Source organism: Prevotella sp. KH2C16 (assembly GCF_900113305.1).
GTDB lineage: Bacteria > Bacteroidota > Bacteroidia > Bacteroidales > Bacteroidaceae > Prevotella.
Map to the genome: position 1 here is coordinate 1 of NZ_FOOW01000009.1, position 57671 is coordinate 57671.

Annotated in this window: 45 protein-coding genes and 1 tRNA gene (1 of these 46 running past the window's edge); 11 read left to right on the forward strand and 35 right to left on the reverse strand. The window is 52.5% G+C overall.

Features of this window, described 5'->3' with window-relative positions:
- From BM114_RS07615 to BM114_RS07670, 12 genes are all read right to left on the reverse strand, one after another.
- On the reverse strand, positions 1–1317 hold a 1317-nt coding region (locus BM114_RS07615), incomplete at its 3' end, for a transposase (protein ID WP_092112084.1).
- 14 nt (positions 1318–1331) lie between these two features.
- Positions 1332–1670 (reverse strand): transporter, encoded by a 339-nt coding sequence (locus BM114_RS07620; protein ID WP_092112086.1) that lies wholly within the window; start codon positions 1668–1670, stop codon positions 1332–1334.
- On the reverse strand, positions 1667–2683 hold the full coding sequence (locus tag BM114_RS07625; protein WP_092112088.1) for an SPFH domain-containing protein: 1017 nt from the start codon (positions 2681–2683) through the stop codon (positions 1667–1669). Before BM114_RS07625 ends, BM114_RS07620 begins: the two co-directional genes overlap by 4 nt.
- A gap of 193 nt (positions 2684–2876) precedes the next feature.
- Positions 2877–4337 (reverse strand): sodium:solute symporter, encoded by a 1461-nt coding sequence (locus tag BM114_RS07630; protein WP_092112090.1) that lies wholly within the window; start codon positions 4335–4337, stop codon positions 2877–2879.
- Between the two features lie 52 nt (positions 4338–4389).
- Entirely contained in the window at positions 4390–7836 is a 3447-nt protein-coding gene (gene mfd / locus BM114_RS07635) for a transcription-repair coupling factor (RefSeq protein ID WP_092112092.1), read from the reverse strand.
- The gene (locus BM114_RS07640) at positions 7837–8589 is read right to left on the reverse strand and encodes a polyprenol monophosphomannose synthase (protein ID WP_092112094.1); all 753 of its coding nucleotides are present in this window, start codon (positions 8587–8589) and stop codon (positions 7837–7839) included.
- Positions 8590–8668: 79 nt separating this feature from the next.
- The gene (locus BM114_RS07645) at positions 8669–9427 is read right to left on the reverse strand and encodes a lysophospholipid acyltransferase family protein (RefSeq protein ID WP_092112097.1); all 759 of its coding nucleotides are present in this window, start codon (positions 9425–9427) and stop codon (positions 8669–8671) included.
- A complete protein-coding gene (locus BM114_RS07650; protein ID WP_092112099.1) occupies positions 9424–10593 on the reverse strand; it encodes a metallophosphoesterase in 1170 nt (389 codons plus the stop codon). The genes BM114_RS07645 and BM114_RS07650 overlap by 4 nt, the downstream gene beginning before the upstream one ends.
- A 35-nt stretch (positions 10594–10628) precedes the next feature.
- Positions 10629–11960, reverse strand: coding sequence for a dihydroorotase (locus tag BM114_RS07655; protein WP_092112101.1), 1332 nt, complete (start codon positions 11958–11960; stop codon positions 10629–10631).
- 12 nt (positions 11961–11972) lie between these two features.
- The gene (locus tag BM114_RS07660; protein ID WP_092112103.1) at positions 11973–12776 is read right to left on the reverse strand and encodes a DUF4369 domain-containing protein; all 804 of its coding nucleotides are present in this window, start codon (positions 12774–12776) and stop codon (positions 11973–11975) included.
- Positions 12777–12866: 90 nt separating this feature from the next.
- Positions 12867–13295, reverse strand: a complete 429-nt coding sequence (locus BM114_RS07665) for a hypothetical protein (protein ID WP_092112105.1) — start codon at positions 13293–13295, stop codon at positions 12867–12869.
- Positions 13279–13620 carry an FtsB family cell division protein gene (locus tag BM114_RS07670; protein ID WP_092112106.1) on the reverse strand — a complete coding sequence of 114 codons (342 nt, stop codon included), beginning with the start codon at positions 13618–13620 and terminating at the stop codon, positions 13279–13281. The genes BM114_RS07665 and BM114_RS07670 overlap by 17 nt, the downstream gene beginning before the upstream one ends.
- A 90-nt stretch (positions 13621–13710) precedes the next feature.
- On the opposite strand from BM114_RS07670, the gene BM114_RS07675 reads away from it, so the two are divergent.
- Positions 13711–15474, forward strand: a complete 1764-nt coding sequence (locus BM114_RS07675) for a DNA polymerase III subunit gamma/tau (protein WP_092112107.1) — start codon at positions 13711–13713, stop codon at positions 15472–15474.
- 132 nt (positions 15475–15606) lie between these two features.
- Here the strand turns inward: BM114_RS07675 and asnA are convergent, their stop codons facing one another.
- Complete coding sequence (gene asnA / locus BM114_RS07680) at positions 15607–16644, reverse strand: aspartate--ammonia ligase (protein ID WP_092112109.1); 1038 nt, start codon at positions 16642–16644, stop codon at positions 15607–15609.
- A 242-nt stretch (positions 16645–16886) separates the two neighbouring features.
- Between asnA and BM114_RS07685 the strand changes: the two genes are divergently transcribed.
- From BM114_RS07685 to BM114_RS07700, 4 genes are all read left to right on the forward strand, one after another.
- Positions 16887–16963: transfer RNA gene (locus BM114_RS07685), tRNA-Arg, on the forward strand.
- Between the two features lie 19 nt (positions 16964–16982).
- Entirely contained in the window at positions 16983–18206 is a 1224-nt protein-coding gene (gene pepT, locus BM114_RS07690; protein ID WP_092112111.1) for a peptidase T, read from the forward strand.
- A gap of 133 nt (positions 18207–18339) precedes the next feature.
- Positions 18340–20598 (forward strand): monovalent cation:proton antiporter family protein, encoded by a 2259-nt coding sequence (locus BM114_RS07695; RefSeq protein ID WP_092112113.1) that lies wholly within the window; start codon positions 18340–18342, stop codon positions 20596–20598.
- A gap of 15 nt (positions 20599–20613) precedes the next feature.
- Positions 20614–21000 (forward strand): energy transducer TonB, encoded by a 387-nt coding sequence (locus tag BM114_RS07700; RefSeq protein WP_092112115.1) that lies wholly within the window; start codon positions 20614–20616, stop codon positions 20998–21000.
- Positions 21001–21161: 161 nt separating this feature from the next.
- Here the strand turns inward: BM114_RS07700 and BM114_RS07705 are convergent, their stop codons facing one another.
- From BM114_RS07705 to BM114_RS07715, 3 genes are all read right to left on the reverse strand, one after another.
- A complete protein-coding gene (locus tag BM114_RS07705; RefSeq protein ID WP_092112117.1) occupies positions 21162–23999 on the reverse strand; it encodes a putative LPS assembly protein LptD in 2838 nt (945 codons plus the stop codon).
- A 64-nt stretch (positions 24000–24063) separates the two neighbouring features.
- On the reverse strand, positions 24064–24600 hold the full coding sequence (locus tag BM114_RS07710; protein WP_092112119.1) for an HDIG domain-containing metalloprotein: 537 nt from the start codon (positions 24598–24600) through the stop codon (positions 24064–24066).
- Between the two features lie 7 nt (positions 24601–24607).
- The gene (locus tag BM114_RS07715) at positions 24608–26386 is read right to left on the reverse strand and encodes a biotin/lipoyl-binding protein (protein ID WP_092112121.1); all 1779 of its coding nucleotides are present in this window, start codon (positions 26384–26386) and stop codon (positions 24608–24610) included.
- Positions 26387–26519: 133 nt separating this feature from the next.
- On the opposite strand from BM114_RS07715, the gene BM114_RS07720 reads away from it, so the two are divergent.
- Complete coding sequence (locus BM114_RS07720) at positions 26520–27371, forward strand: lipocalin-like domain-containing protein (RefSeq protein ID WP_092112123.1); 852 nt, start codon at positions 26520–26522, stop codon at positions 27369–27371.
- A 255-nt stretch (positions 27372–27626) separates the two neighbouring features.
- Here the strand turns inward: BM114_RS07720 and queF are convergent, their stop codons facing one another.
- Both queF and BM114_RS07730 read right to left on the reverse strand, forming a co-directional pair.
- The gene (gene queF, locus BM114_RS07725) at positions 27627–28088 is read right to left on the reverse strand and encodes a preQ(1) synthase (protein WP_092112124.1); all 462 of its coding nucleotides are present in this window, start codon (positions 28086–28088) and stop codon (positions 27627–27629) included.
- Positions 28089–28090: 2 nt separating this feature from the next.
- Positions 28091–28780, reverse strand: coding sequence for a queuosine precursor transporter (locus BM114_RS07730; RefSeq protein ID WP_092112127.1), 690 nt, complete (start codon positions 28778–28780; stop codon positions 28091–28093).
- A gap of 146 nt (positions 28781–28926) precedes the next feature.
- Between BM114_RS07730 and BM114_RS07735 the strand changes: the two genes are divergently transcribed.
- Complete coding sequence (locus BM114_RS07735; RefSeq protein ID WP_092112129.1) at positions 28927–30009, forward strand: TlpA family protein disulfide reductase; 1083 nt, start codon at positions 28927–28929, stop codon at positions 30007–30009.
- A gap of 125 nt (positions 30010–30134) precedes the next feature.
- On the opposite strand, the gene BM114_RS07740 is transcribed toward BM114_RS07735, so the two are convergent.
- The 3 genes from BM114_RS07740 to BM114_RS07750 form a co-directional block, all read right to left on the reverse strand.
- Entirely contained in the window at positions 30135–30746 is a 612-nt protein-coding gene (locus BM114_RS07740) for a response regulator transcription factor (RefSeq protein WP_369808411.1), read from the reverse strand.
- A gap of 100 nt (positions 30747–30846) precedes the next feature.
- Positions 30847–31284, reverse strand: coding sequence for a Fur family transcriptional regulator (locus BM114_RS07745; protein ID WP_092112133.1), 438 nt, complete (start codon positions 31282–31284; stop codon positions 30847–30849).
- A 5-nt stretch (positions 31285–31289) separates the two neighbouring features.
- On the reverse strand, positions 31290–32117 hold the full coding sequence (locus BM114_RS07750; RefSeq protein ID WP_092112135.1) for an alpha/beta hydrolase: 828 nt from the start codon (positions 32115–32117) through the stop codon (positions 31290–31292).
- A gap of 175 nt (positions 32118–32292) precedes the next feature.
- Between BM114_RS07750 and rhaD the strand changes: the two genes are divergently transcribed.
- On the forward strand, positions 32293–33102 hold the full coding sequence (rhaD, locus tag BM114_RS07755; protein WP_092112256.1) for a rhamnulose-1-phosphate aldolase: 810 nt from the start codon (positions 32293–32295) through the stop codon (positions 33100–33102).
- A gap of 179 nt (positions 33103–33281) precedes the next feature.
- Here the strand turns inward: rhaD and BM114_RS07760 are convergent, their stop codons facing one another.
- The 9 genes from BM114_RS07760 to BM114_RS07800 all read right to left on the reverse strand — a co-directional run bounded on the left by BM114_RS07760 (position 33282) and on the right by BM114_RS07800 (position 45460).
- On the reverse strand, positions 33282–33944 hold the full coding sequence (locus BM114_RS07760; RefSeq protein ID WP_092112137.1) for a hypothetical protein: 663 nt from the start codon (positions 33942–33944) through the stop codon (positions 33282–33284).
- A gap of 27 nt (positions 33945–33971) precedes the next feature.
- Positions 33972–35225, reverse strand: coding sequence for an L-rhamnose isomerase (locus tag BM114_RS07765; protein WP_092112139.1), 1254 nt, complete (start codon positions 35223–35225; stop codon positions 33972–33974).
- 8 nt (positions 35226–35233) lie between these two features.
- On the reverse strand, positions 35234–36661 hold the full coding sequence (locus BM114_RS07770) for a rhamnulokinase (protein ID WP_092112140.1): 1428 nt from the start codon (positions 36659–36661) through the stop codon (positions 35234–35236).
- A gap of 342 nt (positions 36662–37003) precedes the next feature.
- The gene (locus BM114_RS07775) at positions 37004–38404 is read right to left on the reverse strand and encodes an aryl-sulfate sulfotransferase (RefSeq protein WP_092112142.1); all 1401 of its coding nucleotides are present in this window, start codon (positions 38402–38404) and stop codon (positions 37004–37006) included.
- A gap of 21 nt (positions 38405–38425) precedes the next feature.
- On the reverse strand, positions 38426–39169 hold the full coding sequence (locus BM114_RS07780; RefSeq protein ID WP_143089287.1) for a hypothetical protein: 744 nt from the start codon (positions 39167–39169) through the stop codon (positions 38426–38428).
- A 9-nt stretch (positions 39170–39178) separates the two neighbouring features.
- Positions 39179–40843 carry a RagB/SusD family nutrient uptake outer membrane protein gene (locus tag BM114_RS07785; protein ID WP_092112146.1) on the reverse strand — a complete coding sequence of 555 codons (1665 nt, stop codon included), beginning with the start codon at positions 40841–40843 and terminating at the stop codon, positions 39179–39181.
- A gap of 19 nt (positions 40844–40862) precedes the next feature.
- A complete protein-coding gene (locus BM114_RS07790; protein WP_092112148.1) occupies positions 40863–43883 on the reverse strand; it encodes a SusC/RagA family TonB-linked outer membrane protein in 3021 nt (1006 codons plus the stop codon).
- 35 nt (positions 43884–43918) lie between these two features.
- Complete coding sequence (locus BM114_RS07795) at positions 43919–44629, reverse strand: discoidin domain-containing protein (protein WP_143089288.1); 711 nt, start codon at positions 44627–44629, stop codon at positions 43919–43921.
- A 15-nt stretch (positions 44630–44644) separates the two neighbouring features.
- Positions 44645–45460 carry a hypothetical protein gene (locus BM114_RS07800; RefSeq protein WP_143089289.1) on the reverse strand — a complete coding sequence of 272 codons (816 nt, stop codon included), beginning with the start codon at positions 45458–45460 and terminating at the stop codon, positions 44645–44647.
- A 191-nt stretch (positions 45461–45651) separates the two neighbouring features.
- On the opposite strand from BM114_RS07800, the gene BM114_RS07805 reads away from it, so the two are divergent.
- Entirely contained in the window at positions 45652–48402 is a 2751-nt protein-coding gene (locus BM114_RS07805; protein WP_092112154.1) for an AraC family transcriptional regulator, read from the forward strand.
- 329 nt (positions 48403–48731) lie between these two features.
- Here the strand turns inward: BM114_RS07805 and BM114_RS07810 are convergent, their stop codons facing one another.
- The 5 genes from BM114_RS07810 to BM114_RS07830 form a co-directional block, all read right to left on the reverse strand.
- Positions 48732–49463, reverse strand: coding sequence for a DUF1349 domain-containing protein (locus BM114_RS07810; protein ID WP_092112156.1), 732 nt, complete (start codon positions 49461–49463; stop codon positions 48732–48734).
- A 62-nt stretch (positions 49464–49525) separates the two neighbouring features.
- On the reverse strand, positions 49526–50524 hold the full coding sequence (locus tag BM114_RS07815; RefSeq protein WP_092112158.1) for a glycoside hydrolase family 130 protein: 999 nt from the start codon (positions 50522–50524) through the stop codon (positions 49526–49528).
- Between the two features lie 23 nt (positions 50525–50547).
- Positions 50548–51825 (reverse strand): MFS transporter, encoded by a 1278-nt coding sequence (locus BM114_RS07820; protein ID WP_092112258.1) that lies wholly within the window; start codon positions 51823–51825, stop codon positions 50548–50550.
- Positions 51826–51860: 35 nt separating this feature from the next.
- Positions 51861–53345, reverse strand: coding sequence for a glycoside hydrolase family 125 protein (locus BM114_RS07825; RefSeq protein ID WP_369808412.1), 1485 nt, complete (start codon positions 53343–53345; stop codon positions 51861–51863).
- A 43-nt stretch (positions 53346–53388) separates the two neighbouring features.
- Positions 53389–55551 carry a GH92 family glycosyl hydrolase gene (locus BM114_RS07830; protein WP_092112162.1) on the reverse strand — a complete coding sequence of 721 codons (2163 nt, stop codon included), beginning with the start codon at positions 55549–55551 and terminating at the stop codon, positions 53389–53391.
- Positions 55552–56462: 911 nt separating this feature from the next.
- Here BM114_RS07830 and BM114_RS07835 point away from each other — a divergent pair.
- Positions 56463–57560, forward strand: a complete 1098-nt coding sequence (locus tag BM114_RS07835) for a DNA polymerase III subunit (protein ID WP_092112164.1) — start codon at positions 56463–56465, stop codon at positions 57558–57560.
- Between the two features lie 15 nt (positions 57561–57575).
- Positions 57576–57671, forward strand: the start of a protein-coding gene (locus BM114_RS07840) for a PSP1 domain-containing protein (protein WP_092112166.1). It continues 1104 nt past the right edge of the window; the window shows 96 of its 1200 coding nt (coding positions 1–96); it begins with the start codon at positions 57576–57578; its stop codon lies off the right edge, out of view.

The following is a 57671-nucleotide window of genomic DNA, read 5'->3' on the forward strand; positions in this document are numbered from 1 at the left end:
TGCGAGATCGAGACTGTAGCAATAGGTCTCATCAGGCATATCGCGGATATCCGTCTCTGCTTCGAACCATATCCTGCTGCCGTCACGAACGGCATAGTTCACCTCTGCCCTCCTGTCAAGGAGCTGCGTCCAGAGTATGGTACCCTTCGTATTGCGCAGCTGGAACACCGTGGGAGCCTCTTCCGCCAGATTGGCGCAATAGGCAAGCAGCAGATAGCGGGCATCCTGATAGATGAGATGGGCGTCGAAGCCCGTAAACCAGTCCGTGATGGGAATGGCACTGACAAGACGCTGGTCCCTGTCCCACTGGTGGGTCATGTCATAGGAGAAATAACCGGCATCCTGCGGATCGCCGAGATGAAACTTGAACCTCACTTGCCAGAGGCGCAACCGCCCACCGGCACCGGTATTCTCGCTGATGTTCACGCGCTGCAGCTTGTAATAGGTGCTATCGCGCAGCTCGCCATTAAGTTCCGTCGGGGGCAGACGACGCGCATAGTTGAAAGCCTCCTCGGTATAGAGGCGGTCGGTGGCGGGGAAATAATAATAGGCTTCAGCCAGGTTATTGTTCACGAGGAAGCCCTCGCCATAGTCTTCATTGATAAACTTTGCCAGCAAAACACCTGTGTTCATGGCCGGTTTCTTGGCAAACAGCGCATTGGAAACATCCTTCATGCTCCTCGTCTTCGGGTCTATCTCATAGATAAAACGCTTCGGAACCACCATGTACCAGCAGTGCGCCTGATGGAAATAGCGTACTTCACCTGACGAGAACGAGGATATGGAGAGTTTGTCTGCCTCCTTTTCCGAGATAAGCAGCCCTTCGGACAAGACCTTGCCCGAGAGCGCATCGCGAAATCCATAATAGTAGCCGTCGATGTATTTCGACCTGTCCCCGTTGTAGCCCACGCTGTAGTTACGCTCCACAAGATAGAAGAAACACATCTGTCCGCTGCTCTTCATGGGAAAGAAGCAAATCTTCTGGTCGTGTACCTTCACCGAGTCTTTGCCTAAAAAGCTGCCGGAAGACGGGGTCGTCCACCTACCTATAAAGATGAGGAGAATCATCGCGAGAATAGGCAGGCTGACAGCCACGGCTACCACCCTCAGTCCGTTAGTCGTCGTAAGCCTGCTCTGGTTGGAGCCATTGCCGGCATTTCCAAAGTCAAAATGATGCTTGACATTGATGTTGATGTCATCGTCGTCAATGAAGAATTCCGTGCCGCAACTGTTACAGCGAAACCGTTTGTCGTCTATCTGAGTGTGCTTCTCGCTGCCACACTGCGGACATTTCACAGCCTTTATCTTTGTCGCCATCGTCTGTCCGTGAGTTAGGATTTCCTGGAATAGTGGATGGCGAGATAAGCCAACACCGCCTCTATGGCGGTAAGCGTTACCAGACCGATGGCCCACCAATTGTCAGTCCACCGCGCCGGGGCGAAGAATCCGCTGAGGAATTCCAGCGTTCCCACGGCCAGGAAGCAGATGCCGAGGCTGAGTCTGTGGGTGCTCTCCGCGCCGAAGGCAAAGAGCAGCCATACCAGGAAGGTGTTGATTACAATGGCCAGGCTCGTGAAGAGCAGGTTCATCGGTGCGTAGGCCGTGATGAGCAGTCCTGCGAGCAGGTTTACGATGAGGACGGCAGCGGCGGGTACAATCAGTTTCTTCATAATTGCGCGAGTATTTCTTCTTTCTTCTTGTCGTATTCTTCCTGTGTGATCAGCTGCTCGTCGAGCAGGCTCTTCAGCTGTCGCAGGCGCCGGGCAGCATCTTCGTTACCGGTCTCCGCAGCCTTCGCGCCAGAGCCGCCGGCCTGCGGGGCGAAGATGTCCTTGGCCAGCTGTACGCCTGCCCCCACCTGCAGTCCGGCCCCGGCGAGCCCGCCTTCGTTGCGTGCGGCATCGCGCATGGCGGCCAATTTCTGCACACCGGTGTAGTCCAAGCCCACCTCGGCGGCTGCCCTTTGCTCAGTTGTCATGTCGGCAACCTTTCCAATGCGCTCCATTGTGTCTTCGTCGAAGGTTACAGAGTCCACACGGAAATCGGTCAGCGTAAGCCCCAGCTTCAGCAGCTCGTCGCCGGTCTTTTCCTTCAGGTCGGCCGAGAGCTCCATCAGATGGCGGTCCACCTCGCGATAGGGATAGGCCTTCGAGGCAAGGAAGGCGGTGAGCGGGGCCACGATACGCGAGGAAACGAGCTCCTGCACATCGGCGACACGATAGTCGCCCACGGTTCCGAGCAAGGTGGTGAACATACAAGCGGCATCGGCAATCCTTACCGAGAAGTTTCCGCAGGCACCCAATGTTACGGGCAATTGATAGTCAGGCTCCATATATTTCACGGGCGAGGCGGTGCCCCAGAGCACATTCACGAGTTCCGCCGTGCGGAAGAAATAGAAGCGCATCTTGTGCTCGCTTTCCATCTGCTGCGCCAGGTTGAGCAGCGTGGTGATGAAAGGATGGTTGGCGGTGGCCATCTCATAGATGCCGGGCTCGGTCAGCGTAGCCATTACCTTGCCATCGTAGACTACGAGACATCCCTGTCCCGGAGCCACGATGAGCTTGCTGGCGTTTTTGATTTCGTCCGTCGTCGTCTCCATCCGGTGGAAGAGAAGGTCTGCGTTCTGCTCCTTCCATTCAATGACCGTGCGTAGCTGCCGCTTGAAAAAGTTCTTTAATTCCATAAAATTTGGTTTGAATGTTAACGGGGGATTATATCCCCGTCTTCATTTTACAGCCCTACAAAGGTAGAAAAATAATTTCAAAAAGAACATGGAAAAAGCCGAAAAATACGCAAAAAGTTCCTCAACAAATACTGCAGGAACGGTCTCCCTACCTTACAACCTATGCCATCTCCTATTGCCAAACAACTTTCTATCATTCCTCCACATCAGCTCTTTCATGAACGGACGCTTTTAGCTTGCCGTATAAACCACTCACCCAGAGCCCCACGAAGGTAAGCAAGCCGTTAATCATGAGCATCTCGTAGCCGAACCGATAGCCCGTAGCAGCCTCCACGATTCTGTCTGCGGCATAGCAGATCAGCGGCGACGCCACGGCCACATAGGGCACCACTCGGTCGTTTACGCCCCTGTGCGTGAGCAGCCCGTAGGCAAAGAGCCCCAGCAGGGGACCGTAGGTATAGCTGCACATGATATAGATGGCATCGATGACGCTCGTGGAATTAATCGCCTTGAAAGCCAGGATGAAGAGCGTGAAGACCACAGCCATCATCACATGGGCTCGCTTGCGCAGGCCTTCATCCCCCTCGCGGCCGCGTATGTCGACGCAATAACTCGTGGTGAGCGAGGTCAATGCCGAGTCGGCACTGGAGAACGAGGCCGCCACGATGCCGACGGTGAAGAATACCACGACGATGTTTCCCAGCCTTCCCGATGCCGCGAACAGGGGCAGAAGCTCGTCGCCCGAGGCCGGAACGGCGATGCCTTGCTGTCGCGCGAGCTGCATCAATAGCACGCCGAGGCACATGAAGAGCAGATTGGCAGGCACGAAGGCAAAGCTATAGGCACACATGTCCTTCTGCGCATCGCGAAGGTTCTTGCAGGTGAGGTTCTTCTGCATCATGTCTTGATCCAGCCCCGTCATCACGATTACGATGAAAATGCCGCTCAAGAACTGCTTCCAGAAGTTCTGTTTCGACAGCCAGTCATCAAACACGAACATTCGGCTATGCCCGTCCTGGCCAATGGCTGCCACGGCCTCCGACACATTCAGGTTGAGCTCGTGCATCACATGGACGAAGATGAGAATGAGGGCCGTGAACATGCAGACGGTCTGGAAGGAGTCCGTCCACACCAAAGTCTTGATGCCGCCGCGCCTGGTGTAGAGCCAGATGAGCGCCACCATCGCTACGACCGTCAGCGGGAACGGCACACCAAGTTCATCCAGAACGAACCTTTGGAGGATGATGCAGACTACATAGAACCGCACGGCAGCCCCCGTCATCTTGGAGAGGAGGAAGAAGGAGGCTCCCGTCTTATAGGAGCGCATGCCCAGCCGCAGCTTTAAATAAGAATAGATGGTAGTAAGATTCAACCTGTAATATACCGGCAGAAGCACGAAAGCCACGAGAAAATAGCCGATGATGAAGCCCAGGCAGGTCTGCATGTAGGTCATGTCGGTATACTCCACCATGCCCGGCACGCTCACGAAGGTAACGCCCGAGATGCTCGCGCCCACCATGCCGAAGGCCACCATATACCATGGCGACCGCCGGTTGGCCCTGTAGAAAGCGTCGTTGTCGGCATGACGGGCTGTCAGCCTGCTGAAGAGCAGCAGGATGGAGAAATACGCAAGAACGGTGAGAATGATAATCATAACGACTACAAAGATACTAAAAAACGGGCACTTACACGACGCTTACCCCACATCATTCCTGTCGCCCATCCATGATCCGCAGAACCTCGACGGCCTCTTTTACCGTCCGCACCTGCAAGACATGCATCAGCCTGCGACCCCTGATCTCCTTCAGGTCGCACCGGCGGGGATTGGAAGCTATGTAATTGAGCACACGGTCGAAAGCCTGGCTCTTGTAATAGGCACTGTCGGGATTGGAGACAAACTGCAGGTTGAGCAGTCCCTGGCGCAGGATGATCTTCTCGCAGCCCAGTCGCTTGCCCAGCCGGCGCAAGGCCACCACCTGCATCAGTTCCTCTCCCTCGTGGGGCACAGGGCCGAATCGGTCGACGAGCCGCTTACGATAGTCGGCCAGTTCCCGATCGTCCTTGATATTGTCAAGCTCCCTATACAGCAGCATTCGTTCGCTGGAGCCCGGCACATATGTATCCGGGAAGTACATCTCCAGGTCGCTCTCGATGGCGCAGTCTTCCACAAACTCATCGCCGCTGAACTGCTTGCCCTGGGCAATTTCCTCGGCGTAGATATCCTGAAACTCATCGTTCTTCAGCTCCGTTACTGCCTGCGAGAGAATTTTCTGATAGGTTTCATAGCCCAGGTCTTCCATGAATCCGCTCTGCTCCGCACCCAGCAGGTTGCCCGCACCACGGATGTCAAGGTCCTGCATGGCAAGGTTGAAGCCGCTGCCCAGCTCCGAGAAGTTCTCCAAAGCTTCAAGCCTGCGGCGAGCTTCGGGACTAAGCACCGACTTGGGCGGTGCCAGGAGATAGCAGAAGGCCTTACGGTTAGAGCGACCCACGCGGCCTCGCATCTGATGCAGGTCTGACAGTCCGAACCGGTGAGCGTCGTTGATGATGATGGTATTGGCATTGGGAATGTCGATTCCATTCTCCACGATCGTGGTGGAAAGCAGTACATCATAGTCATAGTTGATGAACCCCATGATGATGGTTTCCAACTCTTCAGGATCCATCTGACCGTGGCCGATGGCAATGCGGCAGTCCGGAACATACTTACGAATGAGATTGGCGATATCCTGCAGGCTGCTGATACGGTCGCTCACGAAGAACACCTGTCCGTTACGGCTCATCTCGAAGTTGACGGCATCGGCTATCACCTCGTGTCCATAGGTGGCCAGTTCCGTATGAATGGGGTATCGGTTAGGTGGAGGAGTGCGGATGATGCTCATGTCTCGGGCTCCCATGAGCGAGAACTGCAGCGTGCGCGGAATGGGCGTGGCGCTCATGGTGAGGGTGTCTACATTCGTCTTCAGCCGGCGGAGTTTCTCCTTGACCGAGACACCGAACTTCTGTTCTTCGTCTATAATAAGCAACCCCAGGTCGTGCCACTTCACATTCTTTCCTATCAGCTTATGGGTGCCAATGAGGATGTCTATCCTTCCCGAAGCCAGATCTTCCAGCACCTGGCGGGTCTGCTTGGCCGTGCGAGCCCGGGAAAGATAGTCTACACGCACGGGAAGATTCTTCAAACGATCACGGAAAGTCTGGTAATGCTGAAAGGCGAGCACCGTGGTCGGGACGAGCACGGCAACCTGCTTGGAATCACAGGCCGCCTTGAAAGCCGCACGCACGGCAACCTCGGTCTTCCCAAAACCCACATCGCCGCACACCAAGCGGTCCATCGGGCGGGCACTTTCCATGTCGGACTTCACATCATGAGTGGCCTTCAGCTGGTCGGGGGTGTCTTCATAGAGGAAGCTGGCCTCCAGTTCCCGCTGCATGTAGGTATCTGCGCTGAAGGCAAAACCTTTCTCATGACGACGCTTGGCATAGAGGCGGATAAGGTCGCGGGCTATATCCTTTATCTTCTTCTTCGTCCGCTCCTTCAATCGATCCCAGGCTCCCGTGCCCAGAGTGCTCAACCGGGGCGGCTCTCCCGTATCCTGCCGGCGGTACTTGCTTATCTTATAGAGTGAGTGGATGGAGACATCCACCTTGTCGTTATTCTGATAGATGATGCGTATAGCCTCCTGAAAACCTCCATTGGGATTGGGCAACCGCACCAGTCCCCCAAACTTGCCGATGCCGAAATCCACATGAACGATGAAATCGCCGGGATCCATTTCCTGCAGTTCCTTCATGGTCAACGCCATCTTCCCGGCACGGGCACTGTCGCTGCGAAGGCTGTATTTATGGAAGCGGTCGAATATCTGATGATCGGTGAAGAAGCAAAGCTTCAGGTCGTTGTCGGCAAATCCCTCATGAAGGGTTTTGTCCACGGGCTGAAATTGAATCCTCGAACGCTGGCTGTCGTAAGAAGAACGCTCTCGGTCAGTACCCGTTTCATCGAAGATATCCTTCAGACGCTGCTGCTGTTTCTGGCTGTCAGCAAGTATATAGAGCTTATAGCCTTGCAAGATATAATCTTCCAGCGACTGTTTCAACAAGTCAAAATTCTTATGGAACAAAGGCTGCGGCGTGATGTGAAATCGCAAAACGGCCGACCCCACCTGACCGCCCTCCGGACTCTTGTTGGCATCCGCCCCGATTTCCACCCGCTTAAACCGGATAATCTCGTTACGGAACTGCTGCGCCGAAGAGAGGTTTCCCTCTTTCTGGAGATTACGGATTATCTCTGCACGCTCCATCTCCGTGGCAGCTTCGAGCTGCTCGGTCATGGCCTGCCGGGAGAAGCCCTCCCTGTAGATTCTATCAATAACGCCCTCTACATACGCCAAATCCTTCACTACCACGAGGCCATCATCGGGCAGGGAACTAAGAAATGACACTTTCTCCGAAGCCACTGCAGCAAGCTCTGGAACAATCTCCACCTCGTCTCTGCGATTCTTGGAAAGCTGATCCTGAACCTCGAAAGTGCGGATGGTGTCAATCTCGTCGCCAAAGAAATCTATGCGATACGGGTACTCACAAGAATAGGAATAGACATCGAGGATACTGCCGCGAAGGGCAAACTGCCCCGGTTCATAGACATAGTCAGTCTCTGAAAAGCCGAGACTGCGCAGGGTCTTCACGACATCGGTTACATCTATGTTCTGCCCCGCACGCAATTTAAGGAGCTGCGTATCCAGATTCTTCTTGCTGACAACCAATTCTGAGAGGGCCTCCGGACAGGTTACTATATACAGCTGCTTCCCAGAACCTAACTTGGCAAGCACCTCCGTCCGCAGAATCTCATTGGCGGCATCCCGCTGAGCGTATTTTATGGAACGACGATAACTGGAGGGATAGAACAAGACTTCTTCCTGGCCGAGCACCTGCACAAGGTCGTGATAGAAGTATCCGGCCTCATCGGCATCTTGCAGAATGAACAGAATGGTTCGATGGACTCTACTTGCTACAGACGCAAACAATACTGGCGTGGCAGAAGCCAGCAATCCCTGAAGGAAAACACGGTTCACCGAATTGTCTTCCAGAACCTTGAGGAGCGCCCCTGCCTGAGGTGACGCTCCATACAAGTGGCTGATATCTTGAATTCTCATTTACTCTTTTGGCAGCAATGGATACTTGCGCAGCCATCCATCCAGCCTTAATCTCATAACACCGAAGAACGCCTCCCCGAAGATTCCTCCGCTCATCTTGCTCGTTCCCTCGCGGCGATTGACGAAAACCACAGGAACCTCCTTGATCTTGAAACCTATCTTATAGGCCGTGAACTTCATCTCTATCTGGAAACCATATCCCTTGAACCGGACCTCGTCGAGCGGTATCGTCTCCAGAACGCGGCGCTTATAGCAAACGAAACCTGCCGTCGTGTCATGGACCTTGAACCCCGTAACCAAGCGCACATACTTAGAGGCGAAATAACTCATGAGGACGCGCCCAATCGGCCAATTGACCACATTTACCCCACTTACATAGCGAGAGCCGATGGAGACATCGTTCCCCTCATCATGGCAAGCTGCATAAAGGCGGGGCAAATCATTGGGATCATGACTGAAATCGGCGTCCATCTCAAAGACATAGCCGTAGTTGTGCACCAACGCCCACTTGAATCCAGTAATATAAGCCGTGCCTAAGCCCAGTTTCCCACTACGCTCAATAATGAAGAGCCTGTCTCCAAAGTCTGTCTCCATCAAGTGATGGACTATCTGAGCCGTGCCATCCGGACTCCCGTCGTCGATAACAAGGACATGAAAACACTTCTCAAGGCCGAACACGGCGCGGATAATCTTCTCTATGTTTTCCTTCTCGTTATAGGTGGGAATAATTACAATGCTGTCGCTTTCGTTCATAATCCGCAAATATTAAGATACTGCAAAGATAAGAAATTTTTAATATATACACCTCTTACCACTATCATTATTTTTACGATTACTGGTCCAGGTTCTCCACATAGCCTTGATATTCCGGCATAAGACCCTGCATTACGGCCTGATATGCCTTGTCCATGGTCCGCTTCTCAAATTCCGGCCCCTTACCCTCCGGCACTATCGGTCTGTGGATAGTAAGGTGCAGGGGATGCCATACGGCAAACTTCCAGTCCCGCATCCGCGGCATGACATCGAAAGATCCGTTAATGGTCAGGGGCACAACAGGCAACTGCAACTCGTCTGCCAGCATGAAGGCTCCCCGGCGGAACTTGCCCATATGCCCCGTGAAGGTGCGGGCTCCCTCTGGAAAGACCACCAGCGACATCCCCTCCTTCAGAATTTCACGCGCCTCGTCGTAAGTCCTACGAATCTTGCTCGGCCCGCTCTTGTCCACAAAAATGTGATGCGCATACTCACAGGCTACGCCGACCAGGGGTATCTTCCTCAATCCTTTCTTCATCATCCACTTGAAATTGCGATTCAGATAGCCATAAATCAAGAAAATGTCAAAAGCTCCCTGATGATTGGACACAAAAACATAAGACTGCCCGGGGACAAGATTCTCACGACCTTCTACCCTCACGGGAAGGAACAGAAGCCGTATGGCGAGCCTCGACCAGTACTTTCCTGGGTAGTATCCCCAGAAATGACCGTTTCCAATCATGCACCCTATAACGGTAACCAACGAGGTTATGAAGGACGCAAGGACAAAGAGAGGCACAAAGATGAAGGTCTGGTAGATTCGGTAGAGATATTTCATTTTTTCTTATGTAAGGTTATTACTGTGATTTCACTCGGCATACCGAAGCGGAAAGGCACTACGCCGCCCAGTCCGGCATTCACATAGAGATAGCGACCGGACTGCTCGTAGAGCCCCTTGTCTTCGCCCATCATGAGCATCGTGGGACGGAATCCGAAGATACTCAGCTGTCCTCCGTGGGTATGTCCGCTCAAGGTGAGCTGTGCCGTAGACTCCGGCAGTATGGATTGCCGCCATGCCGAGGGATCATGCTGGAGCATGACGACAAAGGCTCCATCGGACACCGTCGACAGAGTTTTCCGCAAATCCGCCTTGTCGGGATGAGGAGCCACTCCCCCGTTTTCCTCTCCGGCGATGACGAGGGAGTCTTTCCCGCGATGGATACTACGATGCTCGTTCAACAGTAAGTCCCATCCGAACTGGCGTTCGAGGGATATGATTTCCTGCTCATTGGATACTTTTACGGTCGAATCAGCCTTGATATAGGTGCTGTAGTCATGATTTCCCAGGATGGAATAGACGCCGTCCTTGGCCTTCAGGGAGGACAAGATGCCCTGCAAGGGATACAATTCCGACGGCTGGATATTCTGAATGTCGCCGGTGAAGACTATTGCGTCCGCATGCTGAGCATTGATACTGTCCACCGCCCTGAGAAGAATTTTCTTTCTCTTGCCCGTAAAGGTCCCCACATGGGCATCCGAAAAGTGAACGATGCGATAGCCGTCGAAGGCGTCAGGAAGGTCGGCAAACTCCAAATTCACATGGTTGACATCAAGTTTGTGGAAACCTGCCGTATATCCGTAGACGAAGACATAGACTCCGAACAGACTGGCAAAGACTCCTATCAGATTTCCCCAGTTATGACGGCTGTGGGTTATCTTACACCAGAGATGCCCCAGAAAGGAGAACAAGGCGAATACGGCTTTGGGACCAACAAAAAGTCCCACCAACGCCAAATACATATTCAGCAGTTTCAGATCGTCAGGCACGAAGTTCTTGATGGTTGCCAAAGCGATGGAGTAAACGAGCATCAAGATTCCCGGAAGCAGCCAGAGCAGGCGTCTCCAGAAGCCGTATTTATAGCGTCGGCGCAAGTAGTAAATGTCGAAATAGATTTCCGGCAATACGATTGCTAATATGATTGGAAATATGATTCGTGCTATCATTGCTTCAAAACAATAGACTTAAATCCGCCCTTCACTCATCGGAACTTTATTTCCTGGCCGCTGGAATTCTCGTCAAAGACCCCCTCATTATATATAAGGTGCCCGTTGCAGAAGGTCTGGCGAACCCTCCATTGGTACTCATGACCTATCATCGGGCTCCACTTGCACTTGCTCTGTATGACATCCTTCGTTACCTTCCAAGGTCTATCGTTGCAGACAATCACCAGGTCGGCGGCATACCCCTGGCGGATAAAACCACGCTCCCGCACGCCGAACAGGGTGGCCGGATGATGGCACATAAGTGCCGCGATGTCAGCAATGGTCAATATGCCCTCGTCTGCCAGCTCCAACATCGTGGAAAGGGAAAACTGAATCATGGGCATACCGGAAGCTGCTCTTGCACATCCGCCCTGCTTTTCACTCAGAAGATGAGGGGCATGATCTGTGCCCACCGTGAATATCTTTCCGTTTACGAGTCCTCTCCGAAGGGCTTCCCGGTCATGGGAAGTCTTGACGGCGGGATTACATTTGATGAGTGCCCCCAGCGTTTCGTAGTCCTTGTCGCAGAAATAGAGGTGAGCTATCACGGCCTCGGCTGTGATTGCCGGTTCCTGTCCGAAGAATTCCAGCTCACGGGCCGTAGTCAGATGAGCCACATGTAGGCGGGTACCGTATTTTCTTGCGAGAGCCACCGCGTGCGCCGTAGAGTCATAGCAGGCTTCCTCGCTCCGAATCATAGGATGCAGCCGTATCTCCGGGTCATCGCCATACTCGGTTCTGGCCTTCTGCATATTTGCATTGATTTGCCGTGTATCCTCGCAATGAGTCATCACGGGAAGCCCCAGCTCTGCGGCCGTGCTGAATATCCGCTGCAAGGATTCCTGCCTGTCTACGAGCATATTGCCCGTCGAAGCACCCATGAAAAGCTTGATGCCTGGTATCCGATGACGGTCTAAATCCCTAAACAAAACACTGTTGTCATTGGTCGCCCCGAAGAAGAAACTATAGTTGACATGGCTCTTCTGCCTTGCGAGTTCAAACTTTTCCACCAAGGTTTCGAGCGAACATGTGCCGGGCTTTGTGTTCGGCATATCGAAAAAAGAGGTAATTCCTCCATACGCCGCGGCGCGACTTTCGCTCTCAATATCAGCCTTCTCAGCCAATCCTGGCTCACGGAAATGCACATGCTCGTCTATCACGCCAGGCAAAATGAAACACCCCGTAGCATCTACCTCTTTGTCGTAGTTTCCACGGGGAGCATCCTCGCCTTCCTTGATTCGGGCTATCTGCTCGCCCTCTATCACGATTGAACCTCGATAGGTCCGGCCTTCATTGACTATTGTTCCACCATAAATCAGTATTGACATACGGGCTTGTTGTTATTCTGCTGGCTTTGCAAGCTCGCTCGGAGTCGGAGCCGGCTGTGCAGGAACAGGCTGCGCCACCTGCGGAGATGCCGGAGCATGAGGAGCCACGGCAGGCACATCCTTCATTCCATTCATAATCTGCTGATTCTCCTGTGCCTTTTCATAATAGTCCTTCACATAAGGATCATTCTTGAAATTATCCGTTGCCTTGCTCATAATATCTTCTATCCAAGGGTCAAGCATAGGATACTCATTAGGAATCGTTACCAGGAAAAACACTCCCGGTCCCAGCACATTGTCAAAATTCTCCGTAACAAAAGAGGTTACCAGTTGGTCTTCTTCCTGCGAAAGGCGGTTAGCCTCGGCATTCAGGCGCACATTCACCTCCTGCATGTCGCTGCCGTTCATGATGGCCTGGTCATGCTGATGAATAAGGTCGGCCTGCCGGTTTTTCAACTGACTGTATTTATTGAAGAACTTGAAGAGCTTGTCATTATAAGGCGTTCCGCTCACGGTCTGCTGGGTATTGTCGAGCTTGATGACGATGTCTCCTCCCTCAATGACAAGAGGGATGATGCTCTGATGATCCAGAAAGATGCTTGCCATGCGCACGGTGTCCACGGAGCCGGCAAACGCAAACTGGCCATGCACCACATCGCAGGAGTCTAAATTCTTGAAGTCGTTGTTCTTCAGAACCTTCAGATACAGCTTCTGACCATCCAAAGTCGAGATATTGGACGAGCCTTGAATATTGAATGAACTCGCACACGAAGTGAGAGACAGCAGAGAGACAAATGCGTATATAACCTTATTCATATAATCCGAAATGTTCTGAATAGCAAAGATAACACCTATTATTGAACTATAAAAAATATTTTATGGAATTTAAAGGATATTTCCTCTCTTTTAAGTATTTTTTGTTTTATTCAATTCGTAATTGATGCGATGCGTGGTATAGAGCTCCAGCAAGGCGGCAATGAGCAGCAGAATTACCCATTTATTGTATACATAGCTCAGATAGGCATAGTATCCCGAGCCGTCCTGACTCTTGAACAAGGGCAGCAGATACTGGTAGGCCGTGTCGACCATGAGGAATCCCGACAGGATGAAGAGAATGTCGGCGATGGCCTGAATGCGCTTGAGACGCTTCACGACAAGATCGCTCCCCTCGTAAGTCTGCATCAGCTGCATCAGCGTAAAGAGGATTACTCCCAGGAGGAACACCCAGCACACCACCTTTTGCTGCCACATGAACACGAAGCAGCCGGCGCCTGCGACCATCAGCACACCCCCTATCAGGAACAATATGCCTTGCGTCTTATTCAGTTGTTTCATTTTTACTCGTTTCTACCGGGTCTTCATCCGTACTCAGCACATAGACATCCTCGTCGTCAGCCTTCATGAAATAATGCTCACGGGCTATTTTCTCTATCGACTTGCGGTCGTTCTTCAGACCCTTGAGCAGCTTCGTGGTGGCCTCGTTCTGGGCGTTATACTTGTCGATTTCGTCCTGAAGGGCATCTATCTGAAGCTCGTACTGCACGCGCTTCATGAAGCTGTTCTCATCGAGAAACCCCACGATGGCAACGCCCAGCACGATCACTATCAAATATTTGTAGTGGCTCAGGAAACTCCATATGACTCCAAACCGGCTGCTCATAATATTCTCTATTCGGATGCAAAAATAAAAAAAAGAATTGATATTCTCGACTTTTTTACTTACTTTTGCAACATAAATCCCAAAAACCCTATGGAAGAATACATTGTTTCGGCAAGGAAATACCGCCCCATGACCTTCGACTCGGTCGTCGGGCAGACAGCCCTTACCACCACGCTGAAGAACGCGGTGAAGAGCGGCAAGCTTGCCCATGCCTATCTTTTCTGCGGCCCAAGGGGCGTGGGAAAGACCACCTGCGCCCGCATCTTTGCCAAGGCCATCAACTGCCAGCATCCCAGTGCCGAGGGAGAGGCCTGCAACGAGTGCGAGTCATGTAAGGCCTTTAACGAGCAGAGGTCGTATAACATCTTCGAGTTGGACGCTGCCAGCAACAACTCCGTGGAGAACATCAAGACCCTGATGGATCAGACGCGCATCCCGCCGCAGGTGGGGCGCTACAAGGTGTTCATCATCGACGAGGTGCACATGCTCTCCACGGCGGCCTTCAACGCATTCCTGAAGACGCTCGAGGAGCCGCCTGCCCATGTCGTCTTCATCCTCGCCACCACCGAGAAGCACAAGATTCTGCCGACGATCATCAGCCGCTGCCAGATTTACGACTTCCAGCGCATGACCGTCCCGGAAATCGCAGACCACCTGAAAATGGTGGCTGGACGGGAAAACATCAGCTATGAGGAGGAAGCCCTGAACATCATTGCCGAGAAGGCAGACGGCGGCATGCGCGACGCGCTCTCCATCTTCGACCAGGCGGCGAGCTTCTCGCAGGGCAACATCACCTATCAGAAGGTGATAGAAGACCTGAATGTGCTCGACAGCGACAACTATTTCCGCATCATCGACCTGGCTCTCGGGAACAAAGTGCCCGACATCATGCTCCTGCTCAACGCGCTCATCACCAAGGGATTCGATGCCGGCCTGCTCGTCAACGGGCTCGCCTCGCATGTGCGAGATGTGATGATGGCGAAGGATGCGCAGACGCTACCACTACTCGAGGTGAGCGAGCAGCAGAGGCAGAAGTTCCTGCAGCAGGCTCAGAAGTGCCCTACACCTTTTTTATATAAGGCTCTGGAAATCCTGAACCGCTGTGATGTGAACTACCGGCAGAGCTCCAACAAGCGGCTGCTGGTGGAGCTCACGCTCATCGAGGTGGCCCAGATCACCCAGCCCGACGACGACAAGCCTGGCGCGGGGCGCAGCCCCAGACGACTGAAATCCCTGTTCAAGAATCTCATGGCTCCTCAACCTAAGGCGGCTCCGCAGGTGGCTGCCGAGGAGAAGCCCGTGGTGCGCCAGACGAAGGCGACGCACCACCGGGAAGAGAAACCCCTGCCTTCAACACAGCCCACGGCCACTCCAAGTCCGAAACCCCGGCTGAAGTTCGGGAACATAGGCCTCACCTTCAGCAATCTTCTCAATGACGGGGACACGGGAGCAAAGGAAGAATCCGACGAACCGATAACTGCCAAGAAAAAGGAGTTTGACGACGACGAGCTGGCTCACCAGTGGATGTCGATGTGCCTGCGGATGGAAAAGACCAATCTCGTAGGCCTGGCTCAGCGCATGAAAAACCTCACGCCCGTCATTCTGCATTATCCCGAAATCGAAGTGGTCGTAGACAACTCCGTACTCCTCGACCAGCTCAACGGCATCAGGCTGCGCATAGAGAAGACGATAAAAATCAGTCTCGACAACAGCGACCTGAAACTGCACCTCCGACTGGCAACGCCGGAAGAGTTCAAGCCTATCCTCAACAACCGGGAAATCTTTGAGAAGCTTAGGAAAGAGAATCCCGCGCTGGAAAAGCTGAGCACCGCACTCAACCTCGAACTTAGCTGACGGCAGGACACAGCGCGGCACCCCTTTTTCCAAAAGGCCGCTTTCAAGGGTATTACACACAGCGTGTAAACCCATTACAGGCCGCTTGTAACATGTTTACAAGCGGCCTGTAACAATTTCAACAGCCGTTTATCAGATGAGCCGGATGCCTATTTCGCGACATTCGCGGCGCATGCTGTCGGGCCAGATGCTGGCCTGTATCTCGCCGATGTGCGCCTTGTGGAGCAATACCATGCAGAGGCGGCTCTGCCCGATACCGCCCCCGATGCTCAAGGGCAGCCGGCCACTGAGCAGCTGCTGGTGGAAATAGAGCTGCTCGCGCCCTTCCTCGCCTTCCATCTCGAGCTGCCGGAGGAGCGACTCCCTATCTACACGGATGCCCATGCTGGACAGCTCTACCGAGCGTCCCAGTAGCGGATACCAGATGAGAATGTCGCCGTTCAGACCCGCCAGACCATTCTCCGCCACGGTCGACCAGTCGTCGTAGTCAGGCGCTCGGCCGTCGTGTTTCTCACCGTTGGAAAGTCTTCCGCCAATGCCTATCACGAAGACGGCCCCGTATTCTCGGCAGACGGCATCCTCGCGCTCCTTCGGAGTCAGCCCGGGATAGCGCTGCAGGAGCTCCTCACTGTGGATGAAGTGAATCTTCTCGGGCAGAAAAGGCTTTATGCAGGGATAGGTCTCGCAGGTGAGGAACTCCGTGCGCAGGATGGCGGCGTAGATTCTCCCCACCACATTCTGGAGGTGAGTCAAGGTGCGCTGGCCGCTGGAAATCACAGCTTCCCAGTCCCACTGGTCCACATAGAGCGAGTGGAGGTTGTCCAGTTCCTCGTCGGCACGGATGGCGTTCATGTCGGTATAGATGCCGTATCCCTCGTCAATATGATACTCGGCAAGGGTCAGCCGCTTCCATTTCGCCAGCGAATGTACCACCTCGGCCTGGCTGTCGGCAAGGTCTTTGATGGGGAATGTAACCGGCCGCTCCACCCCGTTGAGGTCGTCGTTGATGCCGAGCCCCTTCAGGACAAACAGCGGCGCCGTAACCCGGCTCAGCCTCAGCTCCGTCGAGAGGTTCTGCTGGAAGAAATTCTTGATCAGCTTGATGCCCTGCTCCGTCTGCCGACCGTCGAGCAAAACCTCGTAGTCGATGGGCTTTATAAGTCTACTCATTTCTCGTATGCTTTGTTGCTTTGAAGTGCAAAGGTAATCAATTATCACTAATCCGCAAGCCATTTCCCGGAAAAATCGACATTCTGACCGGTTTTCCGGAGCGGCTCCTTCCTTTCTGGCAGCTTGCCGCCCTACGAAGCCGGACAGCCTGAAATCCTACGGAGGAAAATATTATAAATCGCTAAAAAAATCTCCGGTTTATTGCATATGTCAGAAGAAATAATTACCTTTGCAACTGTTTCGGCCCCGTAGCTTAGTTGAATAGAGCGTCAGATTCCGGTTCTGAAGGTCTTGGGTTTGAGTCCCAACGGGGTCACCACACCTAATAAAGGATTACTATGGATATTACCGAACGATTCATCAACTATACCAAGTTTGATACGCAGTCGGCCGAAGGCTCGGAAACCGTCCCCAGCACCCCGAAACAACTCATCTTCGCAAAATATCTGAAGGAAGAGTTGGAAGACGAGGGCTTTACCGATGTGGAAATGGACGACAAGGGTTACATCTACGCAACGCTGAAAGCCAACACCAAGAAGGACATTCCCACCATCGGCTTTATCTCCCATTACGACACCGCACTGGATGCAAGCGGAGCCGGCATCAAGGCTCGCGTCGTGGAGAACTACGACGGCGGAGACATCCTGCTGTCGCCCGGCATCGTATCATCACCCGCCAAATTCCCCGAACTTTTGGAGCATAAGGGCGAAGACCTCATCGTTACCGACGGTACGACACTGCTCGGCGCGGACGACAAGGCGGGCATTGCGGAAATCGTGGAGGCCATGTGCTATCTGCGCGACCACGACGAAATCAAGCACGGCGACATACGCATGGGCTTCAACCCCGACGAGGAAATCGGCATGGGAGCCCATCACTTCGATGTGGAGAAGTTCGGCTGCGAATGGGCCTATACCATGGACGGCGGCGACATCGGCAACCTGGAATACGAGAACTTCAATGCCGCGTCGGCCAAGATTACCATCAAGGGCGTAAGCGTCCACACCGGCTATGCCAAGGGAAAGATGATCAATGCCAGCCGGCTGGCCTGTGAATTCAACGGCTACATACCGGAGACCGACATACCGGAGACCACTGAGGGCTATCAGGGCTTCTATCATCTGCTCGGCATCGAGAGCCACTGCGAAGAGGCAAAGCTCAGCTATATCATCCGCGACCACGACAAGGAGAAGTTTGAAGAGCGCAAGAACTTCGTAGAGGACATCGCCAGGAGGATGAACGAAAAGTATGGCGAAGGCACCGTGAAGGTGGCCCTGAAGGACCAATACTATAACATGAAGGAGAAGATAGACCCCAACATGCATGTGATAGACATCGTTCTCAAGGCCATGCAGGACACCGGCGTAACGCCCAAGGTGGAGCCTATACGCGGCGGAACCGACGGTGCCCAGCTCAGCTTCCGCGGCCTCCCCTGCCCCAATATCTTTGCGGGAGGCGTGAATTTCCATGGTCCTTACGAGTTTGTTTCCATCCAGGTGATGGAGAAAGCCGTGCAGGTCATCGTGAAGATTTGCGAACTTACCGCCCAGTTCAACGACTAACGGCACCCCGAGTGCTCTGCTTGACAAAGAAAGGCAAAAGGGTGAAGGCATGCCGGTCGCTCTTTTGCCTTTTTGCTTTCCAAGTTTCCGCCGATTCCAACTATCATCCTTTCACCCATATAGAACAACAAAGATGTCTGAACTTCCCAACCTCGTAAAAGACCTGGCACTGATCCTGATGGTCGCAGGAGCCGTAACGCTCCTGTTCAAGAAGCTCAAGCAACCCCTGGTACTGGGGTATATCGTGGCCGGATTCCTTGTCTCGCCACACATGCCTTACACCATGTCGGTGGTCGACAAGGCGGACATCCAGACCTGGGCAGACATCGGCGTCATCTTCCTCCTTTTCTCCCTGGGGCTCGACTTTTCGTTCAAGAAAATCCTGAAGATGGGCATGGCACCCGTCATCGCCGCCCTCACCATCATCTTCTCTATGATGATACTGGGCATGTTCGTAGGGCGTGCCTTCGGCTGGAGCCGCATGGACTGCATCTTCCTTGGAGGAATGCTGGCCATGTCGTCCACCACCATCATCTACAAGGCATTCGACGACATGGGCCTGCGACAGCAGCACTTTGCCGGACTGGTGATGAGCGTGCTCATCCTTGAGGATGTACTGGCCATCGTGATGATGGTAATGCTGTCGGCGCTGGCCGGGGACACGGCCTCCGACGGTGGGCAGATGCTCATGCTGGAGTCGGTCTTCAAGATCGGGTTCTTCCTCATTCTCTGGTTTGTGGTGGGCATCTTCGTCATTCCCCTGTTCCTGCGCTCTACGCGAAAGCTGATGAACGACGAGACCATGGTCATCGTTGCGCTCGGCCTCTGCTGTGCCATGGCATGGATTTCAACTACCGTCGGGTTCAGCAGCGCCTTCGGTGCGTTCGTCATGGGAAGCATTCTTGCCGAGACGATAGAGGCCGACAAGATTATCCGTCTCGTCGAGCCGGTGAAGAATCTGTTCGGAGCCGTCTTCTTCGTGTCGGTGGGCATGCTCGTAGATCCCGAGATACTGGTAGACTATGCACTACCGATCGTGGTCATTGTGATGACCATCCTCTTCGGGCAGAGCATCTTCGGCTCCCTGGGCTATCTGTTCAGCGGCCAGACGCTAAAGACCTCAATGCGCTGCGGATTCTCCATGGCACAGATCGGCGAGTTTGCCTTTATCATTGCGTCGCTCGGCCTCTCGCTGGGCGTCATAGGAGATTTTCTATATCCCGTGGTAGTAGCCGTATCCGTGATTACCACCTTCCTGACCCCTTACATGATGCAGGCGGCCGACCCGGCATATGCCTATCTCGAAAGAAAACTGCCCAGGAAGTGGGTGCGCAGGCTCAGCCATCTCGGCTCGACGACGGAGGGAACGCAGCAGGAGCAGAGCCTCTGGCGCGTCTATCTGCGCAAGATTACGGTGAACACAGTCATCTACTCCATTCTCACGGCAGCCGTTACCACGCTGATGCTCACCGTCTTCCTGCCCTTCATACGCAAGATACTGCCCCACTGGTGGGCCAACGGCGTGTGCGGCGTGCTCCTCCTGGCTCTCATCGCGCCGTTCTTGCGCTCCATCATCGTGAAGAACAATCACAGTGAGGAGTTCAAAGCATTGTGGACAGAGCGGCGCATCAACCGCCTGCCATTAATCTTCACCGTGCTCGTGCGCGTGGTCATCGCCGCCGCCTTCCTATTCTACATCTGCAACTATCTGGCTCGCTTCCAGAACGCCGTCGTCATCACGCTCGCCCTGGTGATGCTCACTCTGATGGTGCTATCCAGGAGCCTGAAGCACCGAAGCATCCGGCTGGAGCGTCTCTTCGTGCAGAACCTGCGCTCGCGCGACATCGCCGCACAGGTGAACGGCAGCCGACGGCCGCTCTTCGAGGGGCACCTGCTCGACCGCGACCTGCATATCTCTGACTTTGAGGTGCCCGATGACTCGGCCTTCTGTGGCCAGACGCTGCGCGACCTGCAGCTGCGCAACCGCTACGGAGTGCATGTGAGCAGCATTCTCCGTGGCCGGCAACGCATCAATATCCCCGGCGGGAGCACCGTCATCTTTCCCGGAGACCGGATACAGGCCATCGGCGACGACGAGCAACTGCACGCTTTCGGCGACGGACTGCGCCACGAACTGGTGCCCGAAGACCCGGAAATAGAGAAGCGGGAGATGAAACTGCGCCAGATTATCCTGCGCGAAAGCAGCCCGTTTATCGGCAAGAGCCTTCGCGAGAGCGGCATCCGCGACCAATATAACTGCATGGTGGTGGGCGTGGAAGAAGGCCAGAAGAACCTCACCCTCATCAATCCCAAGCGTAAATTCGAGCAGGGAGACATCCTCTGGATCGTGGGCGAGCAACAGGCCGTAGACAAACTGACCAACCTGACATAATCCGAAATAGGAACCATGAGAATCCCCAAGAGCCTGATCTGCCTTGCCCTGTCGCTCGGCATGCTCTCCTGCGCCACGCACCGGGAGCGTTTCTTCGTCGTGGCCGACCAGAATCCGTCGTTTCCCGGTGGAGACAAAGCCATGCAGGCATTTATCGGAAACAACCTGAACCTGCCCTATCTGGAGGGCTCCTGCAATGTGCAGGGACGCATCGTCGTGCAGTTTTTCGTGGAGGAAAACGGCCGCCTGACCCATCTGCGAGTAGTGAAACCCATGTATCCCGCCTACGACGAGGCATGCCTCAAGATGCTGAAGAAGATGCCGCGATGGATTCCCGCCCGGCAGAACGGCAAGCCCGTGAGATTCCAATACATCCTACCCATATTCATCCATCCGCAGTAAGCCCTGTGGGAAGCCACCTATAGGCTGAAAAAATCGGCGATTTTGAAGGATAAAATCGGCGAGAAGGTGAGGCAAAATCGGCGATTTTGTCAAATCGCTAACGGTCTTTTGGAAAACTGCGCAGGGTCGGGAGGGAAGCGACAAAGGGCTTTCCCTGCCGGCTAATACCACTGCACGGCATTGCTGTAGCCGCTGCGCTTGTCGTATTTCAGCGCATCGGTGAGCGTAGCGGCATTGGCGCGGAAGGTGAAGTTGTAGCTGGTATAAGGAGCTATCACCACCTGACAGCTCATGTTGAAGCAGTGGAGGTCGCGCTGCAACGAGGCCGTGGTCATGCTCATGGCATGGTTCTCGAAGTCGTAACCGCTGGAGAAGCTGATGTTCCAGCCATCGCTGATGCGCAGGTTGCCGCTCACATTCAGCGTCTGGGAGAACTTGTAGGGGTAGCGCATCTTCTCGTAGTTGAACTTCTTGATGTCGGTATTCTCGCGCATGGTGATTCCATATCCGAAGGTAAGCGACCACGGCATGTTGAAGACCATGTAGCCGTCGTCGTCGGTCTCGGCCTTTCCGCCTCCGCTTTTCTTGCGCGCGCCGCGCTGTCCCTCAATCATGTCGTCGTCGATGTTGCTCTCAATATCGGTATCTATGCCTTCGTCGTCCTTGTCGCACAAGTCCTCATCATCGTCCTTGCCACCTCCGAACCACTTACGGAGCTTTTCGGGATTGAGGGTGAACGAGATGTTCTGCGAGAAACCTTGGAAGCGGCCGAACTTGCCCATGCCCCAGAGGGTATGGTTGCCGATGTAAGGTGTGCCGTTCTCATCCAGTTCGTAGGCATAGGTGCCGAACACGGCGTTCATGTTGAAAGTATAGTTTTTCCACCATTTCAGTCGTAGGCGCACGGAGAGGTCGCTCCACTTGTGGGTGGTGGCTGCCGCATTATACGACATTGTGAAGCCCAGTTCGTCAATCAGGCTTATCTTCTTGTAGCCGAGCGAATCCTTGTCGTGGTCGCTCTTGAGCTTCATCTCAAGATTATTGGAGATGTCCCAGCTGATGTTTCCCGTCCTTCCTTTGCCCGGGACGCCGTAGAGAGCGCCCTCGTAAGGCGAGTATTCCACGAGCGAGACATTGCCGTTGGCATCCGTCTTCTGGTAAGTGTCATAGTAGCCGTAGCGTGCCGACCCGAAGTCTGGCGCATAGGAGAAGCTGACGCTGGGCGTGATGACATGGCGGATGGCCATGATCTTGTCGCCGAAAATCTTCTTGCTGGGCACGAAGAAGCCGTAGAGCTTGGTGCTTGCGCTGAGCGCGAGGTTCCAGTTATACACATTGTGGAAGCCGTAGGTGGTGTCGTTCTTCACCTCCTGGGCGGCATCGTCCCAGGAGCGGTCTACCTTCTGGGAATACATACGGTCGGTGAAATTGAACGAGGGAGACACATTGATATAGTTGAACAGCGTGAAGTTGCCGCTGATGGGGATGTTGTGCTGTATACCGTTGCGCCATTCCTTCAGGAGGTTTGCTTTCAGCAGTCGGTCCTCCTTGGTGTTGATGGAGTTGGAGAGGCGACCCGTGTAGCTCATGGAAATCTTCTCATACCATCGCTGGTTGCCTGCCACATGCTTCCTGCGGAACGGGTAGAAGCGGCTGATGGAGATGTTGAGGTCAGGCAGGGTCATGGAAATGGAGGAGTCGCGCATGTTCTGGCTCAGGTTGGCCGTTGAACTCAGCGACATGCCGATGCTTGAGAAAGTGGTGCTCCAGCTGACGGACGAGGTGCGCGTACTCTGCGTGAGCGACTGCGGATTGTAAAGTGAAGTGAGGTTATTGCGCTCGTAACTGCTCGTAGCAAAGTTCACGCTGGCCGACAGCGAGCTGAAAGGATTGGCCTTGGCGTCCTGCCTGTGGCTCCATTGAATCTTGAAACTGGTCTGCCGGGCGTAGTCAGGCAGCCCCTTGTCGCCCGTCCGGGTATCCTGGAAACTCGCCAGAAAGCTGCCGTTGTACTTATAGCGCTTGCGGTAATTGGATGCCACGCTCACTCCCCACGAGCCCTTCGTGTAGATCTCTCCCAGCAGTTTCAGGTCCCAATTGTCGTTCATCGCGAAGTAATATCCACCGTCTCGGAGATAGAATCCACGGTCTTGCTCGTCGCCATAGCTCGGCATGATGAATCCCGAGGAATAGCTCTTGGTGAAGGGGAAGAAGCCGTAGGGAATGGCAAGAGGCAGGGGCACATCGGCTACCACGAGGTAGGCCGGGCCGAAAACCACATCTTTGCCTGGGCGAACCTTGGCCCGCGAGAGGGCGATATAGAAGTCGGGGTGCTCCTCGTCGCAGGTGGTATAGCGGCCGTGCTTCAGGTAAATCACGCCCGAAGAGTCTCTCTTGGAAATCTCGCTGGTAAGGAAACCGTCCTCCTGCTGGGTATATACATTGTTGATAAATCCCTTCTTGGTCTTGAAATTGAAGGCGATGGTATCACTCTCATACTCACTTCCACCCATCTTGAACAGCGGCCGTCCCCTGACGCCTTTCTTCTCCGTGGAGTCGGCAGTACCTATAGCCCTGACCAGACTGCTGTCGAGGCTCATCTGAATCTTGTCGCTCGCGAGGTCCATGTTCTCGTATTCCACCTTCGAGGAGCCATAGATATAAGCCACCTTGCTCTTGGCATGATAGACAAGAGAGTCTTCCCCAGAGTAAGTAACCGGCGCATCGATGCCGTTTTTCTTCTTCCGATTGAGCGAGTCGAGGTGTATCGAGTCGTCGACAGCCTTGTTGTGGCGGTAGACGGCACGCTGAATGGAGTCCATCTTCGTGGTGTCGATCACGGCCGCAAGTTTGCCAGTATCGCGCCGAGTAGTGTCTTTCTGGGAAATGGAATCACTCTGCACAGCTCTCTTTTTCTTCTTGAAGAGAGGCATATTGTCATTCGCCATCATAAAAATGAAGGCGAATAACATGAGTGCGATGAGCGTTTTCCTTCTCATAAATTATCTTGCAAAGATAAAGAATTTATACTGAACAGCCCGCCGTTTACGCAATTTTAACTTATTACTCAAACAATTTCTCCCACTTGCGAAACCTCTCGAGACCTGCTTCTCCGAACTTTGCGAGGCTGCGCTCTGCCTGTGCGACGCTCTTCTCCTCGTCGAGACGAGTCTTGGAATAGAACTTGTCGGCATAGCAGATTACCTTCTCGGCCATCGTCTGCGGGAGGAAGTCCTCGTGCGGAAGCGGAAGGTCCTGACGAACGATGTCTTCCCGGGAGAGTCCTGCTCCCGTATGACGCTCGCAGACCCTGGCATGTGCCGGATAACCCTCGGCTCGCAATAACTCGGCACCCAGCCTGCCATGACGAATATAAGGCTCCGTACCGAAGCATTCTATGGCCGGGGCGTCGCAGAGGAATATCCCGATGTCATGCAGCATGGCGGCTTCTTCCACAAAACGGGCGTCCAATTGCAGTTCCGGATGAGACAAAACAATCTGCGACGCCTTATGCGCCACAGATTGACTATGTGTGATGAGGATATGCCTTAGCGCATTATTCTCAGGATAATACTTGTCTATTATCGCCTGAAAATCCATTTACCGGTTAATCCTTATGCTCTCTTTCGATATAGGCAATCACCTCGCCCTTGTTCACTTTGCTACCCTGCTTGGCGTTAATCTCCACGAGTTTGCCGCCAAGGGCTGCCGGAACCTCGACGAATTCACCCCAGGGAGCCTGGATAAAGCAGAACGCATCGCCCTCCTTGTAGGCTTTCCCTATGAAAGGCTCCACGGCAGGAGCAGCTTCTGCGTCGCCCTGGAATTCCCAGAACAGCTGCCCTTTCACCGGAGCCACGATAGCATCGGCCTTGGCATGCTTGAATGCCGCTGCCTCCTCCAGGCTCACCTGAGCTCCCAGCTTGGCGTCCTTAGCCTTCTGCAGGTCGGCCAGGAAGTTCTTCTTTGCCTGTCCGCTCTTATAGTTGCGATACTGTTCTGGGTGCATGGCAAGCTCGAAGAGCTCCTCGTCGTCCTGCCCGTAGTCCCATCCGTTGTCATCCATCTCCTTGCGGAAATCATCGAGGGCATTAGGTATCAGCGTGTGAGGATCGGCATCGGTGAACTCGCGACCCTGGGCTTTGGCAAGCTCCACGATCTCAGGAGCCAGCTCGCCGGGCACCTTACCCGACTTGCCGAGAATCATGCCCCATACGGAATCGTCCATCATGACATAGCGCCCCTTGCCCTGCTCAAGCGTCAGGAGGTTGAAGAGTGCTATGTTCTTGACATACTGACTGAAAGGAGTTACGAGTGGAGGATAGCCTACCCGGGGCCACACATACGCCACTTCGTCGAACAGTTTGACAAGCATATCGTCGGTGGTAAGCTCCGGCTCACCCTTCTTTTTCTTCAGATTGTTGATTACGCTTTGGATTCCGCCGAGGTCGGCCATCATCGATCCCATCATTCCGCCGGGCAGACCGCAGCCCAGGAGCAAGGAACTCATGAACTTGTTCTGCGGGTTGATGAAGTATCCAAGCCAGTCGTCAATGAACTCCTGGGTAAGGGCACGAGCCTCCATGTAGGCATCCATGTTTATTTCAGGCACCTCGAATCCGGCGTGCTTGAGCATGCTCTGCACAGAGATGACATCCGGATGCACCTTGCCCCACGACAAGGGCTCGATGGCGGTGTCGATGATGTCGGCTCCGTTCTCGCATACTTCGAGCATGGAAGCCATCGAGAGGCCGGGGCCGGAATGACCGTGATACTCGATGAGGATGTCGGGATGATTGGTCTTGATCATCTTCGTGAGCTGGCCGAGGAACGCCGGCTGACCGATGCCGGCCATGTCCTTCAGGCAGATTTCCTCCGCGCCGGCGGCAATCTCCTCGTCGGCGAGACGGCTGTAGTATTCCAGCGTATGTACCGGCGATGTCGTAATGCAGAGTGCTCCCTGCGGAGTCATGCCGGCCTCCTTCGCCCATTGGATGGACGGAGCTATGTTGCGGATGTCGTTCAGGCCGTCGAAGATGCGGGTGATGTCAGTTCCCTGGGCATGCTTCACCTTGTACATGAGCTGACGAACATCGTCGGGCACGGGATACATACGCAGCGCATTCAGGCCGCGGTCGAGCATGTGGGTCTTGATGCCCACCTCGTTGAACGGCTTGCAGAACGCCCGCACGGCATCGTTGGGATTCTCGCCGGCCAGCAGGTTCACCTGCTCGAAGGCTCCGCCATTGGTCTCTACACGGGCGAAACAGCCCATTTCGATAATGACGGGGGCAATGCGCTCCAGCTGATCCTTTCGTGGCTGGAACTTACCAGAGCTCTGCCACATGTCTCTATAGAGGAGACTAAACTGAATTTTCTTTTTCATATCTTTTGCTTTTATTTATTCTGAATATCATCTCTTTCAAGCTGCAAAAATAACTAAAAAAACTCAAATATCACCGCTCAGAATGCTTTTTTTATAAATTATAACTATCTTTGCAGGGAAATAAACCATCAGTATGAACTTCAAACTATCCGCCATCACGGCACTACTGGCCGTTTTCGCCCTCGCTGCCTGCAGCAGCAAGAAGGCCGAGCCGACCCCGACGACGGCAAACAACCTGCCGGAACGAATGAAGGGCGACCGCACCGTCTACGGCCTGGCCTGTGAGGGATGCAGCGACTCGGTCATCGTGCTGCTCCCAGAAGACGGCAGCGATCCCATACGCTATAACTGCGTGCAGGCCAGGCGCAACCATAAGGTGCAGGGAAAAATGAAGATAGGCGACTGGATTGGCATCGTGCCCAATGCTGATAACAGCCGGATTGCCGATTTCGCCGTCGACCTCGACGACCTGAAAGGCATCTGGTGCTATGTGGTTATGCCCAAGTTGAAGGACGCGGACACCATGAGCCGGTCGGCCCAGGCACACGCCATAGCCGCCATGCCGGACTCCGTCAAGAAGACTTATATGATTCCCCGCGAATACGGCTTCTACCTGAAGCGCCAGTGGGTGTGTCAGAGCCTGGGCTATGTAGGCACCCAGAACTCCTTTGAAGACGAGAGCCCCGTCGTCTATCCTCCCCTGAGCTACTTCACGGGATGGCGCATCTGGAACGGGAAGCTCATCACCATCAGCGGAGTTCCCGTCATGGGAAAGGACGAGAACGGGCAATCGGCCATAACCATCAAGAATGAACGGCAGGACACCTGCGACATCGACTATCTCATGGGCGACTCACTGGTATTGAGCAGCGAAGGCATTTCCCGCAGCTACTACCGCAAGAACAGCCTCGACGAAGTAAACAAGAAGGCAAGGACTATCGCCGCCAGACTCTCGGAAAAGGCCAAGAAAGAGGCCGTGAAATAATAGAGACGAATTGCCGCCGCCCTTCACACCGGCCCGGCAGGCATGAATAAAGGGGCTGGAAACGCCCCTTTATTGTTCTTTCCCCATCTTGCAGGATGAGCACCTGCGGCAAGCTGCAGGATTACAAGCGGCGTGTAATCGTGTTACAAACGGCGTGTAATCGTATTACAAGCGGTGTGTAATCGGGTTACACGCCGCTTGTAACATCACCGGCAACGGCCTCCTGTCATGACGGCAACTCCCCGGAACCCGGCATTATGCCGGCTGATGGGTTGCGAATCGCTGTTCGGCCAGCCGTTCATACTTCGTGCCTTTCCGCCCGTAGTTGGCATAGGGATAGATGCTGATGCCCCCGCGAGGCGTGAACAGGCCCGTTACCTCGATATATTTTGGATCCATGAGCCGGATCAAATCATGCATGATGATGTTCACACAGTCCTCATGGAAGTCGCCGTGGTTGCGGAAACTGAAGAGGTAGAGCTTCAGGCTCTTGCTCTCCACCATGCGCTCGCCGGGGATATACATAATGCGAATCTCGGCAAAGTCGGGCTGCCCCGTGATCGGACAGAGGGAAGTGAACTCGGGGCAATTAAACTGCACCCAGTAGTCTTGCTCCGGATGCTTGTTCTGGAAGCTCTCGAGCACCTCGGGAGCATAGTCCATACTGTACTTCGTCCTCGACCCTAACTGCCTCAGGCCTTCATCTTTTCGTTCCATGCCTATAAATTGAAAATCCGCAATACATTATAGCTGATGCCCTCGTCATAGGCATCCTCACCCTCATGATGCTTCAAGGCTTTTACTATGCGGATGGTAAAAGGCAACACCACAATCTCATAGGCCGTCTTGAGAATCACCTGCCAGAACATCAGCACGGGCAGTTCCTCGGCCGGAACCACGCCCGACAAGGCCAGAGGGAAGAAAATAATGGAGTCCAGTCCCTCGCCGGCCACCGTGGAAAGGATGGCACGCAGCGAGAAGTTCCTGCCTTTCGAGGCTATCTTCATCTTACTCATCACGAAGGCATTAGCAAACGAACCTGCGAGGAACGCTATGAAAGAGGCCGCCGCAATGCGGGGAGCCAGTCCGAAAATGGCATGAAATCCGGCATCGTTGGTCCAATACGAGGCTCCAGGAATCCAATCGCACAACGCGCCCAGGGACACGAAGAAGAAGTTCATGGCAAACCCCGTCCATATCAGCAACCGTGCCTTGCGGTATCCCCATACCTCGCACACACAGTCGTTGATGATGTAACTCACCGGAAAGACTATCAAGCCGCCCGTAAGACTGATACTACCTACTGCAATCTGCTTTGTCTCCAATACATTTGCCGCTATCAGGCAAACGCAGAAGAGTATGCTGAAAAGCATAAACAGCACACTCACGCTCTGTTTTTTATTTTCCATATCCTTGTTTTGTTAGAGGGGGTTACCAAGCACCCCTATTATCCAAAATTTTTGCAAAGATAAGCAAAATAATCGATATTCATGCTTCCTTTCAAATAAAAACATTAATTTTGTCGGGAAAACCATCATTAAGAAGAATTGAAAAAATGAAAAGACTACTTTCAACCGTACTGCTTGCCATCGTATTGCTGACGGCACAGGCACAGGAGGTAAACTATACCATCTCAGGTATAGTGCCAGACACAGTAACCAAAGTAACGGTTTATCAAAACGGAAACTTCCGCAGTGGAAACGATCAGGAGGCCAAGGATGGGAAGTTCCAGCTAATGGGAACCGCGCCGATTAACACCTTCTTCACCATTGTGGCAGGAAAAGAAGACATGACCGTGATGACCGACCACATGCCAGTCAGCATCAACTTAAAAGAGCATGTGCTGACAGGATCTGACGAAAACATACAATTCAACGACTTGCAGAAAGCCCTCCGCAAGACAGAAGAGAAAATACAGGCTCTCGTAAAAGAATGGGAAGAAGTGTCAAAAGACCCGTCTGAGACAGGCCAGGCCCGCCAGAAAGCCATCATAGAAGAAGCTGAGACCCTCTCAAGGAGCCAGGTAGAGCAGGTGCTGACCTATGGCAAGGCTCACAAGGCCGACGCAACTCCGGCCTTCTACTTTGGCCTCTACGGAAACAACTTCAACTTCGAGCAACTGGATGAAATGCTTGATAGCAAGGCTGCCTATTATTCCCATCCCATCGTGAAGAACCTCATCGCCATGCGCGATGCCATGGCCAAGCGCCGCAGCGGTCTTCAGTTCACCGACCTCACCATGCAGAACATGGACGGGAAAACCGTCAAGCTAAGCCAGTGGGTCGGCAAGGGGCACTATGCCCTCGTGGATTTCTGGGCCTCGTGGTGCGGTCCCTGCCGACAGGAAATGCCCAATGTGGTGGCTGCCTACAACAAATACCACAAGAGCAAGGGCTTTGAAGTAATAGGGGTTTCCTTCGATAGCAAGGCCGACAGTTGGAAAAAAGCTGTCGAGGAGCTTGGCATGGAGTGGCCGCAGATGAGCGACCTCAAGGGCTGGGGATGCGCTGCCCACGAAGTTTACGGAGTGAATGCTATCCCCGCGAATATCCTCGTAGACCCCAACGGCAAGATTATCGCCAGCGACTTGCGTGGCGAAGGCCTTCTGTCCAAGCTGAAAGAGCTTTACGGAGAATAGAAGACTTCTCGCAAGAAGAAATCACATATCAAGGCGCATCCGGCATTGCCGGGTGCGCCTTTTTGTCTGCGGCAGATAAGGCGGCCGCCTATAGGAAGAAAATTGGCAGAAGCAGGGAGGAGGAATCACTTCACCATATCGTTCAAGTCGACATAGCCATGGGTAACGGCAAATATCGTGAGAGCACTCACGCTCTTCACACCCAGCTTCTCCTGGATGTTCTTACGGTGGGAAATTACCGTGGTGAGACCGATGCAAAGCTCCTCGGCAATCTCCTTGTTGGTCTTGCCTTTCACCAGACAGGCCAGCACTTCTATCTCCCGGTCGCTCAAACGCTTCTTCCGCATACCGTGTGGATGCGGGAAATGGGCACCGTGCGCATGGGCACTCTGCTCCAGCTGGAGCAGCTGCTGGACGAAAACCTTCTCGTTGACGGCCGTACAGAGGCAATGGAAATCAGACAGCTGGGCATTGGGTTCCGTGGAAGTGGTGAGCACAATCGTCTTCCGCCGGTTGTCGAGGAAGAAAGCCCGGTTATTCAAAACGATGCTCATGCTCACGAAGTAATGCATGAAAGTCTCCGGATGATTGCTCTCCAACTCGATAAAGGAGCCGAAAGTAACAACCTCCATCATCGGCAGCACATTCTGCAACAGCGACTTCATGCCGATAGCGGCAAGCACATCCGGATGCACTACAGCCAGACGCGGACACATCTGCATGTCAGGTTTTCTCATTTCCATTGGTGCAAAGATAGAAAATAATCACGAGAAAAAGAAAGGTTTCCGGGAAAATCAACTCCAGGCTCTCTTCGCCCGAAGGAGTCTGCACAATGCCTTATTGTCTCCGTAATGCCTTTTTACGGGCGCAGTCATCGCAAAGCCCCTTCAGCACATAGTTCACGCTCTTGCGCACGAACCCCGCCGGAACGGACACCTCGGGGATGGGCGTATCCCAGAGGCAGAAGGTCTTATGGCAACTTTCACAATAGAAATGCACATGCATGTCCTCATCGTCATCCTCGGCATGACTCATGCAAAGCTCGTATTTCACACAGCCCCCGCCGTCCTCGATGTCATGCACGAGACGGTGCTTGCGGAAAAGTGCCAGGGTGCGGGATATATTCGACTTGTCGATAGACAATATCGAATACTCCAATTCCTTCAGCGAGAGCGGCGTCTTACCTGCCGCAAGGGCACTTGCGATGACGATACGGTTGGCCGTAGGCTTGATGCCGTGCTCCTCGAGAAGGTCTATGATGTGTTTGTCTTCCATGGCAACTACTTAATTCCGTTCCTTTCGAAATACTTTTTGAAGAACAGCAGTTGGTAATCCAGAGAGTTTTCCCAATAGGCAGAGTTGTGCTCACCTGGACGAGTGGTAAAGTCGTGGCTTATCTTACGCCCCAGCAGACGCTCGTGGAGCGACTTATTCACCTCCAGGAAGAAGTCGCCCTCACCGCAGTCGATGATGATAGAGAGGTCTCCATCCTCTATTCTGTCGATCTGATTGACGACGGTGTTCGCGTCCCAGTTCTTCTTGTGCGAAGCATACTCTCCCAAATCATAAGGCAGTTCCCAGTTCCGGGGAAACGGACGGATGTCTACCCCGCCGCTCATGCTGCCGCATGCACCGTAGACCTCCTTATGTCGGAAGGCCAGATAGAGGGCTCCGTGTCCTCCCATGCTCAGCCCTGTAATGGCACGGCCCTTCTTCTCCGGAATGGTGTTATAGGCAGAATCGATGTAGCTTACCAGTTCAGAGCTCATGAAAGTCTCGTATTTATAGTTCTTGCGGACGGGGCTGTCGAAATACCAGGAGTTCAAGGCATCGGGCGTAACGAAGATAAAGCCCAGCCTGTCGGCAATCTCCGGGAGCGTCGGCTTCACCTTCTCAAGGTAATACTTGCAGTTAGCCGAAGCCCCATGAAGCAGGTAGACAACCGGATAATGCACATTCCGTGCCTTGCGCGACGGCGTAGGTGTAACCACAATGGCCTTTATATCCTTGTTCATAACATCGCTATGCACCAGTACGGTATCCACTTTGCCGGCAAAAGAAGAGACAGACAATGCGATGGACAGTACCAAAAGAAGTGATTTTTTCATGTGTATCTATGTAAAATAAGTTTCTATTATACAAAAGTACGATTATTTTCCCAGATACAAAAACTTTGCCCCTTTTTTCCTCTTATTCTAAAAAAATCATTACCTTTGTAGCAGCGTATCCGCCATATAATAATATGTGGCGGCGCACAAGATCAAATATCTAAATATTCGATACATGAAAAGTATTCTTGAAGGACGCCCAGCTTTAGAAAAGGAAGTGGGCCAGATTGCCGAAGTAGCCGGCTACCTGTGGCAGAACGGGTGGGCTGAACGCAACGGAGGAAACATTACCGTGAACATCACAGAGCTTATCGACGACGAAACCCGGTCTCTACCGGCCATCTCAGAGGTAAAGGCCATCGGCGAGATACTGCCTCACCTGAAGGGCAAATACTTCTATTGCAAGGGCACGGGGAAGCGCATGCGCGACCTCGCCCGCCGCCCGATGGAGAACGGTTCGGTGATACGAATCCTCGACGACTGTGCCAGCTATGTCATCATTGCCGACAATCCCGTGCAGCCCACATCGGAATTACCCTCCCATCTCGCCGTGCACAACCGCCTCATAGAGAAGGGAAGCAACTATAAGGCCACCGTTCACACCCATCCGATAGAACTGATTGCCATGAGCCACAACAAGGCCTTCATGGGCAAGGATGTGCTGACCAAGATTCTATGGAGCATGATTCCCGAGACCATAGCCTTCTGTCCCTTAGGGCTCGGCATAGCACCTTACGCCCTTCCGGGTTCCGTGGAACTTGCCAAAGCCACGCTGAAGGAACTTGAAGAGTATGATGTGGTACTCTGGGAGAAGCACGGAGTCTTTGCAAAAGGCCTTGATGTGATGGATGCCTTCGATCAGATCGATGTGCTCTCAAAGAGTGCAAAGATCTATCTCGACGCCAAGTGCATGGGCTTTGAACCGGACGGAATGACCGAGGAACAGATGAAAGAACTCTCGGAAGTATTCCATCTTCCCAAATAAGCATACAGAAAAGGAAAAGCAACGGAAACTACAGAGACGGTTCGGAAGAAGACCGAGAAACAGCTTGAGCATCAAGAAAGGGCAAGAGGCCAAGCTCCTTTCCTCTTTATATAGAATAAGTATCAAGAAAGAAGACCTCCACTGAAGATAATTTTCAATGGAGGCCTTTCTCTTTCCTTTTATGATTTGGAATTATAATAGTTCACTTTCCCCGCCCTCACAGACAGCAGGACATAGAGAAACATCAGCATCGAGATCACCGACAGCATATCCCCGTCCATAACAGAGAGCGTGAGAAAGAGCAATGCCAGCAGTATCAAGGCATGCAGGACTACCTTCCAAGCCACAAGGGCCGCGGTGTTCCTAATCGTCTTCTGAAACATCAGCCCCGGCAGCCGGGTATTCATCTTCAAGGTTGAGGCAATCAGGAAGATGTTCATTGGAATCAGGAAAAGGAGTATTCCGGACGATTGTCCGAGAATGGGAATCCCTATCGAGTCGGCAGCCGGCGGATAATCGCCCCGCATCCCCCTGTAGGAATAATACAGGAAGGTGCCAACAAGGAACACTATATCTGCCAGATTGGCCATGATAAACACGGTCAGCACGCTGCCCGCCTCTATCTCCCCCAACCGCTTCCACTTCTTATATTTGAATACGATAAGGCTCAAGAGTAGTCCGATAGCCAAGGCACACACGCCCATGCCGACATCTTCCACCCGACTGTGAAGCCCATAAGTGGAGCCGTCCGCATTCTGACTGAAGGGAATAGAGTGTGCCCAGATAAGCACAGCCACGCCCACAGCCAGCAATAGGACGGTCAAAACCTTAAGGAACTTCATGCTTGCAATCCGAATTCCCAGTCTTTTTTATCCGCGCTTTGACAGCACCTCCTTCTCATACTGGTCAACCTCGGCAATATAGGCCTCACCTACGGGGGCTCCGTTCTTCAGGTTGTAGTAGTCGAAGACGGCACCGAACGGCAGGGTCTTCAGCTCCTCGAGGAGAGCCAGGCGCTCAAACCAGCAGCCCCCATCCTCATATTTGCACAGGGTGTTGAGCGGTTCCAGCAATGCCTGCAACAAGCTCTTCTGGGCAGCACGAACCCCGATGATATAAGCCCCGATACGGTTGATGGACGCATCGAAATAGTCGAGACCGATGTGGGCACGGTCGAGAGCACCTGCACGCACGAGCTCCGAGAAGAGGTCGCGGGTCTTGTCGTCGAACAGGGTAACATGGTCAGAGTCCCAATGCATCGGGCGGCTCACATGCAGCATCAGCTCCGGCACATAGAGGAGCAGGCTTGAAACCATGTCGGCCACATTCTCCGTCGGCTCATAGTGCCCCGTATCAAGGGTATAGATGACATTGTTCTTCGAGCAATAGCCTGCGTAGAAGTCATGCGAACCCACGGTGTAAGCCTCCATGCCGATGCCGAAGAGCTTGGCTTCCAAACAGGTCTTCATGTCTGGAAGCTGCTCGGCCAGAATCTCGTCGAGGCTCTCCTTCAGAATCTGGCGATAGCGATAGCGCTCCACGGTGTAGTCCTTCAGACCGTCGTGCACCCATATATTCATGATACAAGGGTCTCCCTGATACTTGCCCATGGCGTCGGCGATGCGACGGCAACGCTTCGTATGCTCAATCCAGAAGTCCCTGACGGCCTTGTCGGGGTTGGCAAGCGAGAGATAGCCGCTCTTCGGATGAGAGAAAGAAGTTGAGTTGAAGTCGAGCTTGAAGCCATGCTCCTTGGCCCATTGCATCCATCCCTCGAAATGCTTGGGCTCCACTTCGTCGCGGTCTACGAACTTTCCGCCGAAGTCGCCATAGGTCTCGTGCAGGTTGACACGGAATGTCCCGGCAAGCAGCCCCTGCACTTTCTCGAGATCCTGGCGCACCTCTTCCAAGTTGCGAGCCCGCCCGGGATAGTTGCCCGTCGTCTGAATGCCGCCGCTGAGGGCTTCGTTGCGCTCAAAGCCCACTACATCGTCGGCCTGCCAGCAATGCAGGGATATCGGGGTCTTGCCCAGAGTCTCTATAGCCTTGTCGGTATCTATTCCCAGTTCTGCGTAGCGCTCCTTGGCTACGGCATAGTTTTTCTCAATCTGTTCTGTTGTCATGATTTTAATTATTTAAAGTTGTTCTTAGGTTCAAATCTCTTCATTTCCACGGAATCAGCTATGATTCTGCGCATCGCCCACACATCCCTGACATCGCCTGCGGCCTTTGCCTGGAGCATGATGTTTCCCAGTGCTGTGCCTTCCTGAGGGCCGGCCATGACGGTAACGCCGCATGCGTTGGCCGTGAGTTGGTTGAGATAGTCGTTCTTGGAACCACCCCCTATGATGTGCAGGGTATTGATTTCAAAGGAGGCAAACTCCTTCAGATAGCCGAATATCTCGCCATAACGCCGTGCCAAGGAATCGAAGATGCAGCGGCAGATGGCGGCAGGCCCCTCCGGAACGGGGCTCCCATGCTCTCGGCAATAGGTTTGGATAGCATCGACCATGGAGTCGGGATTGGCAAAGCACGGGTCGTCGGGATTGATGAAGCTGTGGTTTTCGCTTAGCGCCATGGCTTCCTGCTGAAGTTCCTTGTGTCCCTTGTCGCGCACTTCCGGCCATTCCCGCCGGCAACGCTCATAGATCCACATGCCGCAGATATTCTTCAGGAATCGCGTAGTACCCTCGATTCCCCCCTCGTTGGTGAAGTTCAGCTCGTAACTGCGGTCGTTGATGATGGCCTTCGGGCTCTCTATTCCCATCAGGCTCCATGTGCCGGAGCTCAGATAGGCAAAGTGCCTGTCCTTGGCGGGCACGGCTGCCACGGCACTCGCGGTGTCATGTCCCGCCACGGCAATGACGGGTACGGCTCCCAGTCCCGTCAGTTTCTGCACCTCGGGACTAAGGGTGCCCGCCACGGTGGCGGGATTTGTCATTTCGCCGAACCGCTCTCGGCTCAGCCCGATGCTCTTCAGGATATCTTCGTCGAGGTCTTTGGTTACTGGATTCAGCATCTCCGAGGTTGACGCAATGGTATATTCGCAGATTCTCTTTCCCGTCAACAGATAGACCAGGGCATCGGGCATGAAGAGGAAGCCGGCCGCATGCTCAAAGGCAGAATTATGCAATTGGCGCATGGAATAGAGCTGAAAAAGGGAATTGAAGTTCATGAACTGGATGCCCGTGCGGCGGTATACCTCCTCCCTTGGCATCACCTTCGCGAAGTACTTTTCCATCATATCGACCGTGTGGAGGTCGCGATAAGAGAGGGGATTGCGCAGCACCTGTCCGTCCTGGCCGATGCAGACAAAGTCGACGCCCCAGGTGTCAATGCCGATGCTCTGTATCTCTATCTTCTGCTCCTTCACCTTTTTTAGCCCTTTTATAATCTCATGATAGAGGGCAAAGAGATCCCAATAGCAGAAGCCGCCGACCTCGATGATTGGGTTGTCAAAGCGTGTCAGCTCTTCCAGTTCCACCTTGTCCTCGGTCAGTCGGCCGATAATCGTCCGCCCGCTTGTGGCTCCCAGGTCCACCGCAAAAAAGTATTTCATGTGCACTATGTTTATCTAAAATGGTATATATCTTGCAAATATAAAGATAAAAATCAAGAAACCGAAATTTAGGAGAGAATATTTATCCTTCATCCGGATAAAATTTGCGCAACCTTTTCACCGCTTTCTTCCTGACAAAATCGGCGAGATTGTTCGACAAAATCGGCGAGAATGTGGGACAAAATCGCCGATTTTGTCAAACGAAAACATAGAAACCATACTGCCTGATGCCGCTGAATGCCAGCACGCGGAAAAAGAGAAAACGCAATTACGGCCGTTACATGCACCTGGAAGGGATGTAGCGGCCGCAAATATCTATAGGGGCAGGACAACTCTCTGCCGTCAGATACCGGCTCCGAATATCGTTCGGGGGTAATAATACGACCGATAGGAGATGCCTACACGCTTGAGAGTCCACAAGATATTGCCGCTCAGATCGCACACGATGCTGGCCCTTCCCTGGGTAGACCCGAAGAAAAGGAGCTGCTTGTCTTCTAAGAACTGGACATTGCTGCGGTCGCTGGAACTTAATTCTTGCGGCAGCCGGACACTTAAGGTGGCCTTGGCCGTCATGGCGGTGGGGTCTACCTGATAGATAATCGCTCGCGAATGGCCGCTGGTCTTTCCGTTATCGAAACAGAGAATGCGGTCGGGAGAGAGCGGCTCGGCACAGTGGAGGCCGCTCGCCATGTCGGCCTCCGCAAGGCTTACATTTCCATGCGGCCCCACGCGATAGATGACCTTGCCCGTAGACTTGTCTATCTTCCACAGTTCGCTGAGGCGGTTGAAGGTCATATAGAGATCGCCATTGCTATCCCAGTTGACGGAATTGGCATGGATAAAATCATCGGCCATCTTCACCGTATTGATATATTCATTGGCCGCAATAGGATCGAGCGTGTCAAAGCAATCCCATTTCCTCTGAACGACTCCGTCGGTTGAAATAATGGTAAAGCCGTCGCCCCATACCTTATGGGCAGCCGTTCCGCCGATTGACCGCAGGTCAAACTCGCGCACGGAGTTATTGACAAAAATCAGATTTCCATCGGGCATAACCTTGAAGTCGTGATGAGGATAACGGACCGTGCGGTCTGACGGTGTCCAGTTGAGTAGGATGTTGCCGTCAAGATCTATCCTGACGATGCGGGAACAGAGCCTATAGTAGTTCCCCTCATCCATGAATCCCGTCATAAGCAGAATCGAGCGGCTGGCAGGGTCGTATACGGCTGTGCGGATTGCATCGGGAAATTTCTCGTACCACACCACATTGCCCTGCATGTCGCAGAAAGTGATGTATCCGGGAACACTGGCTTCCCACTGAAGTACATAGCCGTCGAGCCGGCCGCCGAGATTGTCGGTAGAAAGAGAGTAAGTTGGGACATCTATTGGCACCTCCTGCGTGGTGAAGGAGTATTCCTTCGAGGAAGGACCCTCGATGACATGGACCTGGAAATAATAATCCGTCGCACCTTTCAGAAAATTCAGCGTAACCTCGCCCTGCGCACCGCTTGTATGGATGTCGGGCGTGGTAACGGCCTTCTCCTTGTGCCCTTGTTCCCAATAGGTAATGCTGAAGGAACAGTCTTCGCTGAACGAAACCGATATCGGGATGCGCAACACATTGCCGGTCTCCGTGCGAGCCGTGATGTGCCTGATGACGATACCACCATCGTCTTTACTGCACGACAACAGGAGGAACAAGATTCCAAACAGGAAAATTAAACTGTATCTACACTTCTTCATTTCCTTGCTTTTAGCGTTTAGTTATTTTTTAATAAATCCATCAAAGGTAACATAATCCCACATTCCATAGTTGCTGTTCTCAGCCATTTTGTCGCCTATGAAGTTAAGATTCTCCACGCTGCAGCAGATGCGGAAAGCTATTTCCCGGCCAAACTGCAGTTGTACGGTCTGCTTCACCTCGCCGTCGATGCTCCACTTGGCAAGATACTTTCCGCCGTTATCAATCAGTTCTATCGAGAAATCATGCCACCCAGGCGTAATACCCGTGTACTCTGAGATGAAAGGAAAGTCCTGCGAGGTCATGCAGGCTGCCATTTCCCCTTTCTTGATGCCATATTTCTGTCGTACCTCGGCTGTTCCCGGGCCTACTTCAAAGTCGAGCTCGTGATGGTCATCACAGTAAATCCACGAACCGATGCTGGAGCGTTCGCCTTCGGCAATCTCGCTGATGAATGTGCGCCAGAAGTATTTGCCGGCAGTATAATGAGTGTCGTAGGTGTGCATCTTCTGCCGATCGGTAGTGAAGGCGCGCGTAAATATAATAAGGTTGCCTCCTGCCAGACTACACTGCGACACGGATGCCGTGTCCTGATGCTCGTATACCCAGCCCTTGATGGTGTCGAAATTCCAGCGCTGATGAATGGTTCCGTCTTTGTCTACCCTAACTTTTGGGTCATCCCCCTTGTCTGCCCACACAGGGAAGGCAGAACAAAGGAGGATGGATATACAAAGCACCTTAAATAAATCAATGCCAATTCTTTTCATACGGACGCATTATTTGAACGGACGAGCCTCAAGGAGGTTTGCATTATTATCGGTCTCACGCTTCGGAATAGGCATATAGCGACGGATATCGTTGGCTTTCAGGTCTGTGGGATAAGGGGCATATTGCTCCTTGTAGAAACCCGGGGTCTTGCCCTCGTTTCTCTCTTTCCACTCGATCTTGGTTTTGATGCCGGCGATATACTTGTCCATCCGGTCTTTCCAAAGACCCATGCGAATGAGGTCGGGACGGCGGACACACTCGTTGTTCAGCTCATAAAGGCGCTCATCGCAGATAGCACTACGCAACGCGTCCTTTGTCGGATAGTCTGCAAGATTCAAATTATGCGAAGTGTTGCCGAAAGCACGCTTGCGGATTCTATTAATCAGCGTGATTGATTCCTGCGACGGGCCGTTGATTTCATTGAGTATCTCTGCCTTGCAAAGGATGATGTCAGCCAGTCGCAGAACCGGCATGTTGTTCGGAGTATCATAGATATACTTCCATGTATTGAGGAACTTGTATTTCTGGGTGAAAGCATAGTTGTTCTCATTCACCGTAATGTAGGTGTGCCCGCCAATCACCTGATTACGACTCATCGTTCCGGTTTTGTCTATTGACGGTGGCATGGTAAAGTATGTTTCCTGTGGCTTATAGACATCCTGATACTCCGTAACCATCAGCTGTGTGAAGCGCTGGTCGGCCCTGTCAAACTGCCAGACCATCTCAAGCGGCAGCTGGAAGAGGTTCCAGCCCATATCATACTCCCAGTCGGTGAACATCAACCCCAAATCCCAAGACCCGGAAGTGATTGTACCGCTGGCCCGCACAGCAAAGATGAGCTCGTCATTATAGATGGTAGCATCACTTGAAGGGTCGAACACATTCCATACCTTTGACTGCAAATTGTATACGGAGCCCTCGAGAGCCAGCACCTTGTCGGCCTGCTCAAGGGCAAGAGCCCACTTCTGTTGAGCCACCTCCTCATTGCCGTTCTGCCGACAACGCCCGGCCTCGCGCATATAAAGACGACAGAGCATGCCGCAGGCTGCACCGTAGGTGGGGCGTCCCGCCTCCGAATTGCTTGCATAGTATCTGGGCAAATCATTGACTGCCGCCTTCAGGTCGGCCTCTATGCGTTCCTCGATGACATCGATATCATCATAAGGAAGACGATCGGAGACATTCACCTTACTTGAAGTTACAAGTGGCACCTGATAGAAAATATCCGTCAGGTTATAGTAAGCAAAGGCGCGCATGAAGTGAGCCTCTGCTATCATCTGGGTCTTGGAATATTCCTCACCGAACACGCCGTCATACATCTCGGAAACATTGTCAAGCACGATGTTGGCACGAGAGGCTATCCGATAGAAACCATCCCATGCCGTTACCAGTTCGTCGCGTGTAGAGATTCCCTCATCATTCATCACCTCGAATACCCATCCGTTGTTATAACAGTCGTCGGTAGACATGTCATTGATATAGAACATCGGAGTGCGATAAATAAGATGCAGCGGAGAGTACATGCTGTTTACCGCGGCCTGAGCATTCTCCCCTGTGGTGAAGGCTGTCTCGTCGGTAAGGTTTGAGTAAACGGTCTCCTCGAGTTTGTCGTTGCAGGCAGTCAGTCCTACCATCATCAGCAACAACGAGAAAAGAATATGTTTGGTTTTCATTATCTTAATGATTTAGAAATTAGAATGTTACTTTCACGCCAGCACTGAACGAGCGATAAGATGGATACGAGTTAAAGTCAAGACCCTGCTGGTAAGCCCTTGCGCCATTTGTGCTGACTTCGGGATCAAAGCCTGAATAATGCGTAAGGGTAAACAGGCGCTGTGCACCGATGTGAATACGGCATCCCTGAATGAAGTTGATGCCCAGCTTCTTCACGGGAACAGAATATCCCAGCTCGATGTTTGAGAGACGAAGGAAGCTTGCATCCTCCACATAGTGGCTGTTTACATAAGAACCGTACTGCAAGCCTCCGTCCTTTTTCCATGTGCCATGGATGACATTGGTAGAAGGATTCTCCTTTGTCCATCTATCCTTGCAGATTGTCAGGCGATCGTTGTCCTCAAGGAGAACCGTAGTGAGATTTAGCAAGTCATAGCCAAGTGAGGCATCGAAGAAGAAGGAAAAGTCAAAGTCCTTATAACGGAAGTTATTCCCCCATCCGATGGTAATATCCGGAGTACCTTTACCTATCTGCTTGCGGTCGGCCGATGTGATGAGCCCGTCATTGTCAAGGTCTTTGAACTTGGGATCGCCCGGCTGGGACTTCGGTTGAGCACTGTAGGTCTCGCCTTCCTGAATAATACCATCCCATTCATAACCATAGATAGAACTCAAGGGAAGCCCTTCCTTGATTTGCATATACTCTTCATAGTTATAGGTTCCATGAGGACGAATGGTGTAATAAGTCGGGCTCTCGATAGAAAGGACTTTGTTCTTGTTCTGCGCCAAGTTCAGTGTTGTCTGCCAACTGAAGTCCTTAGTTGCAAAGGCATTATACTTCACATACAGTTCCCATCCGCGATTCTGCAGCGAACCGTTGTTGCCAGTGGTGGTAGTGAGACCACCAGTTGACGATGAGATATTTATTTCATTCAAAAGGTCAGTAGTCTTTTTGTTATACCAGTCAAATGTAAGTTCAAGCTTATTGTTCAGAATGCTCATATCGAGACCCAAGTCGAGCTGTGCCGTTGTTTCCCAACGAAGCAGGAGGTTGCCTGCATTTGACGGATACATTCCTTTCACGATGTCCGTACCGCCAAGATATACATTCTCGAATGAATACATACGCTGCGATTTATAGCTGCCGATACCGTCATTGCCCGATGTACCATAGCTTGCACGCAGTTTCAGGCGCGAAACCGTTGGCTTAATAAACTCCATGAACTTCTCATCTCCGAGCTGCCAGCCCAGAGAAACAGACGGGAAGTAACCCCACTTGTTGTCAGCGCCGAAGTTTGACGCACCGTCGGCACGCAGGCTTGCATTGATGATGTATTTATTCAGCAACACATATTCCGCACGGCTGAAGAAAGACACATTCGTCTTGATGGAACGAGCTGTGGCAATCGCCTCAATGGTGCTTGCCGTTCCCATATTATAATATCTAAAGGCATCCGTCGTAAAGCCATGGGCCCACATACCCATATACTCGTAGTCGTTCTTCTGATAGCTTGCACCTGCGATAATCTTCAGGTCATGCTTGTCGGCAAAGTTCTTATGGAAAGTGAGCAGACCCTCAAGCTGCTGATAGTTGACATGCTCATCCTCTATTTCTGCCTTGCCTTTATAACCTGCACCAAGAAGAGTCTCGCGATTGTAATATTTTGAGTACTTGTCTGTCTCGTTAGAGAATGAATACTGGGCACGCGCCGTCAGATAGGGAAGGACATCAGCTTCCGCAAAGAGAGTGATATAAGAGTTTGAAACGGCCGTATTGAAATCCTTATTCTGGATTTCAAAATAAACAGTCTCCTTGCGGTCAGGCTCTCCGAACACATTGAGTCCCTCGTCAGACATCGTACGCGTCGGATCAGCCATGAACATCCAATAGAGAACATTGTCGGTAGAAGCGCTGTTACCCATGTTCAGGTAGGTCTTCTTGGTCTTTGCCATATACGCATTAACACCGGCTCGGAACCAGTCGGTAATAGTATAGTCGACATTCAGTCGACCACTAAGGCGCTTGAATGAAGTGTTGGGCAGAATACCCTCGTCATCCACATAGACCAGCGTCGTGGCAGCCTTCAGGCGCTTTGAACCTCCCGTGATAGCTACGGCATGAGCCTGCGTGGAAGCATTACGGGTCATCTCCTTCACCCAGTCGGTGCCAGCTCCTTTATATTGAAGCTGCGTGTCGGTATAAGGAGCTGCGCCAGATGCACCATTCTGTCTCCACACATCCATCTTGTGCTGAATCTCATCCTGAGCATTCATCAGATTCCAAGGGTTAATAAGAGTTTTCGTAGAGATGTCGTATGAATAGTCAACAGTAAACTTGTTTTCGCTTCCTTTGCGAGTCGTAATGATAACAACACCGTTGGCTCCCCGGGCACCATAGATGGCCGTGGCAGCAGCATCCTTCAGAATCTCCATTGAAGCTATATCCTCTGGGCTTATTTGGTTGCCTGCTGAGCACTGGATACCATCAATTACATAGAGAGGCTCATTGTTTGAACTGATGGAAGAGGCACCACGGATGCGTACTGCGATATTTCCTCCTGGCTCAAGGGAACCTTGACGAACCTGCACACCAGCAGCGCGTCCCTTTATCATTTGAGCCGTGTTGGTAATGATACCGGCCTTCACATCATCAGCTTTAATCTGTGAGATTGCACCAGCAAGGTCGCGCTTTTTGGTAACACCATAGCCCACAACCACGAGGTCTTCGAGTTCCTGCGTCTTATCTTCCAGTACGAAAGTCAGCGGACCTGCCCCTGGAACTACCTTCTGTTCTACTGTGGTCATACCGAGATACGATACTACTATGGTTTGTCCCGGCGTTGCCTGCACGGAAAACTTTCCATCGGAGTCAGTAACAGTTCCCACTTTCGTGCCCTTCACTTGGACGACGGCGCCCACGATAGGGCTGTCGTCATTGGCATAAGACACAGAACCTTTTACTACATTCTGTGCCATAGCTGGTGTTACAAACATTGCAACCACCAGCAACAACATTACTTTCTTTAGAAATTGTTTCATAAAAGCTATATGGATTTTTATTTTAAAATTGTTTCTTATTTGAAAACCTTTCTGCCGTTGACGATATAAACACCCTTCCTCATATCTTTTACCTTACGGCCCGAGAGATCATAAGCCTGATTGATTTTGGACAAGGATGAGATACCAGGTATCTTGGTTGCCTCAAGCGGTTTGCCCCATACCTGAAGTTCATAAATGCCTACACCATATCCCGTGTCGGCAATCCAGTCCTTGGTAGTGAATACAACTACATAACGGGCTTTTTTGATTTCTGTCAGAGGATACTTATGGGTCTCACCTTTAGCTGCGGTGATGCCAAGGTCGTGATAGTTGCTTGATGCTATAACTTCACCGATGTTTCCGGGAACGGCTTCCTCCTTACCAGCCTCAGCCTTCACCTTACTCACCACATCCTCATCGTTGGTGAGACATACATAGTAGATATTTGCCGTCTCTGCCCAGTAGATATCAACTTCCTTGATATCACGCTCTTGGCCGAGGTCTACGATCACCCAATGTTTAGTCCACTGATTCTCATATTCCTTGGGATCACAGGAGAGCCATTTCGTCTCAAAATCATTGTCGTTTATCCTGCCCGTATGGAACCAGTCATTGGTAGTAAGGTCGCCCCTGACCACCACCTCCCCATAGTCAGGAAGAGCATAGTTCACGAGATTCTGCGCCATTGAGGACATTGGCGCACTCATGGCAACTACTGTCAAAAGAGTAAAGATTGTCGTTTTCATAATGATAGCCGTTTTTTAATATATCATCTTTTTATTATTAATAATGTAAAGCTCACCTTTTTGAGGATTGTCCACTTTGCAACCCTGAAGATTGTAGATGACGGTTTGTTCCGGAAAACTTATATTCTGGATGCTGGTAGCATCCTCATGATTCGTGAATGACACCCAGTCAAACATGCCATAGTTCCTATGAACGGGAATAAAGTCTCCTATAAAACTTAGGTTCTCAACGCTGCAATAGATATAAAATGCTTTTTCATCACCATATCTCAGCGACTGTTTCTGTTTTTCCTCGCCGTCTATCAGCCAATGTACCTCATAGCTGCCTCTTACATCCTTCAGCTCAATAGTAAACACATGCCAGCCAGGAGTAATAGCCGTATAGCCAGAGACATAAGGAAAACCTTGTGAAGTCATACACGCCACCAACTCACCTTCCTGAATGCCATACTGCTCCCGGATAGCGGAAGTTCCCGGGCCAACCTCAAAGTCTATCTCATGCTGCTCATCACAATATATCCATGAGCCGATACTGGTCTGTTCGCCCGCGGCTATATTGCTGATATAGGTGCGCCAGCTGTAACGGCCGAAAGTATATATCTTGTCCTTAGTATGCATCTTCTGCCTGTCTCGCGTATTGGCGCGGGTATAGATGTAGAGGTTGCCCGCATTGGCACTGCACTGCGAGACGGGTGCATCATCCTGATGTTCATAAACCCATCCGTCAAGGGTGTTGAACTCCCACTGTATGCTTGATATTCCATCCGCCTTAACACTATTGCGTGCCGTCAATGCCATTAGAGCCAAGATAAACAATAAAGCTTTTTTCATAAATGTTGGCTTAAAGTAGTTTAAGATTGATGCAAAATTACATAACCATTGTTAATAATTTGAGAAAATTTGTACTAAATATGTTCGAAAACATCCAAAAATAGAAAAAAGTACCATTAACTCGAGAATTATTTCATCGTTTTGGATGTAGAATTGGATTTTTTCGTAACTTTGAAATAAAATATCTTCCGATGAACAAACACCTGTTACTGCTCGTAATTCTGTTTCCGTTACTTTCAGCAAGTATCATGAAAGCGGAGAATTACTATTACATAAAAACCGTCAGTACATCAGAAGGCCTGTCGCAACCCAATATAACATGTATTCATACGGACAGGAAAGGAGCCGTTTGGATAGGCACCCGCTACGGGCTAAATGCCTATAGGACCAACAGCGTTCACTCCTATATAGACCGGGGACAGGAGCTACGGCCCATCCATGGGAATTTCATCAACTGCATCTTCGAGGATTCCAAGAATATCCTCTGGGTGGGCTCAACGGCATCGCTCTCGCAACTCGACCGAAAGAGCGACTCCTTCACGGAGAACCTATCCAAGCCGATCTACTCTATCACAGAAGTTGGCAGTTCCGTATATTTCGGCAGCAAGGGAAAGATCTATCGCTACGACGAGACAACCCGGAGATTCTCTGAAATAGAAATTAATGTGGGAGCCGCCCGCAATGACATCGTGGTGTATATGTGCCCGCTTGGAAAAACCTCCATCCTTGTGGTAATGAAACACGGGAGAATATTCAAACTCGACACCTCCAAAGCAAAACTCCAAGGGACAGCCTTCAGCTATCGTGCTGACTGTATCTTCCTCTCCGGATGTAAAACCAAGAGCGGCCGGATATTCCTTTCCATATACCGCGAGGGACTTATCGAAATATCTCCCCAGGGGAAAATACTGCATACCTACACACAGGCAAACTCCAAGCTAACCCACAACATCATTCTCTCCCTCAACGAGGTCAATGGGGCTCTATGGATGGCAACCGACGGGGGAGGAATATGCGTGCTCGACTTCGCCGGCAACAACATTTCCCTATTGAATGAGATAGAAGAATACAAGCACATAGAACTGCCCAGCAAGTCATTTACCGCCGTATCACAGGATAACAACAAGACGATATGGTTAGGCACGGTACGACATGGGGCGGTCGCACTGAAGAATACTTCCGTCAAACAATATCGTGCCGTCCCGTTTGGAAGCCCTAACGGACTGAGCAATGCCACGGTTCTCTGTTTCATCAGAAACGCGGACAACAGCCTTTGGATAGGTACAGACGGGGGCGGGGTGGACTATTACGATGCTAAAAGAGATCTCTTCATCCACTTTCGCCAAACCAATGGACTTAAAATCTCCTCCATCTGCAATTTTGACGCAGGGCATCTTCTACTGTCCGTGTATTGCCGGGGGCTCATGCTCTTTGACAAGAAGCGGGGAACCGTTGAGCCTTTCCTGCTTCTCGACAAGGAAACCAACGACTACGAAAACCATTCCGGCTATAGTCCCATGCTCTACCATTCGCCCGATAACCGAGTGTTCATCTTCGGGGAGAAAGCCTATGTCTATAATCCCGGCAGCCGCAAGTATGAATTCCTCCACGGTTGTGAGAACATGGACCTTAGTGAAATGAAAATCTTTGCCATAGACCGTAATTCCTATCTCGTATACAGCAAGCACTCCGTTTTTGCCATAGACGCCAAGACCAACATCCTCCGTTGCATCTATGAATATGCAGAAGACGAAATAAACACCGCCGCCCTGTTATCCGGCAAAGTGTGGATAGGCACCAATTCGGGCATCATCGTCATTGACCTGAAAACCGGGAAGGACACCCGATACCAGAGCCAGCTCTATCGGCGCATAACCCAGATGGTACCCGTGAATGGCAGGAGCCTCTGGATCGGGGCAGACAATGGGCTCTTCTGCTATCCCGACGGCAACGGGAAATGTGAGATTATCGACGAGAGCGACGGATTCTCTGCAGACGAAATCATCTCCGTAGACGGATCACTCACGGGCACCGACGGCATTCTCTATCTCGGAGGCACCCAGGGATTAAGCCGGATAGACTTGGGGAAAACGCTTAATAGCACCGACACATCTAAGATAGAACTCTTCAATGTGCTGCTCGACGGAGCAAACGCCACGCTGAAGGACGGAATTTCCCTCGAAGCCCCGTGGGACTATTCCTCCGTGGTCATCAGGGTGATGCTCAACGGCGACAATGCCTTCCGCAAGATATTGTATAAGTATATCATAAAAGGCCAGACCACCTCGGAGATAGAATCCTACAGCAACGAACTCTCACTGCCGAAGCTTCAGGCAGACACCTATGAGATTTATGTGGCCTATCTCATGAAGGACGGACGCTGGAGCCAGCCCGTGAAGATCCTGAACCTCAAGGTCCGACAGGCATGGTACCGTTCGCCGCTGGTCTATCTTCTCATCCTCCTGCTAATTGCCTTCGTGGTATTCCGCCACTATCGAAACCTACGCCGCAAAGCAAACAATCTCGAGGAGAGGGAAAAAGAAAGGCTTCGTGTCATTAGCCTCGGCGATCCGGCCAACATTTCGGAGAGCGAACTCAGCATCAGCGACGAGCAATTCATGATGAAATTCCAGAAAATAGTCAATGAGAACATGGGGAAACCTGATTTTGGAGTACATGACATTTACTCCGAGATGGCTATGAGCCGCTCTTCCTTCTATACCAAATTCAACTCTATCACCGGCATCGGGGCAAAGGAATATGTCAACAAGATGAAAATCCAGCGTGCCTGCGAGTACCTGAAGACCACCGATCTGCAGATAGGCCTGATAGCAGAGAAAACGGGATTCTCCACCCAGCGCTACTTCAGCAACAGCTTCAAGCACCTCATGAACATGACCCCGCGTGAATATCGTGCTCAGTCAAAGGTACACGAGTCATGACATTGATATGGTATTCGTAACCTTCTTGCCGCTCTCCGCCTGACAAAATCGGCGAGATTATACGACAAAATCGCCGAAATCATGGGACAAAATCGGCGATTTTGTCAACAAGAAGACGGCCTTTAGGAAAACAGGGAGGTGCCGCCTGCAGCCATTCCGATCGTCAAGAGGTTCTCCTCCAGCTTGCTTCCTGATGCCAAGACTGCGGGAACGACAAGGCTCCGGCTGTTTCCAGCCGGAGCCTTGTGATACTGAGCGGACATGTTTCTGTAGCCCTACCGCTCTCCCGCAAGGGCAATTCTTATCCCAACACGCGGGAGATGCCGCGGTTATTCGTCAGGCTGCTGCCCGTCGTGAGCCTTCCACATGCATTCCGTAACCTGCATGTCGGAGAACTTGGCCTTGAAGGAAGACTCCTCGGGAGAGCAGGCGTAGATGCCGAAACGAATCTTATCCGTGGCGGCGGCCATATGGCAGACGCGCATCTGACTGAACTTCTTGCCGTCGGTGGAGCACTCGATGCAGAAGTCGTCGGCGCGACGGCTCAGGCGATACCACATCACCTTCACATCGGCAGGTATGGCCGTGGTGGCCCAGTCGGAGTATCCCTGATTGGTGCAGACGCTTCCGAGGTGCTGGAATTCCGGGTTCTCATATTCCACGGAGCCCTTCAGCCAGTTCTCGCTGTCGAGGTAAAGCACCACGCCACATTGGTCGAAGCGGTGATGGCTGCCCGTGAAGTCGGTGCGGACAACGAAGCTGAAGTATTGCTCAGCCGTCGAAATCTGGAACACGGGCGCGTTGTCGTTGCGGAAATGATAGTAGGTGCGCTGCCAGAGGTCGGTCTTCGGGCGCGTAACCACCTCGAGGGTGTCGCCGTTGAGGGTGTAGCTCTGCGGCTGGCGAGTCCACTCGAAGCTGCGCAGGTCGAGCTTGGCACCCTTCTTTAGGATGTCTTTTACGATGTCGGCGTCATCTTTCGAGTCTGCCTTCGTAGCCTGATTCGTGCAGGCAACCGTGCCCAACAGAGCGAGGCACACAAATAAAATACCCTTCTTCATTATACAAAGTGTTTGTAATTATCCGTTTCCGCCCTCCCCCGCAGGGAGGGCTGGAAAGCGGCTTAGATAATGCTGGTCTTCCTGGTCCACTCCAGAATCTCGGGAATATACCCGAAGGCAAGCCCCGTAACGGTGTCGGCGCAACCATAATAGACGGCCACGCGCCCGGTTTCGGGGTCGTGAACCTCGGCACAGGGGAAGCATACATTGGGCACATCGCCCGTGAGCTCATAGGGCTTCTGCGGCGAGATGAGGTAGGGGCCGGAGCGGTAGATGGGCTTCCAGGGCTGCTCCAGGTCGAGCAGGGCCGAGCCGAAGCTGTAGACATAGCCGTTGCAGGAGCGCAGAACGCCATGGTAAAAGAGCAGCCAGCCTTCCGAAGTCTCGATGGGGATGGGGCCTGCGCCGATCTTCATGCACTGCCATGCGCTCACTTCAAATGCCGCCGGAGACATCACATGGCGGTGGCGACCCCAGAATTCGAGGTCGGGGCTCTCGCTGTAGAATATGTCGCCGAAGGGCGTATGACCCGTGTCAGAAGGACGGGAAAGCATGGCGAAGTTTCCGTTTATCTTCTTCGGGAACATCACGCCGTTGCGGTTATAGGGCAGGAAAGCGTTCTCCAGCTGATGGAAAGTCTGGAAATCGTCCGTCCAGGCCACGCCGATTGTGGGGCCGTGATAGCCGTTGCACCAGGTTACATACCAGCGGTCGTCTATCTTGCAGACGCGGGGGTCATAGCCGTAGACCCACTGCCCGATCTCTTCGTTGTCGCACTGGAAGCGCAGAGGTTCCTCGTTGATGTTCCAGTTGACGCCGTCCTTCGAGAAGCCTACATGCAGCACCATGCGGCGATTGGTGTCGTCGCAGCGGAAAACACCTGCATAGCCGTCCTTGAAAGGCACCACGGCACTGTTGAAGATGCTGTTGCTCGTGGGCAGGAGGTCGCGCGGGATGATGGGGTTTTGGCTGCAGCGCCACATCACATTCTTGCAGTCAGCCGGGCGTTCTTCCCACGGCATATTGGGCAGAGGCTGCCCCTGGATAATCAGTTTACTCATGTCAAGTCTTGTTTATATTGTTGTTATTCTTCTTTCTTGTCGGGATAGGTAAAAGGAACGAACCATGTAATCAGCAGCGCCGGTATCGTGCAGAAGAGCACGAAGACGAAGAAGTGGTGGTAACCGAGCGCGTCGCTCACCACGCCGCTTATCATTCCGGGGAGCATTACGCCGAGGTTCATGATGCCGGAGGCAAAGGCGTAATGGCTCATCTGGTGCTCACCTGGGGCTATCTGCTGCATCATGAAGAGTGTCAGGCCCACGAATCCGAAACCATAGCCGAAGTATTCGAGGGTGATACCGCCGCCGATGAGCCACAGGCTATCGGGCTGGTAGAGTGCCAACAGCGTGTAGGCCACGAACGGGAGGTTGAAGACCAGGGCGAGCTTGAACAGCGTGTGCTGTAGTCCCCGGTGCGAGATGTAGTATCCGGCGAGGATGCTGCCCACCACGAAGGCCGCCGCCCCGAAGGTGCCGTAGCACAGTCCTATCTCCTGCTCGCTCATCCCGAGACCCTGATCGGCTCTCGATGCCTTCAGGAAGAGCGGCACGATCTTCATCACGAAACCCTCGGCAAAGCGATAGAGGATGATAAAGGCGATGTAATACCATATGTGTTTCTTCTCGAAGAAGTCGACGAAGACCGCCCAGAGTTCCGTCAGGCTCTGCTTCAGCGTCATGCCTTCGCGGGCCTGCTTGCCGTCGGTGGGGAGGATGAAGAAATGGTAAGTGCCCAGCAGGCACATGATAATGCCGATGATGAGCATGATAATCATCCAGGCCTTGGTAACCCCGAAGGCGTCGATGAAGGTTCCGGCCAGGTATACGAGGCCGCCCGTAGCGGCAATCTTGGCAATGTTATAGAAGGCTCCCTGCCACCCAATCCACTTGGCCTGGTCCTCCTTTGAAAGCACGCCCATGTAGGTTCCGTCAGCTGCAATATCGTGCGTGGCCCCGCTCATGGCAATCACGGCGAGCATCGCAATGGTTACCGCAAAGAAGCTCGGCAGGTTCAAGGCAAACGCCACGAGGGCAAACATAATGCCAGAGAGCACCTGCGTGAACACCACGAAGAACTTCTTGGTCTTGTAAAGCTCCAGGAACGGGCTCCAAAGAGGCTTCAGCGTCCAGGGCAACATGATGAGCGAGGTCCAGAAAGCTATCTGCGCATCGCTCACGCCCATGCCTTTATACATCAGCGTACATACCATGTTCAATACCACGAACGGCATTCCCATGGCAAAATAGAGTGTCGGAACCCATGCTACAGGGCTCACCTTCTTATCTTTTAGTTTTTCCATATTCTTTGATTCGGGCATTCCCATGCCGATCGGTTTTATTTCTTACAAGATTTGAGGAGGTCGGCCTTCCCCTCGTTCACGAGCTTCAGGATGAGCTCACCGAACAAAGTGTTCTGCCAGGCGAACCAAGGACGCGAGTAATTGGCGGCATTATGCACATTGAAACTCTCGTGCATCACGCCCGTATCAGCGTCGGTATCCATCAGCATCTGTATGCTCTGCCTTATCTCCTTATCGTCCGTTGAGGTGAAGGCACGCATCATGATGCTCATCGGCCATGCCATGTCATAGCCCACATGAGGGCCGCCGATGCCCTCGCCAGCCTCGCCCCGGAAGAAATAGGGATTGTCCTCGCTCCACACGAAACGGCGCGTGTTCTGGTAAATGGGGTCGTCGATGTCCACATCTCCTAAATAAGACATGGCCAGGAGGCTGGGCACATTGGCGTCGTCCATGAGGAGCTGGTTTCCGAAACCATCCACCTCGAAGGCATAGATCTTGCCATACTTCGGATGATTGTATACCGCATACTGCATCAACGCCTCGTGCACCTCGGCCGCGAGGTCGCTGCACTCCCGGGCGAGAGCTTCCTGCCTGTTGACCTTCGTCAGTATTTCCGAGGCCTTGTTCAGGCAGGTTACGGCCATGAAGTTAGACGGAACGAGGAAAAGGAAGGTCGTCGCGTCGTCGGAAGGACGGAAAACCGACGCTATCAAGCCTACCGGCTTCACCGGTGCTCCCCATCCGCCGTTGTTCACGGTGTCGAGTGCCCGGTCGGTAACACGCAGGAACTTATAGCTGCCGTGGCCGTCTTTGCGCTGCTGATCCTTGAATGTATTGAGGATGATTCGTATCGTTTTGAGCCATTGTTCATCAAAGATGCTCGCGTCGCCGGTAACCTTCCAGTACTCATAGGCCAGTCGGAGCGGGTAGCAGAGCGAGTCAATCTCGTACTTGCGCTCGTGAAGTTCCGGCTTCATGTCGGTCTCGTCCTTCATCCAATACCCGTCCGGTTCGGGAAAACGGTTGAAAGCGTTGGCATAGGGATCAAGGCAAATGCTCTTGAACTGCCGCAGAATCACTCCCTTTATCATCTCCTTCAGGCTCTTGTCCTTATTCGCGAATTGCACATAAGGCCACACTTGTGCCCCCGAATCGCGGAGCCACATGGCATGGATGTCGCCTGTATATACGAAAGTATCCGGCTTCCCGTCCTCGTCAGTAGTATAGTGGACGGTGGTGTCGAGGGTGTTCGGGAAACAGTTCTCGAACATCCAGGCGAGGTAGGGAGTGTCCTTCAGAAGCTTCTTCACCCGCTTGATTTCCCTTTCAATGGCTTCCGAGCGAAACAGGCGGTCAGCTTCCTTCGGACGCTTCGGCACATATCTCGTGCTTACCGCAATGGCATCGATGTATTCCTGACCGTAGTCCTTCTGTCGGGCATTGGCCTGTGCATGGGCCATTGCTGGCATGGCAAGAGCCGCCAAGGCTGCAATAACAATCTTATTTCGTAAATTCATCTTCCTCGTTTTTACTTTTTCAGGAGGGTGGGAACCGCCCTGGTTACGGGCGGTCTTTCTTCGCCGTTCCAAACTTAGACGGCTTTGCACCCATCACGAACTCCAGCCGGCCGCCCTTGACGATGTCGGCGTAGTCGATATACGACTTCGTGTACTTCCTGCCATTGAGCCTGCAGCTCTGGATATACTTGTTGGCAGTACTGTTGTTGTGAGCTACAATCTCGAAAGTCTTCCCGTTTCCGAGATCCAGTTTGGCACTGTCCCAGATCGGGGAACCGAAGATAAAGCGACCTCCTTCAGGCTCCACCTGATAGAGCCCCATGCTGGAAATGATATACCAGGCACTCATCTGCCCCACATCTTCATTGCCGCTCAGTCCGTCGAAGTCATCCTTGTACATCGTGGAGAGGGTCTCACGAATACGGTCGGCTGCCTTCCAGGGCTGCCCCACATAGTTATACATATAAATAATGTGGTGGCTCGGTTCGTTACCATGGGCGTACTGTCCTATAAGACCCGATATATCCGGAGAGGCATCGGCACCCATATCACCGCTGACAATAAACAGAGAGTCGAGCTTAACCGTAAAGGCTTTCTCGCTGGGGAAAAGGCTTACCAGCCCGTGGACATCCTGCGGCACGAGCCAGTTATACTGCCAGGCGTTGCCCTCGGTATAGTCGTCCTGACGATGAATGGCATGGAACGGATTGAACGGCGTGCGGAAGTTGCCCTTGGAGTCTACTCCCTTCAGGAAACAGTCTGCCGGGTCGAAGAGTCGCTTATAGGACTCAGCCCGCTTCTGGAAGTATTCATAGTCTTCCTGATGGCCTAAAAGCTTCGCCACCTTTGCCACCCCGGCATCGGCAAGAGCGTATTCCAGATGCTTGGCAACGGCCTCATAGGTTGGTTCAAGGTCGAATGGGATGTAGCCGTATTGATTATAAAGGGCCAGGCCTCTGTCTTCCTTCAAGGACGACTGCTTCAAGGCCTGGTACGCAGCCTCCTTGTCTTTCACAAATCCCTTCAATACCAGGTCGGCCAGAACTACCACACCAGGATTGCCGACCATGCAGTCGGTCTCGTTACCAACAAGGTGCCACACCGGCAATTTTCCCTGTTCCCGGTAGATATTCATAAAGGTCTTAGCCACATCTGCTGCCAGATCAGGATGGATGAGTGTCATGAGGGGCATCTTGGCACGGTAGGTGTCCCAGAGGCTGAAGGTGGTGTAATTGGTAAAATCAGCCTTGTGCACCTTGTAGTCGGCACCCCGGTACTCGCCGTTTACATCGCTGAATACCGACGGAGCCACCATAGAGTGGTACATCGCCGTATAGAAAATGCGCCTTGCGGTGGCATCGGCGGTCTGGATCTGTATCTTGCCCAAGGCCTTGTTCCAGGCCTTCGTAGCATTCCTGACGGCACCGTCGAAGTCCCATGCGGGTATCTCTGCCTTCAGATTAAGCTCCGCATTCTTCTCGCTGACGGCAGAAAGGCCCACTTTTACCAGCACTGGCTTCGACACATCGGCTATCTCCAAGGTGAAGATATTGTCCTCACAGCCCACGAAGCGCACCTTCGTATTGAATTTCGCGGCAAAATACACCTGCTGGTTCTTGGCCCATCCCATAGACTTGCGGAAGCCCACAACCATGTCGTCGCCTACGGGCACGAGCTTGCAGGACGACAATGCGTCCCAGCCGATGCCATGTTTGAGATTGAATTTGATGAATCCCTGCTTGCCCGCAAAGGTGTAGCGATGGAACCCCGCACGCTTGGTGGCCGTAAGTTCTACCTTCACATCGGCACCTTTCAGGTCGATGGCATAGTATCCCGGGCGCACGGTTTCCTCCTGATGGGTGAAATATACAGAGTCTTGCTCCATGCTCTTAACGGGCAGGAGAGTGATGTCGCCCAAGTCACCGATGCCCGTTCCGCTCAGGTGCATGTGCGAGAAGCCCACCAGCACATTGTCGCTATAATGATAGCCGGAGCACCAGTCCCAGCCTCGGGTAGGCTCCGTGGGGCCCAGCTGGACAAGTCCGTTCGGCACATTAGCCCCTAAGAACACATGTCCGTGTCCACCCGTACCAACCCAGGGATTCACATATTGGGTGTAATCAACGGCTCCCTTGGGAGCTGCCTGCATAGGCAATGCCGCCAAAACGGCAACTGCAAAAATCAATATTTTACCAAGTAACTTCATAGAAAGGTTTTTAATTTGCCTACAAAGATAACAATTTAAGAGCACTTTCTCCCTACCTTCTTATTATTTTTTAGTCTTAAAAACACTTAATTCGGGCTTTTTCAGTTCGTATGGAATAACCTCTTGAGAAAATCGCCGCAAAGGGAAAAGAATCTTTTAGGACATTATTTTAATGAGAATGATATATAATCAAGAATAGAATAGATATATTCGCAACACATTATGAGTGTAAATTGAATCATCAGAGATGACAATGGGAGAAGAAGGGGAGATAATTGCACAAGAAAAACTATTTTTAGCCGATATGTTAAAAAACGCCTCGCAGGATTGCGATGTTTCCAAACAAAGAGATAATCGGTCGTAAATACGGGAGTTTTGAGTTATTTTCATAACTTATTGATACACAGATGCTTGCAGGCAAAGACCACTCTCCAGACTGTCGGCAGCGGCAAAAAAAATTGCTTTTAACGGCCTTTTGCATTCCTTTTAACGGCCTTTTACCTTGCTTCTAACGGCTTTTTGCTCGGTAGAAAGCCGCTAAAATCCATCCTTCCAGCGGCCTTTTGGTGAAAAAACGACCGCCAACCGAGGATAAAAAGGATGTTGCAAGGCTTTTTCCCACATAAAACCAAGCAGAGGAAAAGCTATTTCGAGGATTTCCGGAGATATTTTCCCGGAAAAATTTTAAGTTAAAAATTCCAGCGGGGAAAACGCAACTGTCTCCATCTCTTTCGTATAGAGAAGTAGCGTACCACGGACAGCATTTTTTCTTTTTCCCATAGGAAAATATCCAAAAAGACAAAGAATGACACTTTTTTTTATTAACTTTGTAGCCAAATAAGCAATCTGAAGGCAGGGCGCAAACCGCGGCGATACCGCAGTCCGGCACCCGGCGCAGGAGATTCCTGACAATGAAATTCGAAGAAGTAATAGGACAAGAGGACACCAAACGGCGCCTGATGCAGATGGTGGAGGAGCAACGACTGCCCCACGCCATTATGCTGTGCGGACCCATGGGCAGCGGCAAAATGGCCCTGACCCTGGCCTTTGCGTCCTATCTGCTGGGCGACGGCCCGATGCTGAAGAACTTCGGGCATCCCGACCTGCACTTCTCGTTTCCCGTCATCAAGCCCACGGGCACCTCGTCAGACCACAAGATGATCAGCGACGACTTCATCCGTGAGTGGCACGAGATGCTCGCCGAGGGGCCTTACTTCACCATGGACCAGTGGCTCTCACACATGCGGGCTGCCAACCAGCAGGCGCAGATCGGCGCGGGCGAGAGCGACTCGCTCATACGGAAACTGAGCCTCAAGTCGAGTCAGGGCGGCTACAAGGTGTGCATCATGTGGCTTCCGGAGCGCATGAACGGCGAGTGTGCCAACAAGATTCTCAAACTCCTGGAGGAGCCCCCGCAGCAGACGGTATTCCTGCTGGTCTGCGAAGAGCCCGAGCACCTCATCGACACCATCTACAGCCGCGTGCAGCGAATAGACCTCAAGCGCATCGACGACGAGGCAATAGAAAGGGCACTCGTGGAGAGACGCGGCCTCGAGCCCGACACGGCGCAGCGAGTGGCACGCATCGCAGGCGGCAGCTGGCTGAAGGCCATAGAGGAACTGAAGGCCGACAGCGAGAGCCGACAGTTTCTCGACATGTTCGTCATGCTCATGCGGCTTGCCTACCAGCGCAACATCAAGGAGCTGAAAAACTGGGCGGAAACCGTTGCAGGCTTCGGAAGGGAAAAGCAGAAGCGGCTCCTCGGCTATTTCCTGCGCATGGTCAGGGAAAACTTCATGTATAACTTCCACCGCCCGGAACTCAACTACATGACGCGGGAAGAGGAGAACTTCTCTAAAAACTTTGCCCGTTTCATCAACGAAGCCAATGTCATAGACCTATCGGAAACGCTGCAAAAGGCACAGCGCGACATCGGACAGAACGCCAACGCGAAGATCGTCTTCTTTGATCTGGCCCTCAATATGATCGTATTACTCTTAAGAAAATAAATACAAAGACAGGACATGGAACATGATAACTTGAAATACAAGATATGCACCGGATACGACAGAGGCCTGTGCATCAGGGGCTGCGGGCGGCAGGATCACCAGCTGAACACT

Bases quoted from the DNA above. Each gene is read 5' to 3' on its own strand.
- BM114_RS07620 (WP_092112086.1), bottom strand. From the start codon at position 1,670: ATGAAGAAACTGATTGTACCCGCCGCTGCCGTCCTCATCGTAAACCTG.
- BM114_RS07625 (WP_092112088.1), bottom strand. From the start codon at position 2,683: ATGGAATTAAAGAACTTTTTCAAGCGGCAGCTACGCACGGTCATTGAA.
- BM114_RS07630 (WP_092112090.1), bottom strand. From the start codon at position 4,337: ATGATTATCATTCTCACCGTTCTTGCGTATTTCTCCATCCTGCTGCTC.
- mfd (WP_092112092.1), bottom strand. From the start codon at position 7,836: ATGAGAATTCAAGATATCAGCCACTTGTATGGAGCGTCACCTCAGGCA.
- BM114_RS07640 (WP_092112094.1), bottom strand. From the start codon at position 8,589: ATGAACGAAAGCGACAGCATTGTAATTATTCCCACCTATAACGAGAAG.
- BM114_RS07645 (WP_092112097.1), bottom strand. From the start codon at position 9,427: ATGAAATATCTCTACCGAATCTACCAGACCTTCATCTTTGTGCCTCTC.
- BM114_RS07650 (WP_092112099.1), bottom strand. From the start codon at position 10,593: ATGATAGCACGAATCATATTTCCAATCATATTAGCAATCGTATTGCCG.
- BM114_RS07655 (WP_092112101.1), bottom strand. From the start codon at position 11,960: ATGTCAATACTGATTTATGGTGGAACAATAGTCAATGAAGGCCGGACC.
- BM114_RS07660 (WP_092112103.1), bottom strand. From the start codon at position 12,776: ATGAATAAGGTTATATACGCATTTGTCTCTCTGCTGTCTCTCACTTCG.
- BM114_RS07665 (WP_092112105.1), bottom strand. From the start codon at position 13,295: ATGAAACAACTGAATAAGACGCAAGGCATATTGTTCCTGATAGGGGGT.
- BM114_RS07670 (WP_092112106.1), bottom strand. From the start codon at position 13,620: ATGAGCAGCCGGTTTGGAGTCATATGGAGTTTCCTGAGCCACTACAAA.
- BM114_RS07675 (WP_092112107.1), top strand. From the start codon at position 13,711: ATGGAAGAATACATTGTTTCGGCAAGGAAATACCGCCCCATGACCTTC.
- asnA (WP_092112109.1), bottom strand. From the start codon at position 16,644: ATGAGTAGACTTATAAAGCCCATCGACTACGAGGTTTTGCTCGACGGT.
- pepT (WP_092112111.1), top strand. From the start codon at position 16,983: ATGGATATTACCGAACGATTCATCAACTATACCAAGTTTGATACGCAG.
- BM114_RS07695 (WP_092112113.1), top strand. From the start codon at position 18,340: ATGTCTGAACTTCCCAACCTCGTAAAAGACCTGGCACTGATCCTGATG.
- BM114_RS07700 (WP_092112115.1), top strand. From the start codon at position 20,614: ATGAGAATCCCCAAGAGCCTGATCTGCCTTGCCCTGTCGCTCGGCATG.
- BM114_RS07705 (WP_092112117.1), bottom strand. From the start codon at position 23,999: ATGAGAAGGAAAACGCTCATCGCACTCATGTTATTCGCCTTCATTTTT.
- BM114_RS07710 (WP_092112119.1), bottom strand. From the start codon at position 24,600: ATGGATTTTCAGGCGATAATAGACAAGTATTATCCTGAGAATAATGCG.
- BM114_RS07715 (WP_092112121.1), bottom strand. From the start codon at position 26,386: ATGAAAAAGAAAATTCAGTTTAGTCTCCTCTATAGAGACATGTGGCAG.
- BM114_RS07720 (WP_092112123.1), top strand. From the start codon at position 26,520: ATGAACTTCAAACTATCCGCCATCACGGCACTACTGGCCGTTTTCGCC.
- queF (WP_092112124.1), bottom strand. From the start codon at position 28,088: ATGGAACGAAAAGATGAAGGCCTGAGGCAGTTAGGGTCGAGGACGAAG.
- BM114_RS07730 (WP_092112127.1), bottom strand. From the start codon at position 28,780: ATGGAAAATAAAAAACAGAGCGTGAGTGTGCTGTTTATGCTTTTCAGC.
- BM114_RS07735 (WP_092112129.1), top strand. From the start codon at position 28,927: ATGAAAAGACTACTTTCAACCGTACTGCTTGCCATCGTATTGCTGACG.
- BM114_RS07740 (WP_369808411.1), bottom strand. From the start codon at position 30,746: ATGAGAAAACCTGACATGCAGATGTGTCCGCGTCTGGCTGTAGTGCAT.
- BM114_RS07745 (WP_092112133.1), bottom strand. From the start codon at position 31,284: ATGGAAGACAAACACATCATAGACCTTCTCGAGGAGCACGGCATCAAG.
- BM114_RS07750 (WP_092112135.1), bottom strand. From the start codon at position 32,117: ATGAAAAAATCACTTCTTTTGGTACTGTCCATCGCATTGTCTGTCTCT.
- rhaD (WP_092112256.1), top strand. From the start codon at position 32,293: ATGAAAAGTATTCTTGAAGGACGCCCAGCTTTAGAAAAGGAAGTGGGC.
- BM114_RS07760 (WP_092112137.1), bottom strand. From the start codon at position 33,944: ATGAAGTTCCTTAAGGTTTTGACCGTCCTATTGCTGGCTGTGGGCGTG.
- BM114_RS07765 (WP_092112139.1), bottom strand. From the start codon at position 35,225: ATGACAACAGAACAGATTGAGAAAAACTATGCCGTAGCCAAGGAGCGC.
- BM114_RS07770 (WP_092112140.1), bottom strand. From the start codon at position 36,661: ATGAAATACTTTTTTGCGGTGGACCTGGGAGCCACAAGCGGGCGGACG.
- BM114_RS07775 (WP_092112142.1), bottom strand. From the start codon at position 38,404: ATGAAGAAGTGTAGATACAGTTTAATTTTCCTGTTTGGAATCTTGTTC.
- BM114_RS07780 (WP_143089287.1), bottom strand. From the start codon at position 39,169: ATGAAAAGAATTGGCATTGATTTATTTAAGGTGCTTTGTATATCCATC.
- BM114_RS07785 (WP_092112146.1), bottom strand. From the start codon at position 40,843: ATGAAAACCAAACATATTCTTTTCTCGTTGTTGCTGATGATGGTAGGA.
- BM114_RS07790 (WP_092112148.1), bottom strand. From the start codon at position 43,883: ATGAAACAATTTCTAAAGAAAGTAATGTTGTTGCTGGTGGTTGCAATG.
- BM114_RS07795 (WP_143089288.1), bottom strand. From the start codon at position 44,629: ATGAAAACGACAATCTTTACTCTTTTGACAGTAGTTGCCATGAGTGCG.
- BM114_RS07800 (WP_143089289.1), bottom strand. From the start codon at position 45,460: ATGAAAAAAGCTTTATTGTTTATCTTGGCTCTAATGGCATTGACGGCA.
- BM114_RS07805 (WP_092112154.1), top strand. From the start codon at position 45,652: ATGAACAAACACCTGTTACTGCTCGTAATTCTGTTTCCGTTACTTTCA.
- BM114_RS07810 (WP_092112156.1), bottom strand. From the start codon at position 49,463: ATGAAGAAGGGTATTTTATTTGTGTGCCTCGCTCTGTTGGGCACGGTT.
- BM114_RS07815 (WP_092112158.1), bottom strand. From the start codon at position 50,524: ATGAGTAAACTGATTATCCAGGGGCAGCCTCTGCCCAATATGCCGTGG.
- BM114_RS07820 (WP_092112258.1), bottom strand. From the start codon at position 51,825: ATGGAAAAACTAAAAGATAAGAAGGTGAGCCCTGTAGCATGGGTTCCG.
- BM114_RS07825 (WP_369808412.1), bottom strand. From the start codon at position 53,345: ATGAATTTACGAAATAAGATTGTTATTGCAGCCTTGGCGGCTCTTGCC.
- BM114_RS07830 (WP_092112162.1), bottom strand. From the start codon at position 55,551: ATGAAGTTACTTGGTAAAATATTGATTTTTGCAGTTGCCGTTTTGGCG.
- BM114_RS07835 (WP_092112164.1), top strand. From the start codon at position 56,463: ATGAAATTCGAAGAAGTAATAGGACAAGAGGACACCAAACGGCGCCTG.